Below are 56,595 nucleotides of genomic sequence, written 5' to 3'. Positions count from 1 at the left end.
ATATTAGGATATACCTGTCTATTTCGGCCTGCGAAAGTTGAGTTAATAAAGAAAAGCGCTTATTTTTCATTTGTCTATGGTAAAGTAAATTAGCTTTACTTTTATCGTTAACCACACAGTTTCCGTCTACCGCTCATTACTGACCTCGCCCGCTCGATTGCTAGGTTAATTGTAAGAATTTACACAAATTATCTCACTTCACTCCTAAACAGTTAGAGCTCAGAGACCGATAATAGGGAAAAGATGAAAGACTCTATCGGGGGAGTGTTGTTGTTGAAACAGAATCGGCAGGTCATGTTTTTCATTAGTTTGTGGGTAGTGTTTTTGTCAATAGTGGTTCATTTGCTGTACCGCGTGTTTGATATCGGCCAGCTAATGAGCAGTCATGCTCACCATTCTGTTCTAGACCTTACCCCGTCACAGGAAATTATACTGAACGTCTTTCTGCTCCTCCCTCCTTTGTTCTTTGGAGTGGCGTGGTGGTATATGGCAAAACAGGCGGATCATCCGGTGATTCCTTGGTTGATCACGCTCACTCTCACCTTTGGCAGTGTTTCCATCATCGCTGGAGGAGAGGGGATGGTCGAATACCATTTCTCGATTTTTATTGTTTTGGCTTTGCTCGCTTATTATCAGAGAATGGCTCTAATCTTGCTGTCGGTGGTTTTGTTTGCGATCCAACATATAGGCGGCTACTTTGTCATTCCTCAAATCGTTTATGGAACGGATACGTATGACTTTGGAATGGTTTTTGTCCATCTGCTTTTTGTTTTGCTTCTTACGGCTGCGTTGTACATGCAAATTAGAAACAGTCAAGAAGTGGCCAGAGATTTGCAACAGGCGCGAACAGCACGGCAAAACATGATGGAACGAATGATTGACCGCCTTGAATCCTCGGCCGATGACTTAAAACTGGTTTCTGAAGAACTGGCCGCAAGTACAGAGCAAACCGTACAGTCTGCAACTGAAGTCGCTCACATGAATCAAGAGGTAGCAAGCAGTACCGAAGGGCAACTCCATCAATCGGAAAAAGATACCTCTAATATTCAACAGATAACAGAGGATTTGGGGGCGATCTCCAATCAAGCAGTGGGGGCTTTGCGCTATGCACAGCAAATGAGCGAAATCTCTTATGAAGGAAAAGCTGCTATGTTTCAAGCTTTGGACCATTTGAATGACGTGGAAAAAACCGCTTCCAACTCAGTTATTCTGATCAATGAGCTGGATGAAAACTCAAATCAAATTGAAGAAATGGTCACCGTGATAAGAAGGATTACAGAAGAAACGAATCTTCTAGCATTAAATGCGAGTATTGAGGCAGCACGAGCGGGGGAGCACGGAAAGGGGTTTGCGGTAGTAGCCGAGGAAGTACGAAAACTAGCAGAGCAATCCAGGACATCGTCCGACCAAATTTCTGCCGTTGTCCAAAACATTCAGCAGAAAACAAAACAGACGGTCACGGCCATTGAAAAAGAAAAGGAAGAGATTGATATCGGAAAGAGGCAGGTCAACGAAACGCATACCGCACTCGAACACATTGTAGAGCAGGCTGAACACGTGAGGGAACATATCGAAAACGTTTCCACTACCTCTTCAAGCCTAACAAAACGAGCGGACGAGGTGGCGGTTTCGATTCAACATACATTCGAGTTCTCGCAGAACATAGCGACAAGTGCTCAGGATGTCGCAGCGGCCTCAGAAGAGCAAACCGCAGCTATGGAGAGCAATGAAGAGTCCGTTCTAACCTTACAAAACATGGTTGAGGACTTGCAACGAGAAGTTCAGAAACTTAAGAGGTCGGAATAATGTAAAAGAGCGACAAGGGATTGATCCCCTGTCGCTTCACGCCCTTATCTACTTTTTGTCATTCTTATCATTTTGTCCCCTGATGTTTCTGTAGAATTTCCCAGGTGCTTCTGACGCTTTGCCGACGACCTTATTGGTCGTTCCAACTGTGCCTTTTAGGATTTTCCCTGAAGAATCAGTTGCTTTTCCCACAAGGCCTCCCTCACCAGAAACTGACTTAATAATCCTTCCGGCCGAATCTACCGTGTTCCCAAAAAGGTCTGTTGCTTCCTGAGAGGTGTTTTTGACGAAATTCCCGTTCTTTCTTTTGTTCTCGTGCTTTTCATCACTCATTGAATATGCCTCCTTCCGGCCATAGGCCACATTAGTACAATTATGCCGAATGAGGGTCGAATAGAACAGTCTTAAGGCGAATAAAAAGATGGGTGCGTGGTCGCTTTTGCTTTCCTCAACGTTCCCGCACAAAGAGCGAGCTTATAGACGTCTATAAGCTCGCTTTGTTTGTCTAGTTGCGGCGAGTTGTCCGACCCGCCTCCACTATTTCTTTGAACCCGTCATCTTAATATCCTCCACCAACATAAGCAGCTCCTACAATAATAAGCAGGATAAACAAAACAACGATGAGGGCAAAGCCTCCGCCTCCGCCTCCGCCTGTTCCGCCATACATGTGGCACTCCCCATTTCTTTCTCTGTCCATAACAGGGTATGTAAAAGGCGAGAGAGTGCTTGGACTCTTGGATATAGTTCGCAAAAAATCTTGTTAACGCAGGCGAGTTTGCGAGGATCTGATTCTCGCCATTCTAGGGGGATAGGCGGTCAAAATCCGGAACCTTATTTTTTTATTCATCTATTGCTTTTTTTACATGCATAATATAACATGTATTATTGAAAATGATTCTCATTATCTTAAATTCTGAAGGAGGGCCCCAAAATGCCGGCATTTCTTAGCAGTAAGTTCAAAACACATCCTTTTCCCTTATTAACCACTGTGGTTTTTTCCATAACCTTAATAGGGTGCAGCGGTCAAGAGGAAGAAGCCACGGGAGAAAATGAGATGGAAGAGAGTGAAGATGTTGTTGAAGTCGAACATTCAATGGGGACGACGGAAATTGAAGGAACACCGGAACGAGTGGTTACTTTGTATCAAGGTGCAACGGACACCGCTGTTGCATTAGGAATAGAGCCGGTTGGAGTTGTAGAGTCTTGGGTAGAGCAGCCAATATACAACTATTTAAGGAATGACCTAGAAGGTACGGAGATTGTAGGCTCGGAAATACAACCGAATTTAGAGGAGGTTGCAAACCTAGAACCGGATCTAATTATGGCGACACAGTCTCGGCATGAGGAAGTGTATGGTCAGTTGTCAGAGATCGCCCCGACGGTGGTAGCAGATCCTATCTTCGATTTTAAAAACACACTACGGGTCATGGGGCAGGCCACGAACCAGCAAGACGAGGTAGAACAAATTTCCAATGATTGGGACGAGCGAGTGGCTGACTTCCAAGAGAAAATGAGTGAAAAAATGGGCGAGGAATGGCCATTGACAGCTTCGGTCTTAAACTTTCGTTCGGATCAAGCCCGAGTGTTTCTCACTGGTTTTCCTGGGAGTATTCTGGAAGAACTAGGGTTCGCTCGTACGGACACACAGCAGGAAGAAGTTGATAATGGAACCGCTTATTTGGAACTAACAAGTACGGAGAGCATTCCCGAAATGAATGCTGATGTTATCTTTTTATTCACGGCCGGGAATCAGGAGGATGAAGAGGTGCAGGCAACGTACGAAACGTGGACGGAACATCCTTTGTGGCAAGACCTAGATGCGGTAGAGGAAGATCAAGTTTATCCTGTTGACGAAGTAACGTGGAACATGGGCGGCGGATACACTGCTGCCAATGAAGTACTTGATCAGCTATATGAACGTTTCGATCTCGACCTTGACTAATCATGTGGCGCCTTGACCTTGACTAAAGTATCGATAAAGGTTGAAAGAAGGTGAAAGGCCATCCATTTGTTTTCCACTACGCAAGGCAAATTATTGGGAATCAGCGTCGGATGTCTGCTGTTTTTGGGTTCTTTTTTGGCAAGTGTCCGCCTGGGCCAGATCCCGATATCACACTCAGTATTGATTGAGGTGCTGCTTGACTATGATGAGGATTTAGCAGAACATGTGATTGTCTATACAAGGGTTTCTCGAGCAGTGACAGCTTCTTTGATTGGGAGCAGCCTTGCGATTGCTGGTGCACTGTTGCAAGCACTAACAAGAAATCCGCTTGCCTCTCCAGGAATACTAGGCATCAATGCCGGTGCGCTCTTTTTTGTTGTTTTTTCTGTGGCTGTTCTCTCGGTAAATTCGTTAGTGAACCAAGTGTGGATAGCTTTCTTGGGCGCCGGGCTCTCGGCTTTGATGGTCTATGTTCTAGGCGTTATTGGTAAGGATGGCTTATCTCCCATTAGAATTGTACTTGCAGGAACAGCCATCACGGCTCTTTTTGTATCGTTTACGCAAGGCTTGCTTGTCGTAAATGAAAGCAACTTGGATGCAGTTTTGTCGTGGATGGCCGGAACGGTCTCTGGCAGGTCGATTGATCAATTAGCGCCAATTATGTTAATCATGATAGCTGCGACGATGGTCGCGTTTTTCTTGGCAAGGCCGATCAATATTCTCATGTCTGGGGAGGACATAGCCAAAGGGCTAGGTCAGAGAACACCGTTAGTAAAAATAATGGTCATCTTAATTGCTGTGTTTTTAGCTGGTGGGTCTGTGGCGGTCGGAGGGATGATCGGGTTTATTGGTTTGGTTGTTCCTCACATCGCACGAGGACTGGTTGGGCGGGATCATTATTGGATTATTCCATACTGTGTATTGTTAGGGGCTAGTTTGCTTTTACTTGCGGATGTTGCAGCGAGGTTTGTCGTACGACCAGAGGAAATGCCAATTGGCATTATGACAGCACTACTTGGTGCCCCGTTTTTTATTTATATTGCACGCAGAGGGGTTCGAACAGAATGAACAAATACACATCCGTTCGTAATCGTTCAGGAACAATTTCATTTCTTATCGAGAAAAAGGCGTTCATCGTCGTTGCTGTGATGATTTTTGTCGTTCTGTTTTCAGTAGTAATCGGGTTAGCTGCTGGAAGTACGTGGATTCATCCGATGTCTATTATTCAACATTTGCTTGGAATTGGGAGTCAAGAGCATACCTTTGTTATAGACACCCTTCGTCTGCCACGGATGATTTTAGCCTTACTTGTCGGAGCAGCACTTGGAATAGCAGGTTTGATCCTACAGGAAGTGATTCGCAACCCACTTGCCTCTCCAGACATTATTGGCATCACTAGCGGGGCCTCCGTCGCTGCCGTGGCTTTTATCACGTTCTTTAGCGGGACTATTTCGCTAAGGTGGTTGCCATTAGCTGCCATGGCAGGGGCGGGTGTGGTTTCCATTTTGATTTATTGGTTGTCCTGGAAAAAAGGTGTGACTCCGATTCGTCTCGTCTTAATAGGAATTGGGGTGGCAGCAGCTATGGATGCACTGACTACAATGATGATTGTCTTTAGTCCGATTACATCGGCAAGTCAAGCGTACACGTGGCTGACGGGAAGCGTATACGGAACCACCTGGGAAAACGTGTATGCCATGCTGCCATGGCTCTTGCTCTTCACTCCAGTGGTCTTTTTATTTACAAGGTCGATTCAAGCGCAGAAGCTGGGAGACGAAGTCGCCGTTGGATTGGGTGTACGTGTACAGGGGCAGCGTTTTGTGATGGTCTTCATCAGTGTGGCTTTATCCGGTGCGGCGGTTGCTTTTGCAGGGGGAATTGGGTTTGTTGGGTTGATGGCTCCTCATATTGGGAGGTATCTAGTCGGTCATTCATTCGCTGTTTTAATTCCTGTGTCCGCTCTTATCGGAGGATGGATGGTGGCCATGGCTGATGTCGTTGCGAGAACAGCGTTTCTCCCCCTCGACTTGCCAGTGGGTGTCCTGGTTTCTGGTATAGGCGCCCCTTTTTTTCTTTACATGCTTTATCGAAAACGTAACTTGTAGAGGAGTGATAGGATGAGTGTCCTAAAAGCACAATCTCTCACCTTAGGGTATCAAGAGTCAATTGTCGTAGAAGGTATCGATCTCGAGATTCCAACAGGTGAAATCACAGTGTTTGTCGGTGCAAACGGCTCTGGAAAGTCAACATTACTTCGATCACTCGCCCGTTTATTAAAGCCCAAATCCGGAGAAATTTTGCTGAAAGAGAAATCAATCCGTACCTTATCGACGAAAGAAATCGCAAAGCAGTTAGCTATTCTTCCACAGGGACCGATTGCTCCTGAAGGTCTGACAGTGCTACAGCTGGTGAAGCAAGGAAGATACCCCCATCAAAGCTGGCTGAACCAGTGGACAAAGGAAGACGAACGCATTGTCAATCGGGCTTTGGGAGCGACGCGAACGGAGGCGTTGGCCGATCGGACCATAGATTCCCTTTCAGGGGGACAGCGCCAACGTGCTTGGATTGCGATGACGTTAGCACAGAATACGGATATTTTGTTGTTGGATGAGCCCACTACTTATTTAGATCTGGCTCATCAAATCGAGATTTTGGACTTATGTTTCGAGCTAAATGAACAGGAGGGAAGAACCATCGTCATGGTTCTTCATGACCTGAATCTGGCGGCACGCTACGCCCACAATATCGTGGCAGTAGAAGGGAAAACAATCTATGTAGAAGGAAAACCAGAAGAAGTGATCACCGCTGCCATGGTTAAGGATGTCTTAGGAATGGACTGTGAAGTGATTGCAGACCCTTTATTTGGATCGCCACTGTGTGTGCCGTACGGGAAAGGGAGACAGGTCGATATTCATCAAGCTTATAAGAGAAAGGTCTCACTTGTATAACTCAACTTTAGGACACGAAAAATACAACTCATCCCCTGATACAAAGGAGTTAAAATTGCTGCCCTTGTCGGAGGAATTCGTAAGAGAGCAGTGAAAATCCCGATCAAACGAGCAGAAGTCAACTACGTTTTTTAACTCCGAAAGTTGATATATAAGGAAAAAGCAGGAACAGGAAGTTGTTTCCTGCTTTATTTATAGGCATTTCGAATGAAAACGTAGAATAAGATAAGATTTTATCGAATACTAATTGACATTGAAAATCGTTATCAATTATCATAGTAAACGAAGTAGCAGAACGCAGTGTTTAACTATCTCGCATTTTATGTTTGCTGCTTTAATGGGAATCCGAGTGATAGGACAAAGATTGGAGTTAGGTGGTAAAAATGACGGTTGATTCTAGGATGAACAGCAAAGAAAAAGCCAATCACCATACGTGCAAAACGCTGCTCAATTGTTATTTAAGAGAACATGGTGGATGGAATGGACACATATTCATGATCGATCAACGCACAAAAAACTACCGGATTCATTTTCCCGCATGCAATGCAAGTATTTACGGAGAGCTAGCTTATTACTCAGCGATGGGGGAGCATGAATTTTCCAGTTATTTTGTGCAGGGAGAGAGACTGCATTACACGGTTTTGCTGCCACTTATTATTCGTGAGTTACAAGAGACCTACGCAACCCTTTCTCATGAAAACAAAGAGGGCTTTACGCATAAAGTGAACAATAGTTATCACAAATTATCGATTTTTATTGAACAGGCAGATAAATTACAATTCATGGATTATATCACTTCAGAGCAATCATTGATATACGGGCATCCATTGCATCCATTTCCCAAAAATACAGCTGGTTTCCGAGAAGATGAAATCAAACGATTTAGCCCGGAGTGCCGATCGTCCTTCCAACTTTGCTATGTGGCCGTGAGAAGTGACGTCTTTTTAGAAGAATGGCTATCAAAAGAAAGAATCTCATGGCCAAGTGACGTAGAAGAGCAAGTAAAGAGGAAGTTAGGAAAACAACAGCGCAGGTATCGTCTCTTGCCGATGCATCCCTGGCAGTACCAACATCTTCAATCCATTGAAGCCGTTCAGGACTACGTACAAGAAGAGAGATTGATTTTACTAGGGAGGTTTGGTCCACTTGCTTACCCGACATCGTCTGTTCGAACGGTTTACGTACCTGAAATGAAATGTAATCTCAAACTCTCTTTAAATATGCAGATTACAAATATGAGAAGAAATAACACGAACGTACAAATGCGCCGGACGTTGGACGCTGTTCGCTATTTGTGGCAGCAAAACTGTTTTCACAATGAACCAAGCACCAGTATCTCGTGTGAAACGGGAACATGCACGTGTGACTTTGCCGATGAGCGTCTGAGCGAATTGTTTACAGTCGCTTACCGTCCCATCCATTTTGATACGTCCTCTACATATGTTCTATCTAGTATCGTCGAAGTTGCTCCTGGTTCGCGCTTTTCACGACTACAGACACTGATTGGCAAGACGCCAGTCGATAAGTGGTTCCAACGGTATTTGCAGATATCGCTACTTCCAATTGTGAGGGAGGCAGGAATGCAGGGCATCCATTTTGAAGCGCATCTGCAAAATAGTTTACTGACGATCAAAAATGGGATGCCGGAAATGTTTATTATTCGGGATCTAGAAGGCGTAAGTATTGATGTGGAGAAAGCAGATAAGGGCTTTGAAACGTCGGGACCGCTGTTTTACGCAACGAATGATGCCTGGAGGCGAACATCGTATTATTTTATCGTCAATCATCTAGGTTCTCTTATTCATGCGATCGCACGAGATGCGGGCATTGAGGAAGAATATTTTTGGAACATCGTAGCCAAGGCTTTAGAGAATGAGCTTCGAGAAACGAACAATGCATTTGTTTTGTACTTGCTATCTGCAAAGACATTTGCCGCAAAAAAGAACATGGGAAGCTGCTTTCTAGGAAAAGGAGAAACGCCAGACTTCGTTCCCGTAAGAAATCTCATGAGACGTAAGTGGGGTGAGACACATGCTGATACAACACTCGTTTGATCATTTGTCATCATCATTAGAGGAAGTGAAGGAGCGCTTGATGCGCCAGACGCTGGAGACATTGATATTTGAACAGATCATTCATGTAGAAAAAAAGGAAAGTGAATGGATGATAACAGGAAAGACCACCCATGATCAAAGGGTTGCTTATACATTTGAAGCCGAACAGAAATGGTCATTTGGCCGAGTTAAAATTAAACGGCATTCATTGAAACGAGAAAGTGGTGTCTGCACAGATGTTCATTTGTTTTTAGAAGAGGTAGTGAAAAACAACATCAGTGGCGGGCAAATAAACGAATTTATTCAAGAATTGCTAGAAACGCTCAGCAAGGATCATCAGTCGAAACAAGTCCAACCGGAACATATTCCAAAGAGTGACCTCCATTACGAAGCCCTTGAAAGTCATATGGTCGATGGGCATCCGTATCACCCGAGCTATAAATCTAGAATCGGTTTTTCGTTATGTGATAATGCCAAGTATGGTCCGGAGCATGACCGACCTATATCCGTGTACTGGATAGCGGTCGACACTGAACTGCTTCATATCGCTTTAGCCGAGCAAACAAACGTAGAGAAAATTCTTACCGAACATTTAGGCAAGGAAGAAAAAGACCGCTATCTTAAGGTTCTGAATGAAAAGGGGAATAGGAATAAATATTATACTCTCTTGCCGGTTCACCCTTGGCAGTGGGTCCATCGTATACAAAGTGTTTTTGCTCAGCAGTTAGCAGATCGAGACATGATTGTTCTAGGTAGGTCTGAAGAAACCTACCGCGCACAGCAATCGATTCGTTCTCTTGCGCACAGGACGAATGAAAAAGCTACCTATATAAAGTGTCCACTGAGTATCACGAATACTTCGTCGAGCCGGATTCTTGCTAGCCACACGGTTTGGAACGCCCCGATGATCAGTGATTGGTTACAGACATTGATTGATCAAGATTCTTTTTTGCAACAAAAACGTTTTTCTCTTCTTCGAGAAGTAATGGGGGTTTCATTAAAGTACGATCATTTAACACCCATTCAGTATGAATCCGCCTATGGAACGTTAGGGGCGATCTACCGTGAAAATGTATCCACTTATTTGGATGAAGGGGAAGAAGCTTGGCCCCTGAATGCCATCACGCACGTTCAAAAAAATGGTGTGCCGTTGATTCAATTCGCTTGCCAGAGGCACGGAGTAGAACCTTGGCGTGAAGCATTGATCGAAGCGGTTGCTGTTCCATTGGTTCATTTGCTATGTGTTCACGGAATTGCGCTGGAAGCTCACGCCCAAAACATCATTCTTGTTCTAGAAGATCAATGGCCCAAGCGCATTATCGTAAAAGATTTGCATGACGGTGTTCGCTATGTTCCAGAAAAACTTCTTGACTCACAAAGAATGCCCTCGCTACACCCTGAACCAGAAAACCATAGAAGGGTCAACCGCTACTCGTTTATCGAAGCAAAGACGCCTGATGAGGTAAGGGATTATTTGTATGATGCGTTTTTCTTCATCTGTATGACAGAGATAGCGTTTGTCTTTGAGTGCTTTGGGTTAAGTGAAAAGAGTTTTTGGCGAAAATGCGCGCAAGTAATCCGGAATTATCAGCGAAACCATCCTGAATATAAGCAGCGATATGAACAGTTTGATCTTTTTGCGGAAGAGATCTTGATTGAGGAAATGACCAAACGAAGGATCTTGGGTGACAGTGAGTGGCATTTTCTAAAAGTGACTAATCCGCTCAGAAAGGCAGAGGGTTCTCAAGATGAGAGAAAACCGTCTTAAGAAGAAAATACAAAACAAACAGAACGTCTTTGGGATGTTCGTGTCGATTCCTCATCCAACCATGGTGGAACTCCTCGGACATGCAGAGTTTGATTTTGTGATTATTGATCAGGAACATGCGCCAACCAGTACGGAGATGATTGAACATATGGTACGTGCCGCCGAGGCCATTGGCATCACACCGCTTGTGCGAATCTCGGAAGTGAACAAGAATACCATACTGAAAGTGCTGGACTGTGGGGCACAAGGGATTGTTATCCCCCATGTTGAAACCCGTCAACAAATCGATACGGCAGCAAACAATGCTTATTACCATCCCATTGGCACAAGAAGCTTGAATAGCGGCAGGGCAGGGGCTTTTGCCAAATACTCCTTAACCGAGTACATCGAAAAAGCGAACGATGAAGTGATGATCGTGCCAATGATTGAAAGTATACAAGGAATAGCACAACGAGAAGCTATTCTTTCATCGCCTCACGTCAGTTTTGTGTTGGAGGGGGCGGCAGACCTTTCTCAGTCGCTTGCACTTCCATGGGAAACCGATCATCAAGAAGTACAAAAGCATCTGCAATTATTATGGAGGACGGCCAAGCAACTTGAAGTACCATACGCTGTTGTTTCACGCAATCAAGATCAACATCGAGAGTGGGCAAAACGTGGGGCACACATTTTTGTGTTAGGGGATGAACGCGGGACAGCATTTCGTGCTTATCAAAAAAAGCTTGGCGTCTATCGACGGCTAGCAGGAGGAACATAACGTATGAATCAGGATGTACAACAATGGATTGAAAACCATCATGTGAAGCATCAGCCATTTTGCGCATATATTTATGATCTGACCGGTTTAAGTCGACATGTTGAAACTATGCTGGAAGCTATTCCTCAAGACACGCACTTGTTCTATGCAATTAAAGCGAATCCAGACAGGAAAATCATTGAGACACTGTTGCCAGTGGTCGATGGATTTGAAGTTGCATCCATCGGTGAATTGGAGAAAGTACGCAGTGTTTCAGAGGAAGTGCCAGTTCTATTTGGAGGTCCAGGAAAAAAAGAATATGAACTGGAGGCCGCTCTGCAAAAAGGCGTGGCGTATATTCATGTAGAGAGTTTGTTGGAATTGCAAAGATTAATCCATATTGCTAGAAATATGGACACGCAGGTAAGCGTGCTTTTACGCATCAACCTTCAAACCAACGCACTACCGACGACGCCTATTTCTATGGCAGGTCAGCCGAGTCCGTTTGGAATGGACGAACAGCTGATTGGAGAGGCTCTTTCTCTTATCCGGAGTCATGAAAACAAGCATGTGCATTTCCGTGGATTCCATTTTCATTCCCTTTCCAATAACATGCATGCAGACTGGCACATCGAGATGATTCGTTTATACATTCAAAAAGTGGAAGGATGGAAAAAGAAATTTAATGTGCCTGTTCATGTCTTAAATGCTGGTGGAGGGTTTGGTGTTTCCTATGACGAAAATCCTGATTTTGATTGGAAGCAGTTCATGTCTTTGTTGCATAAAGAGGGGATCCTTGACCGGTTAGAAGGGACAAAGCTCTTCTTTGAGCCAGGGCGTTGGCTCGTTGCGAATTATGGATATTACGCTGCTGAAGTGATTGACATAAAAAAATCGATGGAGCAGCACTTTGCAATAGTAAGGGGAGGAACTCACCATCATCGCTTGCCCGCCTCATGGGGGCACGACCACCCTTTTTCTATCGTATCTGTCGAAGAGTGGGAGTATCCGTTCGAGAGACCGGAAATAACCAGTGGTGAAGTAAGCATCGTCGGTGAATTATGCACCCCAAAAGACCGTCTTCACACCAATGCCATCATTCAAAAATTACGGGTGGGGGATGTTGTCGTGCTTGAAAAATCAGGTGCTTATAGTTGGTCCATTTCCCATCATGATTTTTTAGATCATCGACGTCCAGATTTTTATTATATGGAGGAAGAGATGAATTATGGATAAAGTACTGCTCACGTCACCCGCTGAAACAGCTGAAATGATCATTCTCAAAGATTTGATGAATAGTTTTATTGCTGAGAAATTCATTCTTACTCATTCAGAGAATATGCACTGGCTCTCTGACACATCCAAAGAGATTCAATCGTTGTTTTTACAGAATGAGGACTCCTTGGTTTATGTGGATACGTTGTGCTTTCTATACGAAAAAAGCTACCGACAGCGTTTTCAATGGAAGCTGGGATCTCCCATTTATTATAAAAACAAAGGAGAATGGGTGCAAATCACAAATCCTCTGAAACTGACGCACTTGATTTTAAGAACCTCTTTGTCAGAAGAAGAATACGCCAAACAGGGGGTTGCTGAATTTGTAGAAGGATTAAACGTTTCCATCCAACAACTGCAACTCAGTTTGCAGGAAGGGACAGGGAATGACTTGGAGCCTCCACAAACGTCCTATGACTGGTTCATAAAAAGTGAAAAGATTGCATCCCTACGAGATCGCCCGTTTCATCCTCTGTCAAAAGCAAAACTAGGTCTTCAGACAGACGAGTACAAGGCATACATGGCGGAATTTGGTCAGCCGACCACTCTATGCTGGGTCGCTGTCTCCAAAGATACGATTGTGAGTGGTGGAATGGAAGGTGGCGTCACATGTATTGATCTTTTGAAGCCTCAAGACAAAGTGGCTATCGAAGAAGAATTGAACCAAAAGGGATTGTCCGAACAGGACTATACGATTCTGCCCGTTCATCCATGGCAGATGAAATCAGTCATCTGGAAAACGTTTCAGTATGAGTTGGACAACGCGATTATGGTTCCATTGGAGACGAAAGTCGGTGACTATGTAGCGACCTCCTCTGTGCGTTCAATGGCTCCTCTCCACGCTTCAAGAAACATGCTGAAGCTTCCACTTAGTGTCGTATCACTTGGGGCGCTTCGGTATTTGCCAGTAGTGAAACTCATGAACGCTCGTGCAGGGGAGCATTTGCTGCGGCAAGCGGTGGCTTGTGACAACGTATTAGCCGAAAAAGTCTTTTTATGCGAAGAGAGCAAGTGGTGGGGATACCTCCCTTCCTCTATGGGTCTCTTCGACGATCAACCTCGTCATTTAGCTGCACAATTGCGGGTATACCCTGAAGAAATTCTGCAGAATGAATACAAGGTCATCGCTATGTCTTCGTTAGGGGTAAGTTGGACCGATTCGCACTTTTTGAAAGAACTATTGGGAGAGGATATCTCAAAGGATGAGGTTCTCCAGTTCTACACCGATATGGCCTCTCTGTTCTACGACATTGTCATGCGGTTGTTCAGAATCGGCGTTGTTCCGGAAGTTCACGGCCAAAACTGTTGCTTGGTGTTAAAAAACAACCGCCCCACTGGGTTGCTGTTCAGGGACCATGATTCGGTCCGTCTTCATCAGCCATACCTAGATCAACAGAAGATAAAGGATCCTGAATACCGCATTCGGCCTGGGTATTCGAATAGCTTATACCAAGAGACGATGGAAGGTCTAATTTTCTATGTTCAGTCATTAGGGACACAAATTAACATGGCAGCCATCATGGAGGCCATCTCAGAAAGTTTTCAACTACCAGAAAAACAGTTATGGGACATTACAAAAGAGCAGTGGGAGAAATCCTTGAACGCCATTGAGATGTCGGAAGAAGACAGGAACCACTTACACGAGATACTGTTTGAAACGGCAGAGTGGCCAGTGAAATTAGTGGTGCGTCCGTTATTAGAAGTGGATGGAGTGCCAGGCGCAATGCCATCTGGAAAAGATTACGGACGTAATCCTTTTCACTATAAGGAGGCGAGGAACGACCATGTTAACGGTGGGTAAAGGACTAAAGAAGTATACAGACGATCAGCAGAAGATGTTTCGAATGATGCGAACCTCTACCGTCGGACATTTCACTGACTTTGGTTTTTTGATCGGTTATGAATGCACGCTCCCGGGGACTAGTGTGGGTGGAGAAGTGGTCACAGTGAAACTAACGTATGGAGATGGTTCGCCCTTAACTGCCGCTCTGGAAGAAACAAAGGCAGGAGATATAGTAGTCATTGACACGTCGGGAGATAGAACACATGCTTGTTGGGGAGAATTCCGAACACGAAGGGCAGAAGCGATTGGTTTAGCGGCAGTCATCGTCGGCGGAGCAGTAACCGATATTGATTATTTACAAACAAGCTCTGTTCCAGTGTTTTACCAAAGCGTCTCGCCAAAAACAACCCGCGCATTAAACATGGAGGGAGAAATTAATACTCCGATTAGTGTGGGCGGCGTAGTGTTTGAGCCGGGCGATTATGTCATTGCCGACCAAGATGGCATTTACCGCTTCAACCCTGTGAATTATGAACAGATCGCTCAGGCAGCACTGAAAAAGGAACAGAGGGAGCAAGAGAGAAGACAACAGATGACCTAGGTCATGCCATGATCACTTTCTCGCTGAGACTTCTTGTTATAATGAAAGGAAGCCTATCAGGACTGTTTAAGCGAAAACAAAGGGATGAGGACAATGCAAAAAATGATGGACATGCATCAATTAGAAGCATTTGGCGTTTATCGGGCAGAACGGGTTCCTTCTGGCATTCGGCTCGATGAACTTTTGAAGAAAGAAACATGTTTGCTTTTTTTGGATCAGTATAGGAAAGATATAACCGCCCCAAATTTAGCCGTGGCAGCTTCCTTGTTTATGAAACAATACGCTCGTAAAGTCGTCGCTTCTACCTTGTATAGCCTAGGTGTTTACAATTGTACGTTAAGCTTACCTATTCAGGCATGTACGTTCAGCAAGGAGAGAAAGCTATGTGTTCAAGAAGGGATGTGTCAATGGCAAGAATGGGTTCAATCGGAGAGGGAGGCATGGCGGGAAACCGTATTACGTGATTTGTTTTCCTCCCATGTAACTCCTATGATTGATGCGTTGCACCATACGACTGGCCTCTCGTCTGCTATCCTTTGGGAAAATGTGGCGATCCGCGTGAATTCAGTGTACCGAAAGACCTTGGCATCCGAGGAAAACGAGGAAAGACGCAAACAGCTGGCCAGTGATTTTTATTTTCTCAAACAGGCAGACGGAACTTTGTTTCGGTTGAAGAGAAACCCGATGAAGTCGTATTTGAAACTAGCAAATGACGGGTCCGATCCATACAGAAGAACATGCTGCTTGTACCATCGTTTGAAAGAGGATAAGGAAGGAATTGGCTATTGCGGCAATTGTCCAATTCGTAAGAGTGTGTCTTATAAAAAATGAGGCTGCTTCTTGCTTAATGAGCAGCCTCTTGTTGCCTATTTCAGCTCCTTCCTACTGTTTCATGGGTACTCGCGATTTTGGGCTTTGTTTCCCAAGTTGTTAAAAGCATTACGCATACTCACCGGCTGGGAGAGTTTTTCTTTTCTAGCTATAAGCTAAGCAGGAGCTCCGTCCTTTTGTGTGTGCAGCCGAAAATCGTAGGCCGATCCGTTTTGCGTTTGAGATTGAATGAAAGGTTGAACAAGGAAGGTATGTTCTTTGGTTACATCCGTCACAAGCGAATGCACGTCTTCCTTGCTAATGAGCTGTTCACGGTCATTTCTAACAACACGATACTGCCCGGAGTCTTTTTGAATATGAATGACATCGATTCCTTGTTTTCCACTCAGAGGCTTAATAATTACATTCGAATGCTTTTTTAACAGATCGGTGACTTCTTGTGGGTAAAGAATTTCCCGTGAAGGAATTAAACAGTTGGAAAAATTCTTACCTCGCTTGATCCGGTTATAGACATGCATTTTGTCACCAATTGCGTGGCTCGTAAAGGGAATTTCTTCGAATAGTTGCTTCATAATCTCACGCTGTTGAGTGGTGGTTGCAGAACTAGCATTGTAAATAACATAAAGGGAGCGTTTGTTGAGTTTACTGTATAATGATGTTAGATCACGCACCCATTTAAGTTAATTGGAATGTAAGAGAAGTGACTCTAGAAATCTGTTCATAAGATTGTTGATTACCTCATTTAGGATGGGGACCGGGTTGTAGTATAATGAAGAAAGTGAACGTGAATAGGAGTGACTATAGATGAGTAGAAGTACAACTGGGGCGGACCAAGCTCCAAAAAAAAGAAATTATCGTCCCGCTATTGTTATTATTTCCGTTGTCTTAATTGGGGCCATCGGTGTACTTGCTGGAATGCCTGGGGTAGAGGGTTTTGATGCGTTTGACGTAACCATTTTGCCACTGATGAACGCAATTTTTAATAGCTTTACGTTTGCCTTTTTGCTTGCTGCGTTGATTGCGATTATGAAGAAGAACGTCACCGTGCATCGACGTTTCATTTATGCGGCTTTCGTAACCACAACATTGTTTCTCATTACGTATGTAGCTCATCACTTTTTGGCCGCCTCGACACCTTACGGGGGCAGTGGCTTTATGGCTGTTTTCTACTACTTTGTTTTGATTACACATATTGTGCTTGCTGCGGTTATTGTGCCGCTTGCCCTTACGAGCGTGGCTCGAGCGTGGAACATGGAATACGCGCGTCATCGCCGGATTGCCCGTTGGACGATGCCGATTTGGCTTTACGTTAGTTTTACTGGAGTGCTCGTTTACATTTTGATTGCACCTTACTATTAAGGGTTTCGTTTTATGCACGGGTTCGTTATACTTAACCCTGCATAGAGCGTACATAGAGAAAGAAGGGAACTTTGTGGGGGGATGGATAAGTCAGAGACTAGCCATTATATTGGGAGCCGGTTTGCTTCTTTTAAATGGCTGTGGACTGGAAGAACCAGATGAAGAGGAATTCACGCCTCTGGAGGGGGAAGTGGCTGAAGAAGCGGCGATGTTTGTAGCAGCTTATAAAGAAGACATGGTCGATGCGGTGAATAATCACGGCATCGATGAGCTTGAGGACACGTACTTAATACCGAATACAAGCTTTTATCATGCGCTTCGCCGTTATGTGGAAGATTTGCAGGAGGACGGTGCTGTGAAAACACTTGACTCGCTTGATGTTTCAGCGGTGTATGAGGGGGAAGAGGAAGGGGACGTGTTTGTTGACGCAACCGAACATGTTCAAATTGAAGCACGTGGCCATCTGGAGGAGATCTCCCGCGATGTGCGCTACTGGTTGGTCCAAGGCTCTGACGATACCTTTCGACTGCTTACGATTATTGAACGATGAGGAGATGTAGAAAAAGAGCTGCCAATGAGGACAGCTCTTTTTTGTCTAGCTCCGGCGGGTAGAAGCTCGGGATTTTTCAGTCCTGCCCTGAAACCCAAGGTCGGGGTTTCTAGTGCAGGCCTTCCAAAATCCTCGCTTCTAGGCAACCCGCCTGCGCTTTTCGGAATTGTCTAGCTCCGGCGGGTAGAAGCGTCGAGATTTTTCAGTCCTGCCCTGAAACCCAAGGTCGGGGTTTCTAGTGCAGGCCTTCCAAAATCCTCGCTTCTGGACAACCCGCCTGCGCTTTTCGGGCTACAATTCTTTTTCGATTGTTTTTGCAAGTAGTTCAAGCTTGCTTTTGCACTTGTCGATTACAGCCTGTGGGAACGTCTCTCCTTCATATTCGACTCCGTGCGGATAGTAATGCTTTCCAAGAATGGGCGGCATCACTTGAACGATCGTAGAATCTCTAGGAATGTCGCCTTGGACGGCATAAGCTGGGACACGTAGAAAGAACGTCCCATCATGGTGTACCATCTTGTAATCAAAGATGGCACGTTCATAGTCCCACTGATCGGCATGAATGAAGCCAACCGATTCTGCCGCAAAGTGCAAGATGGAGAATTTCAGCTCTTTTTCCAGTTCTGTTTCGGTAAATTTCACGCGTTTTCCTCCTTAATCAACAGCTTGTCATCTCCCCTTTATCATAGTATGAAAAGGGTTGCTATGCAACGCTAAACGGCATCTTTTACCTAAAAACAGAAACTGAGAGAGGAAAAGAATGAGTGGAGCACGAAGGTTAAAGGTGTGAGGAGAGGATGTGCGATAAATGCTTAAGCGTATGACGCTCTTAATCGTTTTAACGGGTATGCTTGGTGTGCTTGTCTATGAGTACACGCAAGAGCCTGTCGAGGAAGCTCCGCAAATTGCTAAATTAGGCGACCATAAAGAATTGGAGAGGGAAAAGATAGAGGTGGAAGAAGTCGATTCCCTTGCGCGGTTCGAAGCAACTTTAGATATTCTGGGCCAGTCTACGGATGCCATTGTCTCCGCCTACGGAGAACCGGTTCGGAAGGAGCCTTCAGCGTTTGGCTATGAATCCTGGGTGTACAACGGAGAAGGAGCGGATTATATGGTCATCGGTATAGAAGAAGGAGAAGTGGTCACAGCTTTTTTGAGTGGGGAGCCGGTGGCGGCTATTCTTGGAGAAGAATCTCGCTCCTTTGCAGATCTATCTTCGGAGTATTCGTTTGAACCAGAGGTGGAGGCAAGCACCGATCATGGGTGGGTCACCTTTAAACTAAATGACAGTGATGTTTCCATGCGCCCAATCACCGCGGTTGGCGACCACTGGATGCAAGTCTATATGGATGTTCACACCGACCAAGTCTCAAGCGTTCGTTTAATGAACGAGGAGATCCTTTTAAGGCAAAGGCATTACTCTTATTCTCCTCCGCAAGCTCTCCCTGAGACTCCGGAAATTTCAGAGGAGGAGTGGAAGCAAGTGGAAGAGGCGAACGCTCGTCAAATTTTTGACTTAACCAACAGCATCCGCCATACGTTTGAGCTCGAGCCCTTTGGTTGGTCCGATGAAGTCGCAGACGTCGCTTACTTACATAGCAAGGACATGAATGATCAGCAGTACTTTGACCACGTCTCGCCAACACGAGGCGATCTAGGTGCTCGCTTTCAGACTGGCGAGGTCCCGTACGACATGGCCGGTGAAAACATTGCCGCAAATTATGTAGACGGTCTTGCCGCAGTGGAAGGTTGGTTAAATAGCGAAGGGCACCGTGTGAATTTATTGCACCAAGAGTTTCGCTACTTAGGCGTAGGCGTACACCGGGAGTATTACACCCAGAATTTCTTGAAGCCGCAAGCGTAGATGTTTGAATCGGTTAAGCACAGGGTTGGTCATAACAGCAAAAAGCTCATGAGACGGGTTCTCATGAGCTTTTTGCTTAGCTCCGGCGGGTAGAGCGTCGAGGTTATTCAGTCTGCCTGGAAATCCAAGACCAAGATTTCTCGTGCAGGACTTTCCAAAATTCGCGCTTCTGCTCGTTCCGCCTTCGCTTTTCGGTATTGAGTAGCTTTCCCATCAGTTCGCTCTTCCAATAACAAAGAACGTTCCTGTCGCCTTGGCTACAAGCTTCTCTCGGTCATCGTAGACGTCCCCTTCAACGACAAACTGCTTGCTGCCAGCGTGCGCCACACGCGCGACGCAGCGCAGAAGAGAGCCTGTGCCCGGACGTATGTAGTGGATGTTTAACTGCGAAGTAACAGCGGTTTTACTGGCCGGTAACTGAACATCGACCAATGCACCCATCGCTGAATCAAGCAACGTCGCCGTGATGCCCCCGTGGACAATTTCAAGTGGATTGTAAATGAGCGGGTGGATGGGCAGCGTCATTTCAAACGTTCCATCCTCAAGTGGAGCCGCGCGGGCATTTGTCAGTGCCCCTAAATAGGTGCCCTGTTTGCCAGCTTGTTTTTCCAACAAACCGGTAATAATTCTTTCGAGCGTATCTGTTTCTTCTTCTGTCGCCACTTCAAGATAGCGCTGAAGCTTGGCTTCTAGTTGTGTCTGCACTTGACTATCCGTATCCATACTGTTCACCTTTTTCTCTATGCCGTGCAACAAACCATCAATGAGAACGGGACGCGCCTCACTGATGGACGTTTCACTTTATGTTCAGAGTCCGTCTAAGCTCTGTTCATAGTTTACCAAAAAACATTACCTCTACGCAAAAAAAGACGAACGCTGGACTGGGCGCGTGGATATAGTGAAGTAAGACATCTAAAAGGGGATGAGGCAGATGGGAAGTAAGGGCACCTTGCATCCTTCTGTGCAGAAGTTTAAGACGTTTGTGAGTGAACACCCTGGGGTTTCTCGTGAGATCAAGAACGGCCCAAAGTCCCTGCAAGACTTTTATGAAGAATGGTCGGTCCTTGGCCCGAATCACGAACAATGGGAGGCGTACAAGCAAACACAAAGTGAAACCGAAAGCACAGACTCTAGCAAGAGCAAAGAGGAGACAAAGTCGAGCTCAGGCGCAAGTACGGGAGAGATGGTGAGCCAGTTGATGGGGCTTGTGAAGAAGATGAATGTTGAGGACCTGCAAAACCACCTTACACAGTTCAGCACCGTTCTGGGGAACGTGCAGAACTTAATGCAAAGCTTCCAACGCCCAAGCGAATCCACGCATCGGCAAGAAAGCGACTACTCCCCCTTCTCCTTCCGTAGAGATTAAAAAAAGAGAAGCTCGGTTGTTTTGACAGGGGAAAGCCAGAACGTGGTCGTTAGTGAAGCGAAGGCGTTGACCTGAAAAGGTTGGAGGAGGAATGAACTCATGAGGCAAGAGGTGTTACATCAGCTGAGGGCGAACCCGGAACTACGCGATTTTATGCGGCAGAACCCAAACTGGTACCGCCGCATCAGCCGCCACCCGGAACAGTTTCCGGTGATGGAACAAGAAGCGAAATACTTTTACGGCCGAACCTTCTCGCAGCGCGTAGAGAAGATGCAGAACAATGTCAGCATGGCGATGATGCTGATGGAGATGTTAAAAATGGGGGGAACTACTGTCACAGATACGGTCCAGTCGATGAGAAGTGAATAAACGCAAAAGGCAGAGGGGCTAGAAAACAAGGAACAGCCGACTTGTCTAAGTCGGCTGTTCTCCTTTGTTTTGTGAATGAAGATAATCATAAATAGAGGTTTCAGGTTTTAAGCCAAGTTGCTGGAAGCCTTGGTTGCCAAACAACACATTAAATTCAAGAAAGTAGAGCTTGTCATCGGCTACAAGTAAATCAAACCCAGCGTGGTTGATGTTCAGCCTTTTGGCGACCTGAAGTGTAAGGTTGAGTGCCTCTTGTGGAATATCATCGAAGAGTAACTTCCCACCTTGGGCGACGTTGTTTTGGAACATGCCGTCGTTCATCCGCCAGTAGCTTGTCATTACTTTTCCACCAATGACGCAGACGCGTAAATCTTTCTCCGCAGGAATGTACTCTTGAATGTAAAAGACATCATGAGCTTCCGCATATTCCCGAAATTGCTTTTCGTTTTCAATGAGGTAGACGCCCCTTCCCATAGAGCTTCGGACCGTTTTCGCTACAAAGGGAAACGGGAAATCACGGAGCACACGGTCATAAGTCTCCTGATTATGCCCGAGGATGACGGTGCGTGGGATGTTGTCGGGAGAGACACTCCAAAGCGCTCGTGTCATCTCTATTTTACTGTGACCGAGCTGAATGGATTCAATACTCGGAAAAATTTTCGCTTTCATGCCGTACACCAAGCTCGTCACTTGCCAATTTTCTGGGAACAAACAAATATCAGCGGCTTCGATTTTTGCTTGTTCTTCAAACATTTTCTCCGGCTTTACATAGACAAGGTCTGGCAGGCCGATGGTACGAAACGGGTTAAAGGTTATCAGCTTCACCTTGCTCCTCCTTAAACGGATATCGAAAGAATTATAGGGCCACTCTCCATAGTTGTCAACTGTAAAGCGACAAAGATTTCTTTTGTCGCCGCTATAGTTTTGGAAACAGAAGTGGTACAATGAAGGAGGGAGGTGTAGTCATGATTGCAACTATGGACGCCATGGAATTATTAGATGCGTCAGATGAACTTGCGAACGCTGTTCTTCACTCTGATGTATTTTCCACCTATAAATATACGAAGCGGCAAATGGAGCAGAACCCAGAAACGCAGACGCTTATGCACCGCTTTGGGGAGTTGAAAGAGGCGCATGAGGAAGTGCAGCGATTTGGCAAATACCATCCTGACTATGCGCAAGTATCAAAAGACATTCGTGTTGTGAAACGAGAGTTAGATAAAGACGAAGCGGTGATGGCCTTTAAGGAGGCAGAGAAGGAACTTGAAGACCTCCTTAATGAACTAAGCGGAACAATTGCTCACGCCGTTTCTTCGTCCATAAAAGTGCCTACGGGAAATCCCTTTTTTGACAACATGTCATGTAGCGGTGGCTGTGGGTCAGGCAACGGATGCAGCTGCGGATAAGCAGCTGTATTTAGTTGTCTAGCTCCTGTCCAACCCGCCTCTGCTTTTCGGAATTGTCTAGCTCCGGTGCCACTCGCTCGAGGTTTCTTCACGCCGCTGGATCGAGCCAAAACCGGGCTTGATACTGCCGTCGTTCCAGAACTTGTCGCTCGTAAGCAGCGCGCCTCCGATTTTTTCCGATCCAGCTCTGGCGGGTAGAAGCTCGAGATTTCTCAGTCCTGCTTTGAAATCCAAAACCGGATTGCGAGTAGCAGTCCCTTTCGAAATTCTCACTTTTGAGCGATTCGCCCTTCGCTTTCCCTATAGGACGTTTCGAAAGCGAATGCAGTCGTGGCAGCCGTTTCCGCAACAGAACTTCTTTTCACTTGAGACCAGAAAACGCACGCGATAAACATAGGTCTCCTCGAGTTTGCGCACATAAGCAATGTCAGCGCTCGCCTGCTTGCCACGCAGAACGCGGGCGGCTGCGTTCCTTAAAATGTCTTCGACGACGTTTTTGTGGCAGGGGCTTTCAATGTAAAGGAAGGGAGAGCCTCCAAACGAACGTATCGACAATTGGGACACGCAGTTGGAGTGCTCCAGTTTTTTTAAAAACCTTTTCCAGTATAAGGTGAGTGGCATATTCAAAAACTCCTTCACAAGAGGGTCCCTCCTCTTATCATACGTGATTGAAAAAGCTTTGCAAAGCCATTGATGACTGTGATAAGCTTGAAGGACAACGTTGAAAGCGTGTGTCGCACAGTGAATCAAAATAGTGGATTACTGACTCTCCCTAAAGGGAGTTCGGGCGGTACCACTGCAATAAAAGGAGCAGATCGAAAATGCTAAGTCCAAGCCGTCAAGGTGTGGTTGTCTGGCTAACTTCTCTTAAATATGCGCGCCAGCTTCGTCGCTTTGGCCATGTTCAATACGTTTCTAAGAAAATGAAGTATGTGGTTTTCTACTGCGACCAGCATAAAGTGGAGGAGACGATGGAGAAGCTTTCCTCCTTTCATTTTGTGGTAGAGGTTCAACCGTCGATGCGGCCTTTTGTCAACACGGATTTTCAAAATGCGAAGCCAGACAAAGCGAAGGAATATGATTATAAATTAGGCATTTAACCAGGTGGTGAACTCCATCTGGTTTTTTATTGTCTAGCTCCGACGGGTAGGAGGTTCGAGATTTTTCACCCTGATAACGAAATCCAAGTTCGAGGTTTCTTCACGCCGCCAGATCAAGCCAAAACCGGGCTTGATACTGCCGTCAACGCTACTTCCATTGGAATGTTATTTTTGGCTAGCGGCGGTTTTCTTTTCTTGAATCATTATTAAATGGAAAGTGATGCCTATGGCCAACCGTTTTTTCGCTGGTAGCAAAAAAAGGAAAAAAGTCCCTACTAGAAAGCGTGCCCCGTGAATTTTGGGAGCACGCTTTTCTTGGTCCAGCTCCGGGCGGATAGAAGCTCGAGAATTCTTTTTGTCAGTCACCGAACACAGCACAGGAAAGGATGAAACCTTCAAAGATAAAAGAAAAACGGTACAGCTTGGAACAAAAGCCCAAAACGTCGCACAAGCATTAGAAAACGCCGCATAAGCATTAAAATACGGCGCACAAAGAGCAGGGCCCGCAGTAAGCTCTTCAGTCGAACCCCGTTTTACTGTCAAAGTCTTAGTCGCTTTGGAAGGAAGGGTTAACTCATCGGCGGCAAAAAATGATGAAGACGCAACAGGCCGATTAAGTATTGATCATAGAGCCTGGTTTCATGGAAACGATCCATCGGTCGGACCTCTAACTCGTAAAGCGGTTGATTGAGCTTCCCGCAAAATTCCTGGAACTCTACAACACGCTGGCTAACCGCTCCGGACGAAGAGTCCATAAAGCCCTCTCTACATATATAGATAGGCATAAATTTGCTTTCTCTCACCGGTTTTAAGGCGATAGCAAGTGAATACTTTTGGCGATTTTCTAGGGTGGCGCTCAGTTTTAAAAAAGCATGAATCCGGTCTTCGTTTCGAGTTGCTAATTCAAGAAGCTCAAAAAAGTCTGTATAGCCTTCCCCTAGTTCAATGAAACGTTGAATCATTTCTGTCTCCTTTTGTTGCAAAGTTGGACGTTCTGCTTAGCAGAATAGCATGCGGGCAGTGTGCTGTCGAGGAAAAGCGAAAAGCGGAGGCGGGTTGGTCAGAAGCGAGGATTTTGGAAGTCCTGATAAAAGAAATCCTGTTCTTGGATTTCGTGTCAGGGCTGAAAAGTCCCGAACTTCTACTCGCCGCAGCTGGAAAAGCAAAAAGCTCAGCAGGGACGACCGCAAGCAAAAAATCTTGGGCTAGGCAAAAAAAAAGAGGCTGCCAGCAAAGGCAGCCCCTGCCAAGATGCATACAATCACTGCATGCACTAGGCTATGGGAGAGGAGAAACCGGAGGAAGAACTTATGGGGAAACGTAAGTCTTCTCCGCGGTTGTCGCAACACGTAGTGTGCTGCTATAAGTAAGTATGGACCGTCGCTTCACTTTTTATACGTTTGAAAGAAAAATATGATAGGATAAGGAAAATATATTCAAGAAGGAAACATGGTGATTGGATGAGAGTCATTGCAGGGAAGCAGGGAGGCTTAGCGCTTAAAGCTGTGCCGGGAAGGGAGACGCGGCCCACCACGGATAAAGTGAAGGAAGCGATCTTTAACATGATTGGGCCGTTTTTCGAAGGAGGCGCCTGCCTCGATTTGTATGCTGGAAGCGGTGGCCTTGGCATTGAAGCACTAAGCCGCGGCATGGATACATGTGTGTTTGTCGATCAACAAAAGCAAGCGGTTGCGACGATCCATTCAAACTTGCAGTTCCTTCGTTTAGTAGAGGTGTCTAGTGTTTACCGTAACGAGGCCAAGCGAGCGCTAAAGGCACTTACTAAAAGGGAGGCGTGCTTTGGCGTCATTTTTCTCGACCCCCCCTATGCGAAGCAAGAGCTGGCTACGCTTCTATCAAGCATAGGGAGTCACGGCTTGCTGGGTCAGGACGGGGTCGTTGTTTGCGAACATCACGCTCAGGTAGATCTAGCGGATGCGATAGCTGGACTTACGAAAATACGAGCAGAGGCCTACGGAGATACGGGGATATCACTTTTTCAAAGGGTGTAAACTGAAGCCGCAGGGGTGTAGAAAAATCAGCCTTTGCTGTTTGAAGATAGGGTTCTATTGTGAGGAGTGTCAATCAAGAGGAGAAGAATATCGCTCATCTGAGGAAAGATATCGATCAAGAAGAGGTGGTTAACGCTCAAATAAGAGAGGCACCACTCAAGCATGCTACATGTCCAAATTCAAAACAGAAAGGAAGTGCAGGCTGGCTCCTCTCATGGCTGAAGCCGTGAGAGGAGCCAGCCCAATTCTTAATGAAGAAAATTGCTATTTGCTCAGGAAGTTTTGACCCGATCACAAAAGGGCATGTCGATATTATTTCAAGAGCGGCCGATGTGTTTGATGCCGTTGTTGTCGCGATTTTAACGAACAGCAAAAAAGAGCCGCTCTTCTCTGTAGAAGAACGGCAAGCGCAGATTCATGAAGCAACGCAATCTCTAGCAAACGTGGAAGTCGACGCATTTGAAGGGCTTTTGATGACGTATGCGAGAGAAAAGCAGGCCTCCGCGATCATTCGCGGCCTCCGAGCGGTTTCAGATTTTGAATATGAAATGCAGGTGGCGGCGATGAACAAACATATTGCCCCTGAGATTGAAACGTTCTTTATGATGACCAACAATGCCTATTCGTATTTAAGTTCGAGCATTGTGAAAGAAGCAGCCAAATATCAAACGAATGTAGATGACCTTGTGCCGCCCGGTGTGAGCAAGGCACTTAGGGAAAAGTTTGCGGATCAGTGAGCATGTCTATAGGCCTTCCTCGCTGTTAACACTACAAAGGTGACTAACGCGACAAACGTGATGGTTGAACCGTAGCTAGAGAGAAAGGACCAGCCGTAGGTGCCAAATGGAAAGAGTGGTTCTGGAAACGCTGAGCCAGTCGTTGTCTCTGTCGCTTGATGTCTTGCATATAATGGATGAAATAAAAGAAACGCAAGTGACGCAGCGAACACACCGTGCAACAATCGAGCCAGAAAAAATGGGCGAAAGCGAATGTCTGTCTCGGCAAGAATGCTTGCCACTTGTGCTTGGATTGAGAACCCTCCAAACGCAAGGATGAAGGAAACGATCACGGTTTTGGCAAGAAGAGAGGCATTCTCGGTATCGCTAATAAGCTGTGCGCCAATCGTAATTTCAAAAAGCCCGGCGAGCATCGGTTCGGCGAGCGCTTCCGAAAGTCCGAGAAGACTAAGAACAGCTCCAAGAAAAAGGCTGACGAAACCAATAATACCAATAATTTCCAAAAGTTTGTTTAGCACGGCAAACAGAATGATGAAGCCTCCGATCAGAAGAAGTGTTTGAATGGAAGAGCGAACGGCGTCGCCCAGAAGGATGCCAATTGAGCGTCCGTCCTTAATACGCTCTTGGTGCAGCAAGGAAAGGGCCTCTTTAAAGGATGCTCTTTTTTGCGTGCCTTTTCGGCGCGCTTCCCTTTGTGTCCGATCGTTGCCGTAAAACCGCATGCAAAGGCCCACCAAAATATTGGCCGCGTAATGAGAGATGGCAAGCAAAAAACCAAGAGCGGGATCGTGAAAGAAGCCAACCGCAATCGCTCCGAAAATAAATAGAGGGTTGGATGAGTTCGTAAAGGCCGCCAGCCGCTCTCCTTCAATTCGCGTGACGCGGTTCTCCTGCCTCATTCGTGCCGCTAGCTTAGCGCCCGCAGGATTGCCACTTGCGAGTCCCATCGCCCACACAAACCCGCCAATCCCGGGCACTCGAAACAGCGGACGCATCAAGGGTTCCAGCAAAGCACCTAAAAACGAAACAACGCCAAAGCCAATAAGGAGTTCAGAGACGATAAAGAAGGGCAGCAAGGAAGGAAAGACGACCTCCCACCACATCGTTAGTCCTCTAGTCGAGGCTTCAAGTGCTTCTTTTGGAAAGAGCATTAAGGAACCTGCAAGAATAATCGCGCCGCTTGCGAGAACGGCGGTCTTAAATAAAGAAGCGTGTTGAGTGTTTGACATACGAGGGCCGTCTCCTTTTTACAAAATGTCAGTTGGGGGTAGGTTTTTTGATCTAGCTGCGGCACCCACTCGCTCGAGGTTTCTTCACGCCGCCAGTTCAAGTCAAGGGCGGACTTGATCTGCCGTCGTTCCAGAACTTGTCGCTCGTGAGCGGCGCCTCCGCCTTTCCTGATCCAGCTACGGCGGGTAGAAGCTCGGGATTTTTCAGCCCTGACACGAAATTCAAGTTCGGGATTTCTTTTGTCAGGCCTTCCAAAATCCTCGCTTCTAGTCGACTCGCCTCCGCCTTTCTTGATCCAGCTGCGGCGCCCACTCGCTCGAGGTTTCTTCACGCCGCCAGTTCAAGTCAAGGGCGGACTTGATCTGCCGTCGCTCCAGAACTTGTCGCTCGTGAGCAGGGCGCCTCCGCTTTTCCTGATCCAGCTGCGGCGGGTAGAAGCTCGGGATTTTTCAGGCCTGACGCGAAATCCAAGTTTGGGATTTCTTTGTCAGGCCTTCCAAAATCCTCGCTTCTGCTCAACCCGCCTCCACCTTTCTTTCTGCCTGTCCCTATAAATATACGTATAACGCTTTTGATTAGACCATAAGATTGAAAGCGAGACGTGTAAGCCGTAAAATAGGGAGTGTGGGAAGAAGTGGATGGCAAGCGACCTACTATTGGACTAGCGCTCGGTTCTGGTGGTGCGCGCGGGTTTGCGCATATCGGCGTCATTCGCGCGCTTGAAGAAGCAGGAATTCCGATTGACTGTCTAGCAGGTAGTAGCATGGGCGCCCTTGTCGCTTCCATGTATGGAGTCGGACATTCCGTTGAGACGATGGAACGGTTCGCGACGCTTTTTCGTAAAAAGTATTATTTGGATTTCACCATGTCCAAGCAAGGCTTTGTCGCTGGCAAAAAAATAGAGACCCTTATTCGCTTGCTCGCCAAAAAATCGAAGCTGGAGGAGCTAAAGCGGCCAGTGGCTGTTGTGGCCACGGATTTAAAAAAGGGAGAGCGCGTCATTTTCGAACGAGGAGATGTTGCTGAGGCCGTTCGGGCAAGTCTATCGATTCCAGGCATATTCGTCCCTGTTCATACAAAGGATGGCCGTATACTCGTAGACGGGGGAGTGATTGACCGTGTCCCTGTAACTGTGGTTAAAAACATGGGGGCAGAACTTGTCATAGCCGTTGACGTCTCTTTTTTTCGCACGGAGCTGCAAACGCCGTCTACATATGAAGTTGTCATGCAGACTATGGATATTATGGGGCGCGAACTTTCTCGAGCGCAGGAGCTGCAGTGTGACGTGATGATTCGGCCGATCCTTAAATCGTCAGCCCCTCTTGATTTTTCCGAGGCCGAAGCGCTAATCATACAAGGGGAACAAGCATGCAAGAAAGAGATTCCTCGCATACAAACGATGTTAAAACACTGGAGGTAGCTAATGGAACAAAAGCGCCGTACCTTTCCATGGAAGCGCTGGCTGATCTTACTGGTAGTACTTGTAGTCATGAGCATTGTACAGCTTCCCTATTATTATAATCAGCCAGGGATGGCCGAAAGTTTGGAAGGCATGATTGAAGTGGAAGGGGGCTATCAGGACGAGGAAGGCACACTAATGCTCACCACTATCGCCAGCGCCAAAGCCACCCCTTTCTTAGCGATGTGGTCGTTATTTAGTCCGTACCGAACACTGTATCCTGTTCCGGCAGGTCTTTCTGATGAAGAATACGAAAAGAGACAGGTCCTACTTATGTCCAATTCTCAGGAAGATGCTCAAATTGCTGCGTACCATGCGGCTGGGGCCGAGGTGGTAATTGAGACGAACGGAGTCTTTGTCACAAGAATTCTTGAAGATATGCCGGCAGAAGGCGTGATCGAAGCAGGGGACGTGATACAAGAAATCGAAGGTGAGCCAGTGCGGGCAGCAGAGGAACTTCTGGAAGCGTTAGCGGGGAAAACAGAAGCCGACACGGTTTCGGTGACGTTTGAGCGAGGCGGTGAGGTTCGAACGGAGGAGCTTGGTTTTGCCCCTTTCCCTGAGGAACAAGGGGCAGAGCCCGGAAGAGTGGGTGTTGGCATTGCGGAACCCGTAACCGCTCGTGAGGTTGCGTTTGATCCAGAAGTAGAAATTTCAGCGGGCGCGATTGGTGGGCCTTCCGCCGGGTTTATGTTTTCTCTCGAGATTTACAACCAGCTTTTAGAGGGGGATATTACCAAAGGCTATGACATTGCTGGTACGGGAACCATCAATGAGGACGGGGACGTTGGGGCCATCGGCGGTGCCAGTCAAAAAGTACTTGCTGCAGACCAAGCAGAGGCCGATTTCTTTTTTGTTCCCAATCAAGGTGGGACAGCCAACTCCAATTATAAAGAGGCGAAGCAGGCGGCAGAAGACATAGATACAGATATGGTCGTTGTCCCTATTGACACTCTTTCAGAAGCCCTTACTTATTTAGAGAGTCTGCAACCGAAGGGATAACTCAGCTCTTTTTGTGTCTAGCTCCGGCGGGTAAAAGCTCGAGATTTTTCAGTCCTGAACCGAAATCCAAACCCGGGATTTCTAGTTCAGGCCTTCCGAAATTCTTGCTTTTGGGCAACCCGCCTTCGCTTTTCAGTGTATTCGCTCACGGAGAGGGGGATGGAAGGAAATGTTCCTCTATTCCATCCGGATTGGTGTGGTACTGAACTCTTCCTTCATTCGTAGGGCGCCGAGCTTAGCTGGAAAGGCCAGGCAGTAGACCCGGGAGCTGCGAATGTCAAGTTTTCCCATGAGTCCATCTACTTTGGCAAGGCGACTAATAAGAGGGATCTCCATCTTCTTTTTTTGTTTGTTTAAATAGCGTTTTCCATCCGCTGTCATCCCGAGTAATCGAACGTAAGGCAGTGTCTTTTGACTGTGAATCGTATCTAGCTCTTCTTTGGTAGTGTTCGTCAGCAAATGAGTGATGAGACGCTGTAAACGGGTGTGCGTGTAGCGTTTGGTTTTTAACTGGCTGATCCAAGAAGAGAATGAATCGGCGCCTGCTATCGTTTCACGCATGCGGTATTCAAGACCTTCTTCACATTCATAGACAGAGGCAAGTTCAGCTAAGCTTGCGGTCAGGACGCGGTGCTGCAAGTAAGGGAAGTAGTTTTCCCATGTATGAAACAGGCCGTTCTCTGCTTCGTAGCTTTCTAAGCCTGCCAATGTACTCTCTGGGACAACACGGGCGATGGCTTTTAAATCTTTTTCTCCCATAAGGGCCTTGCGAATGCTCGTAGCACTAGCGATGGACCCCACACCTAGAGAAAGGTCATGGTAGCCAGACTGTGTTCTTGGTGTTGTTGTGGCGCTCGGGCGTAAGTTAAAATCATTGAGCGCTTTCACATAGTGGTAGCCTAAAATATTGTTGGGTGTACTGAGAGCCAGCAAGTTTCTGTCTGGGTTTAGAGATTGAAAGGCTTTGGCTTGAGCCGCTGGGTAACTGATTCCCTCCTTGACATACGTTCTTACGGCGTTATGATATGGGTCTTGGTGGGTCTTCATAAAGGTGAGGAGCTGTTTAAAGGCCTCGATATCCCCGGCTTCGCTCCCAAAATTAATACTGCTAGTCCCCAACGCGTCGAGTGCCTTTACCGCTCCTTCGGCAAAGCGCTCCGCTTTTTGGACGGAGTACGCATATGGGAGCTCGATCACAATGTCGACTCCTGAAGCGAGGGCCATTCGCGTTCGCGCCCATTTGGAGAGGAGTGCCGGCTCCCCTCGCTGTAAAAAAGAGCCACTCATAACAGCTATGACCACGTCAGCCTGACTTTGTTTGCGAGCAGACGCTACATGGTGAAGATGGCCATTATGAAATGGGTTGTACTCAACGACAACACCAACCGCTTGCATCGAAAAACCTCCTTTAGCTTGCCACTTTGCATGGCGAATTCACACATGCTAGAATGTGAAAAGGCGAATTCCTTTCTATTATAGACAACTGCGTGTAAAGAAAAAAGGTTGACAATCACCTTGCGCGGTTTTATAATAACTTTTGTTGCCGAATGAGGTGATAACATATGAAATGGACGATGCAGCAGCTCCTTCCAGCACGTCAGGAACCGATGAATTTTGATCAAGTAGCGAGTGTTAAGCAACTTGCGAAGGAGCATCAAGACGTTCGCGCCGTGTCGGATGTTCATATAAAGGGACAGATTGAGGCAAAGCGCAATGTGTTCTCGTTTACGTTTGCGATGAGCGGGACGCTAACGCTTCCTTGTGCAAGGACGCTTGCGGATGTGAGCTTGCCTTTTGATACAGACGTACGTGTACATTTTGTCTTGCGGGGTGAACAGCCACCGGAGAATCTTGAGCCGGAAGATGTGTATGAGTATGAGGGAGATGTTATTGATCTTCTTCCTGTCATCGAAGAACGGATCCTTCTGGAAATTCCGATTCAAGTGTTTGCTGAAAATCCAAATCCCTCTGAAGTGTTGGCCCCACCTACGGGTGAAGGCTGGGAGCTTGTTACAGAGGAAGCTAAAGCCGCTAAAGTCGATCCAAGACTTGCGGACTTAGCAAAGTTTCTTGATGAAGATACGAAAAAATGATGACGTCTCTGTTTAGTTAATTTTTAAGGAGGTGTAATGAATGGCCGTACCATTTAGAAGAACGTCTAAAACCAAAAAAGCCAAGCGCCGTACGCACTTGAAACTAGAAGTACCAGGTATGGTAAAATGCCCAGACTGTGGTGAGTACAAGTTAAGTCACCGTGTCTGCAAAGAATGCGGGTCTTACAAAGGTGAGAACGTATCCGGCAGCTAATACGGATGAAGCAGAGAGCCTAGCTCTCTGCTTTTTCTTTGTCTAGCTGCGGCGGGCTGGGCAACCTGCCTACGCCTTTCGGTATTGTCTAGCTCCAGCGCCCACTCGCTCGAGGTTTCTTCACGCCGCCAGATCAAGCCAAAACCGGGCTTGATCCTGCCGTCGCTCCAGAACTTGTCGCTCGTGTGCGGGGCGCCTACGCCTTTCGAGATATCTAGCTCCGGCGAGTAGAAGCACGGGATTTTTCAGTCCTGCCCTGAAATCCAAGATCGGGATTGCGAGTAGCAGGTCTTCCAAAATCTGCGCTTCTCTCCAAGAAACGTGAATAGAAAGGTAGCAGCGCGGGCATCATTCTTTAATAGAATGAAGTCTATCTGTGAAATGATGCGCATAGGGTAGAAGCACGGAACTAATTCACGAGGAGGGATTGCATTGACTGTTACTCGCCAGGATGCGTGGACGGAGGAAGAAGATTTGCAGCTTGCGGAGGCTGTTCTTCGTCACATACGGCAAGGAAGCACGCAGCTTGCGGCTTTTGAAGAGATTGCAGAAAAATTGTCTCGCACGAGTGCAGCATGTGGCTTTCGCTGGAATGCTAGCATCCGCAAGAAGTATGATGCGGAAGTAGCGCTCGCCAAGAAAAAGCGCACAGCCAAGAAGCGAGAAACCACAAAAGCGTCCAATGTGGACCGGCCTGAGCCAGAATCGGTGCTTCACGCTGTAGAAACACCGAAGAACGAGGAAGATTCGAGCGAGGGATTTACTCTAGAGAAAGTCATTGGGTTCTTGCAAGAATATAAGGATCAACATGTTTCGCAAGAGCAGCTCATAAGCTTGCAAAAAGAAAACGAAGCTTTGAAGGAACAGCTTGATCGTGTGAAAAAAGAGAAAAACATGATGGCCTCGGACTACAAATCGCTGCTAGAGATTATGGATAGGGCTCGCCAGCTAACAGGCGAAGGTGGCTCCTCCGTAGGCGGCTCTTTATGATAACAACGCAAAGAACCCGCAGAAATGCGGGTTCTTTGTCTAGCTGCGGCGCCCACTCGCTCGAGGTTTCTTCACGCCGCCAGATCAAGCCAAAACCGGGCTTGACCCTGCCGTCGCTCCAGAACTTGTCGCTCGTGTGCAGGGCGCCTCCGCCGTTCGAAGTGTCTAGCTGCGGCGCCCACTCGCTCGAGGTTTCTTCACGCCGCCAGATCAAGCCAAAACCGGGCTTGATCCTGCCGTCGCTCCAGAACTTGTCGCTCGTGTGCAGGGCGCCTCCGCCTTTCGAAACGTCTAGCTGCGGCGGATAGAAGCTCGGGATTTTTCAGTCCCGCCCCGAAATCCAAGTTCGGGATTTTCTGGTGCAGGCCTTCCGAAGTCCTCGCTTCTAGGCAATCCGCCTGCACTTTTCGGTTTAAGATTCTTTTGAGACTGGCTGCGTTGGCTCCTCGTTAAGCTTCTGTTCCTGTACACCCTTTGGAAACCAGATATAAGGACTTTCGCCGCGGTCGCGGGACTCGTTGTACGTTGCTGGCTCAAAGCCAAGCTTAGCCCAGAATTCGCCCGTACTTTGTCTAGCATTTGTTTTAATAGGGAGATCAAGGCTCTTCGCAAAATTAACGAGCGCGCGACCATACTCTTTTCCGCGATAAGGCTCAAGAACTTCAAGTTTCCAGAGCTCAAGGTAGTCCTGCGCGGGCTCGAAGTAACGGTCAAAATTTCCGTCAAATCGATAGAGGCTCATACGCGCAACCAATTTTTTTCCGAAATAAATGCCATAAAAGGGCGACTCGCTATCATTTTCAACAATGCTTTCGTTCAGGTCATCCTTCATGGAAAGTTCGGCAGCCCCGTACTCCCGAAAGTTGCGGAACTCCTCTAATGTTTTGTAATTAATGAGCAAACGCTCAACGTTGATATCTACCACAAGAATCTCCTCCCAAAAAAACTGTGTTCCTCTCTTATTTTACTATAAAAACGGTTGAAAGCGAAACCAAAAAATGGGACGTTGTCGTAATCACTCACAGGTACAGTGTGATACGCTTAGGGGAGTTCAATTTGAAGGTTGGAGGTAGGTGAATGATGAAGGTTGCAGTTGTTGGTGCAGGCGCTGTAGGAATGGCCGTGGCAGCCTTTTTTGCGAAAGCGGGAGCGGAGGTTCATGTATGGACACGTCGCCAAGCTCAGGCGAGGGCCCTGAATCAAGAAGGAATTGCCGTCTTTGGGGAGCGTCGATTGAGTGTCGCTGTCAAGGCTTCAGAAATAAAGGGGAGCAATAAAGCAGAAGAGGCGGACTTGATGATTGTCGCTGTAAAATCATACCATCTACCAGAGGTTCTCGATGTTGCCTCGTTCTGCTTAGAGAGAGCTAGATCTACGCTTTTTTTGCAAAACGGAATGGGACATCTCGTTCACCTGGAGCGTCTGCGCGTTCAAGAATTAAACCTCGGCACGACAGAGCACGGGGTAACCAGGATCAGCGACGTGAGTATACAGTTGAACGGAGTAGGAAACATTCGTTGGGCTCCTTACCGAGGGGGCGGCACGGAGTTTCGCAATGTCGTGAACCAAGTTTCAAATGAGTGCTTTCCTTATCAGGAGGAACCTTCCTATAAAAGGATGCTTGAGTACAAGCTCGTTGCCAATGCGTGCATTAATGGATTAACGGCCCTTTGCGATGTGAAAAATGGAGCGCTTATTGAGAATGGTCATTTAAACAGAGCAATGAAGGACGTGTTTTTAGAAGTGATCGCTGTCCTTGAAAGAACCAACGAACAAAAAGAGCTTTGGGAATATGTAGAGCAAATCTGTCAATCTACGGCAGCGAACACGTCATCGATGCTTGCTGATAAACAGGAAGGACGTCGAATGGAAATCGACGGCATTTATGGTTTTCTCGTGTGTGAGGGGGATTGGAGGGGTGTGGACACTCCGATACTCTCGCTAGTAATGGAACTATTGCAAAGCAAAGAGAGCGAAGGCGGGGAGAAGCCTAGTTGACTTTGGTCGGGTCGTTCATTTTCAAGCATCTAATTTGGTTGTCAGAGACGGATTTTGCTATCATAAGTAAAGTGAATAGGAAACTGTTTGAACGAAGGGGATTAGAGATGAACATCCAAGCATTAGACCAATCATTTTTGTCGGGTTTTTTGCGGAATTATGTGCAAAACCAAGAAGACTTTAGCGAATTATTTTCATACAGAGTAGACGAGAACGAGTGGCTGGAGGAACGTAGCCAAGATTTAAAGACCTATGCTTGGGAACATCGAAGAGAGCTCGTCAATTACTTGCGCGATCAGCATGAGCGGCTCCGTCCGTCCGAAGCGTGTACAGCCAATTTACATAAACTTGAACAGTTGGATGCTTTGGTGGTGGTTGGCGGTCAGCAGGCTGGACTTCTAACAGGGCCGTTGTACACAGTGTATAAAGCGATGACGCTCATTCTGCTCTCCAAACAATACGAACAAAAGCTCGGCCAACCAGTCGTGCCGCTTTTTTGGGTTGCAGGCGAGGATCACGATCTGGAAGAAATCCGCTTCGTTCATACAGAAAGTGAGCATGGCTGGAAAAAACAACTGCTGAAAGATGAGAGCTTCGGAGAGTCAGCGAGTGAGAAAGAGCTTCCGAAAGAAGTTCTTCATACGTTTATGGAGGATGTCTTTGCTACGCTGCCTGAAACGGAGCATACACAAGCATTAAAAGCTCATGTTGAGGAGGCGGAGGAGCAGGCAGATACGTACACGGATTTCTTTATTGTCCTGATGCATGAGCTGTTTTATAACGAGGGGCTGCTTTTTCTTAACAGCGATGATCCGAGAGTTCGTACGATTGAACGGCCTTTTTTTGAGAAGTTGATCACACAAGTTGAGACTTTGCAACAAAAGCAGCAGGAGGGGGCGGAGCGCTTCAGGGGACAAAGTGGAGAGGAGCCTATCGTCACGGAGACGGAAAACGCCCATTTGTTTTTTTCGCTTGACGGCTCGAGGCGGCGGCTTGATTATGGGGACGGTCGTTTCTATGTCCGTGACACGAACCACTCCTTTTCCAAGGAAGAGCTTCTGGCAGAACTTAGCGCTCATCCTGAGCGTTTTAGCAACAATGTTGTAACACGGCCACTGATGCAAGAATGGGTACTGCCGACCCTCGCTTTTGTTGGGGGCCCTGGGGAGATCAAATATTGGGCGACGCTAAGACCAGCTTTTGAAGCGTTCCACTTGAAAATGGCCCCTGTGATTCCTAGACTGGCCTTCACGATCGTTCCTCGCCATGTAAAAAAATGGGTAGAGGAAAAAGGGTATAACCCTGAGCTTTTCATGCAAGGTGAGGGCGAGCGCAAGCGGGAAGAATGGTTAGAGGCCCAGCACTCCTTTAAGATCGACGAGGTGGTGCGGGAGCAAGTCGCGCAAGTGGAGACAGCGCATCAGCCGATCCGAAAGTTGGCGTCTTCTATAAGTCCGACATTGGGAGCGATGAGTGAAAAGAATCTTGAATTGATTCTCGAGCAGATGGAATTCCTCGAAAAGCGAATGCACAAAGAGGTTCGCGACAGTCATGAACATGAGCTGGCGAAATTCACAGAGGCCACCCATTGGCTCTATCCGAAAGAAGGACCGCAGGAACGAACGCTCCACCCTTACGTCTTCCTTAACATGGTTGGCTGTGACTTTGTCTCGCGTCTATTAGAAAAAAAGATCGTGATCGATGGGCGGCATCAGCTCATTTGCTTATGAACCGTTTGCGTTGGTCCTAGCAATCGTAAAAAACATTGAAGAAATTCTGCATTCAAGCAGGATTTCTTTTTATTTTGTGGAAAAGAAAATTTAGAGTGGTGAAAAGTGGTGGGTTGTGGTAAGTTAGGGGGAGAAAGTGGGGGGAGTGAACAGCGGTGTTTTTAGGCGAGTACCAGCACAGCATTGACGAGAAAGGCCGAATGATCGTCCCAGCGAAGTTTCGGGATCTTCTCGGTTCACCCTTTGTTGTGACTCGAGGTCTTGATCACTGTTTGTTCGTGTATCCAAAGCAAGAGTGGGACAAGCTGGAATCGCAGCTGAAAGAGCTGCCCTTCACAAAGAAAGATGCCCGTGCTTTTACTCGCTTCTTCTTCTCCGGCGCTTCCGAATGTGAGCTAGATAAGCAGGGGCGGATGAATGTTCCCGGCCCTTTGAGAAAATACGCAAAGCTTGAAAAGGAGTGCGTCGTGATTGGTGTCTCAAGCCGAATGGAAGTATGGGACAAGGCGATCTGGGAAGAATATGTCACACAGTCAGAGGATTCGTTTGCAGACATTGCTGAGAATCTCATTGATTTTGATCTGTAAACAACGAAACAGAAAAAGGTGTTCTGATGTTTTCACACACAACCGTATTAAAAGAAGAGTCTATTAGAGGGTTACATATAAAAAAAGAGGGCATTTACTTAGACTGCACGCTAGGGGGAGCAGGGCATAGCAAGCGAATTGTTGAGCAGCTTGATGGTTCCGGTCATTTGTATGCGTTTGACCAGGACGAAACGGCGATCAGGCACGCAGAAGAACTTCTTGCTGCGCATAAAGGAAAGTTCACGCTGATTCGCAGCAATTTCAGGCATTTGAAAGAAGAGCTCACGGAGCGAGGCGTTCGAGGTGTGGACGGGATTTTATTCGATTTAGGGGTTTCCTCCCCGCAACTCGATGAGGCGAGCAGGGGGTTTAGCTATCATCAGGATGCTCCTCTTGATATGCGGATGGACCAAACATCCCTACTCACGGCGAAAGTGGTTGTCAACGAATGGCCCTTTGCCAAACTGGCCTCGATTATCTCTCGCTACGGGGAAGAACGATTTGCCAAACAAATTGCTCGTAAAATTGAAGCGCGGCGGGAAAACACGCCCATTGAAACAACTGCCGATCTTGTTGAAGTCATTAAGGAAGCCATCCCGGCTCCAGCGAGAAGAGCAGGAGGACATCCAGCAAAACGCACATTTCAGGCGATCCGAATTGCTGTGAATGACGAGTTAGGGGCGTTTGAAGAAGCGGTGACCGAGGGCTTGCATTTGCTCCGTTCAGGCGGGCGCATGGCGGTGATTACTTTTCATTCTCTTGAGGATCGGTTGTGCAAACAAGTATTCAAAGAAGCGACAAAAGAACCGGATTTGCCCAAGGGCCTTCCGGTAATCCCAGAAGAAGTACAACTGCCGTTTAAACTCGTGACAAGAAAACCTATCGTTCCTACACATGAGGAACATGAGGCAAACAATCGAGCCAGATCCGCCAAACTACGGATCATCGAGGCACGTTAATTAAGGAGGACGTTTTTATATGGTTGCACGTCAAATTCAGCCGCACCACCAGCCCGAGCCGCAACGCAAACAAAGAAAGGTCGTTCGTCACCGTGCGAAAATCACGCTCGGGGAAAAACTGATTGCCCTCATGATGGCTGGCATTCTATTTGGCCTTTTTGGCTGGATAGTACATAATTTCGCGACAATTTACAGCCTACAAAGTGACATTGCTACGCTTGAAACCTCCGTTGAAACACAGCAAGATCTCAATGCAGGCTACGAAATTCAAGTGAAGGAGCTCAGTGCACCTGATCGCATCATGACAGAAGCTGAAAAGATGGGGATGCAGCATGATAATGCGCAGGTGAAGGTAAGTCCATAAACTAGTTCCTAGGCGAACTAGTTTTTTTTAGAAGTTTTTTGTAAAATAGCCGGGGTAGGAGGTTACAGCGGTGGATATTAAACGAGCCGTGACCAATAAGCGCGCGGTATTTTTAATGCTTTTGTTTCTGTGTGTGTTTCTGTTGTTATTTGGGCGAATCCTCTACATTCAGGCAGGAAAAACGGTTCGAGGGCATGACCTAGTTGCGATGGCAGAATCGTTCTATGCGACTTCGGAAGAACTGCCAGGGGAGCGCGGAGACATCTTTGACCGGAGCGGGAATGCGATTGCCGAAGAAGTCCCTTCGTATAAAGTACTAGCCTATTTAGACGAGAGTTACGGAGAGTACGTAGAGGACCCGGAGGCAACTGCTGAGACACTTGCGCCCTATATTGATAGCGACCCAAATGAATTGGAAAGTCGTCTGTCAGAAGATAAATTTCAAGTTGAACTTGGGAGCGGAGCAAGGAATTTAACATACGAGCAGATGAAAGAAATTGAGGCACTTGACCTTGATGGAATTGCCTCCATTGAAGAGACGAAACGGTTTTATCCGAATGGGGAGTTTGCCTCCCATCTGATTGGGTATTCAAGCAGCAACGAGGAGAAGGCAAAAACAGGACTCGAAGCCTCATTAGATGACTATTTACAGGAGAAGGATGGGTTCATTGAATACGAAATGGACCGCCGGGGGCTTTCTGTTTCTTCGGGTGCGGAGAGAGTGACCCTGCCAGAGGACGGTGATGATGTCTACACGACACTTGATACCAATATTCAGGCTTCCCTGGAACTGGCGATGACCAAGGTAGACGAGGAGTACAATCCAGAGAAAATGACTGCTATTGTCGCCGACCCAAAAACGGGGGAAATCTTAGGAATGAGCAATCGCCCAGGGTTTAATCCGAACGCATACGAAGACGTTGAAAACTATATGAACTATGCGATTTCTGACTCCTTTGAGCCCGGATCGACCATGAAGACCTTTACGCTGGCAGCTGCGATTGAAGAAGGGGTCTTTGATGAGGAGGCTACCTTCGAATCTGGCAGCTATGAAATTAACTCGGAAACGAAAATTCATGACGTCAAGCCCGAAGGCTGGGGAACGATCTCTTACCGTGAAGGTGTGCTTCGCTCGTCCAATGTTCTTATGACAAAACTGGCTTTGGATGAGCTTGGACCAGAGCGATTTTACCCGTACTGGGATCAGTTTGGATTTATGGACAAAACCGGTATCGACTTGCCTCAGGAAGGGGAGAGCAACATCATTGATGGCTCTCTCATTAACGCTGCGACGACCTCGTACGGGCAAGGCTCCACGGTGACGCCGATTCAAATTATCCAGGCCGCGAGTGCGATCGCCAATGACGGCAAAATGATGAAACCGTATGTGGTTAAAGAGATTGTAAGTGAAGGCGAGGAAGAACTCCTTTTAGAAAACGAACCCGAGCAAGTCGGACAGCCGGTTTCTGCGGAGACGGCGGCACAGGTGCGTTCTTTACTGCGGGGTGTAGTAGCTGACGAAGTTGGTTCAGGGAACGCTTACGACATTGATGGCCTAGAAGTGGCAGGCAAAACAGGAACGGCTCAGATTGCGAGCGGTGGAACCTATTTAAGCGGGCACGGGAATTACACCTATTCCTTTTTGGGAATGGCTCCATATGAAGACCCAGAAGTGGTTGTTTATGTCGCCGTTACCAAGCCGAATCTAACCGGGGAGCAACCAGGCACGGAACCTGTTGCGCACATTTTCAATACGGTGATGCAGCGCAGCCTTGAACATTTAAGCGTGGCTCCTTCCAAAGAGGAAATCAAAGAAGAGACCGAGCAGTTAGGCTATGAAATTCCAGATTTCATCGGGACCCGAGTGAGCAGAGTGGAAAGTGAGCTTGAAGATGAAGGGTTTGACGTTCATATTCTCGGTGACGAAGGGACCGTCGAAGCGCAGCAGCCAAATGCAGGTACGCGCATGATGCAAGGAGAAAAAATTGTTTTACGGACGAATGCAGACGAGGTTGAGCTCCCCGATATGTATGGCTGGTCTTACCGTGATGTGATGAAAGTGGTCTCCTCTGCTGGTCTTGAAACAAGTTTCCAAGGCAGTGGCTACTTGGATACCCAAAGCGTCGAGCCCGGTGAAACCATTGCTAGAGGCGACGTGCTCGGTGGTTCCTTTGTCCCTCGCGAGGAGCTGGATTTGACTCAGGAAGAAGAGGAAGAGACAGAGGGAGACGTAGAGCAAGAGGTAGAAGAGACTGAAACACAGGTAATAGAAGAGCCTGAAACAGAGGTAGAGGAAGAAGAGTGATGTAGAACCGGCCAAAGGGTGGCCGCTGGAAAAGAGTTGCTTAAAACGATGGACGGATCCCGGAATGACTTGGGGAGGCCGTTCATCTTTTTTTGTTAGACCGTTGTATTTCTATGAACAGCGGTACCAACAGTAAGAAGGGAGGAATTCCCGTTCCTTGTTGCTCAGAGAGACTTGTTGGGGATCGGTCATGACGTATACGTATGATTTTCAATACCCGCTTCGTCCACCCAGCCTCCTTTTTTCGTGATGTCTAGCTGCGGCGGCCACTCGCTCGAGGTTCTTCACGCCGCCAGTTCAAGTCAAGTTCAGACTTGATCTGCCGTCGCTCCAAAACTTGTCGCTCGTGAGCAGGGTGCCTCCGCTTTTCCACCCAGCTTGTTCTAAACCAAGCAAGACAGGCATATCCTCTAACAAGTCTGCGCTTTCTAGGCGCTATGCAAAGAAAGTGAGGGGAAGCCTGTGCGTGTATCTAACGTAACCGTACGAAAGCGGCTTTTAATCGCATTTTTCGTCGGTCTGGCTGTTTTTTCTGTGATTATTTTCAGGCTTGGCTACGTTCAGTTTGGGCAAGGCGAATGGTTAACGGGTCAGGCGGAGGATTCATGGGGGCGCAACATTCCTTTTGAGCCAAAACGAGGGGAGATTCTTGATCGAAATGACGTGGCTCTTGCCACGAATATAAGTGCTCCGTCGGTGATTGTCTTTCCGAGGCAAATCAGCGACCCTGCTGACACTGCGGAAAAACTGGCTTCTGTTCTTGAGATGAATCAGCAGGAAGCTTATGATTTTGTGACAGAGCAAGAGTCTAGCGTCTGGATTCGTCCCGAAGGTCAGAAGCTTACGCAGGAAAAGGCACAGGAAGTTCGCGCGCTCGGTCTAGACGGAGTCTACATCGCGGAAGACTCCAAGCGGCACTATCCGTTTGGTAGCTACTTGTCCCATGTCCTAGGGTTTGCGGGCATCGACAACCAGGGCTTAACTGGACTTGAACACTATTATGACGACAAACTCAAGGGCGAGGGAGGGTACGTTTCTTTTTTCTCTACCGCCAAAGGAACGAAGATGCCCAATTTGGCGGATGAGTATGAGCCACCAGTCAATGGGCTTGATTTGCGCCTGGCAGTGGATAGTCGGGTGCAAACGATCATGGAGCGAGAGCTTGACATTGCGGAAGCCACATACGACCCAGACGGTGCGATGGCGATCGCGATGAACCCTAAGAACGGCGAAATTCTTGCGATGAGCAGCCGTCCTCACTACAATCCAGAAAATTATCAGGAAGTGCCATCAGAAATCTACAATCAAAACAAGCCGGTCTGGATGCAGTACGAGCCGGGCTCCACGTTTAAAATTATTACACTGGCGGCAGCACTAGAAGAGAAGCTTGTAGACCTTGAAGAGGATACGTTTAACGACCCAGGCTACATTGAAGTATCCGGCCATCGCCTGCACTGCTGGAAAAAGGGCGGTCACGGCCATCAAACGTTCTTAGAGGTGGTGCAAAACTCTTGTAACCCAGGTTTTGTGGCCCTTGGAGAAAAGCTTGGCAAGGATCGTTTGTTTGACTACATCGAAGACTTTGGATTTGGGCAGAAGACGGGCATTGATTTGCAGGGAGAAGGCACAGGTATTTTATTTGACAGGGAGGATGTCGGTCCGCTTGAACAAGCAACCACGGCCTTTGGTCAAGGGGTTGCGGTGACTCCCCTGCAGCAAGTAGCGGCCGTATCGGCAGCGGTCAACGGCGGCTATCTTTATGAGCCTCAGCTCGCAAAAGAGTGGGTGGATGGCGAGACAGGAGAGGTGGTCGAGACGATTAGCCCCGTCATGAAGCGAGAAGTCATCTCTGAAGAAACCTCGAAAGAAGTACGCCATGCCCTTGAGTCCGTCGTTGCTCAAGGGACAGGAAAAGGAGCGTTTGTCGACGGTTACCGTATAGGCGGGAAAACCGGTACCGCTCAGAAGGCCAAAGACGGGAAATACTTGGAAAATAACCACATCGTCTCCTTTATTGGAATGGCCCCTGCCGATGACCCGGAAATTGTCGTCTACGTCGCCGTCGATAATCCGAAAGACACCCTTCAATTCGGTGGGATCGTAGCAGCACCGATCGTAGGGGATATCATTGGTGATAGCCTGGAGGCGATGGGTGTAGAGAAAAGAGAAGACCAAATTGAGAAAGAATTGACATGGCAGGATGAGCCTCTTGTGGAAACGCCGGATCTAATTGGGCGCACAACAAAGGACATCCATCGATCCTACTATGACCTCCGTTTAAGTGTGGCGGGCGAAGGGGACGTGGTGGAACGGCAATCCCCTGAACCAGGCACTCGCGTTGCAATAGATTCTACAATCCGCGTATATATGGGTGACAAAACGAGCGAGAGCGATTAAAATGAAGACGTATGTTTTTCTTATAAATCGTTCATCGTTTTGATTAAACTGTGTATCGAACAGGCACGATGGATGGTAGAAGCTATTGGAGGCATCATGATGACGTTGAAAGAGTTGCTTCACGTATTGCGGGGGGTTCGGCCGCTTACGCCTGAAGACGAAGCGATTACGATTACAAAACTGGAAATGGACTCACGTCTTGTGACAGAGGATACGCTTTTCTTTTGCATAAATGGGTATACGGTCGATGGTCATGATTTTGCGAAACAAGCAGTGTTAAATGGGGCGGTGGCAATTATTGCCGAGCGTCCCATTGACGTTTCTGTCCCTGTGATTGTGGTCTCAGACACAAAACGTACAATGGCGCGACTCGCTAGCCACTTTTACGAAGAACCGACAAAAAAACTGCGTCTTGTAGGGGTGACAGGCACAAACGGCAAAACATCGACCACTCATATCCTCGATCAGATTTTCCGTGATGCGGGAGAGGAAACGGGTTTGATTGGCACGATGTACACGAGAGTGGCGGATGAGGTGATTGAAACAAGAAATACAACACCAGAATCCCTTTTGCTTCAGCAGCGCTTTCACGCTATGGTTGACAAAGAAGTCACTACGGCTTTAATGGAAGTCTCTTCTCATGCCCTGCATCTAGGCAGGGTGCGTGGGTGTGACTTTGACATTGCGATCTTTACAAATTTAACGCCTGATCATCTCGATTACCACGAAACAATGGAAAAATACTTGTATGCCAAAGCCCTTTTGTTTTCCCAGCTTGGGAACACCTATGATGGGAAAACAGCTGTCATTAACGCTGATGATCCAGTTGCTCCAAGACTCATTCAAATGACGTCTGTGGATGTGCTCACATATGGGATTCGCAAAACAGCGGACGTACGGGCAGAGAATGTGCGTGTCTCTGCAGGCGGCACGACGTTTACCTTGAGAGCCTTTCAAGAAAAGGTGGATGTCTCCTTAAAACTTATTGGCGCCTTTAGTGTTTATAATGCGTTAGCAGCTGCCGCGGCTGCCGTTGCCGCAGGCATTAGCCTTACTGCGGTAAAAAGAAGTTTAGAACACGTCTCTGGTGTCGCCGGACGTTTTGAACCGGTGGATGAAGGGCAGGATTTTACCGTCATCGTTGACTACGCCCATACGCCAGACAGCCTGGAAAATGTTCTCCAGACCGTACAGGAGTTTGTCGAAGGCAATGTCACGGTCGTTGTTGGCTGTGGGGGAGACAGGGACGTTACCAAACGCCCGACAATGGCGAATATCGCCGTCCGTCATGCGGAAAGAGCGATTTTCACCTCGGATAACCCACGGACGGAAGACCCGACTCTAATTTTAGAGGACATGGTTCATGAGCTGAACGCCGATAACTATGATGTGGTGCCCGATCGACGCCAGGCCATTTCGGAAGCGATTTTTGCTGCTGAAAAAGGCGACATGATTGTGATTGCCGGAAAAGGCCATGAGACATACCAAGAAATCGGGCAAGACCGGATTGATTTTGACGACCGAGAAGAAGCGCGCGTAGCGTTAAAGGAGCGTTTGACATGACGATACATTCTTCACTACTTACTCATATCGCATCATCAACGCGCCTTGCGGACGACGCACGTTCTTACCCCTCCGTCTCGACGGACACACGAACGCTTGCGGCAAATGCGCTGTTTGTTCCACTTGTAGGGGAGCGGTTTGATGGACACACGTTTTTACAGAAGGCGGTTGAAGCGGGAGCCACAGGAGCGATTTGGCAAAGTGATACCCCTGTCCCTGCTGATTTGCGAAACGATGTACAGCTGTATTTTGTGGAGGACAGTTTGGTGGCTTTGCAAGAGCTCGCTCATGCCTACCGCAAGCAAGTCGACCCATTTGTGATCGGCATTACGGGCTCAAATGGAAAAACGACAACCAAAGATATGCTAGAGGGACTGCTTCTGGGGAGCGGTGTCGTTCATAAAACCAAAGGCAACCTGAACAATCAAATTGGCGTTCCATTGACTCTTCTTTCCATGCCAGCCGACTGTACGTACGCTGTGATTGAAATGGGCATGAATCACTTTGGCGAGATTGAACGGCTCTCTGAAATTGCTCGTCCGAATGCAGCCATTGTTACAAGTATCGGGGATGCCCATCTAGAGTTTCTAGGTTCACGCGCGGGCATCGCCAAAGCAAAAATGGAAATAGAAAAAGGGTTAATTGGGGAGAAGACGCTCTATCTAGATGGGGATGAACCATTGCTCGCCCCGTATGTCAAGACTTCTATGCGAACCGTAGGGTTTGATGCTCGTTCGGACGTACATATTGAGGATGTGACGCCAACTAGTAACGGCTATTCGTTTTTAATTTCTCAACTAGGGGCCTTTTCGCTCCCCATTCTTGGCCGGCACAATGTGAAGAATGTCACCTATTGTCTGGCGCTTGCCTCTTCGCTCGGCATAGCGAGTGAGGTGCTTCGTGAACGCATGAACAACCTTAGGATTACCGAGATGCGCTTGCAACAGACGGACGGACCCGAGGGCTCGATGATCGTCAACGATGCGTACAATGCGAACCCAACGTCTATGAAGGCAGCCGTTGATACTGTCAAAGAAATTCCAGGCTATAGCAAGAAAGTCGCGGTCCTTGGAGATATTTACGAACTCGGGAGCGAGGAGGAGGCACTGCATGCGAGCGTGGCTGAAGTGATCTCGTCACCAATTACCACACTCCTCGCAGTTGGTGAGAAAGGGCGCTGGATTTTTGAAGCCGCTCGTACGCTCGCCCCTAAAAACGTGACATTAGAGTACGCCGCTACGGTGAGCGAAGCGAAGCAAAAACTTAAGCCTTATTTCGCCAGTGATACGGTCATTCTTTTAAAAGCATCGCGTGGCCTAGCTCTTGAAGGCGTCCTTCCTTCTGAGAAAGGGGACGAATAAGTATGGAAGAGTCTACACTTCTCCTCGTTCTTATTGTTTCATTCGGCTTGGCGGTGCTAATGTCGCCGCTTTTTATCCCTTTCCTTCGCCGACTGAAGTTCGGACAAAGCATTCGTGAAGAGGGCCCGAAGTCGCATCAGAAAAAAAGCGGGACACCTACCATGGGCGGGATCGTGATTGTTCTTTCGGTTCTGATTACCTCGCTCGTGATTGGGTTGTGGCTTACATCCTTTAGTCCACAATTGCTGCTGCTCCTTCTCGTAACAGTGGGGTATGGGGTTGTTGGTTTCTTAGATGATTATCTTAAAGTTGCCAGAAAGCAAAACTTAGGGTTAACCTCCAAGCAGAAGCTCGTTGGTCAGCTTGTGATTGCTGGAGGGTTTTGCGTTGGCTTGCAACAAGTTGGTCTTGACACAAGTGTTGCGATTCCAGGAACGACGGCTGCGATTGATCTCGGCTGGCTGTATTTTGCACTTGTCATCGTTATGCTTCTTGCTGGGTCAAATGCTGTGAACTTAACGGACGGCCTAGACGGTCTGCTTGCAGGAACAGGAGCGATTGCGTTCGGGGCCTTTGCGATTCTCGCGTGGAACGCTGGGTTTATGGATACGGCTCTATTTGCCACTGCCATCGTCGGTGCGGTCCTTGGCTTTCTCGTGTTCAATGCCCATCCCGCTAAAGTGTTCATGGGGGACACAGGGTCTCTCGCCTTAGGGGGCGCCATTGCGGCAATTGCCATCATGATAAACATGGAACTTATGCTTATTTTGGTGGGTGGGGTGTTTGTGATTGAGACGGCCTCGGTGATTATTCAGGTTATTTCTTTTAAAACAACCGGAAAACGAGTGTTCAAGATGAGCCCACTGCATCACCACTATGAGCTCTCCGGCTGGTCAGAGTGGCGCGTGGTTGTAACGTTTTGGCTTGTGGGGATGGTCCTTGCAGTGCTTGGTATTTATATTGAGGTGTGGATGTAATGAAACAGATAACGAGCTATAAAGACAAACATGTCCTTGTTATCGGCATGGCGAAAAGCGGAGCTGCTTGTGCAAAGCTTCTTATGCAGCTCGGTGCAGTGGTAACGATTAATGACGCAAAGGAACGAGATGAGAACCCACAGGCCGATGAGCTTGAAGCACTTGGGGCGATCGTCGTCTGCGGGGCTCATCCGCTTGAACTACTTGAAGGAGTGGATGCGGTGATTAAGAATCCTGGGATTCCTTATCACAACGCTCTCGTTGCAGAAGCGGTGTCGCGCGGCATTTCAGTGGTGACGGAGATTGAATTGGCTTCGCTTGTTTCAGAGGCTGATCTTCTTGCGATTACCGGCTCAAATGGAAAAACAACCACAACGACGCTTGTGCACGAAATGCTTCAGGGGAGCGAGCGCACGCCATTGATTGCTGGAAATATTGGGACCGTCGCCTGTGAAGTGGCTGCTCAAGCGACAGAGGATGACGTCATTGTGCTGGAAGTTTCAAGCTTTCAGCTGCTGGGGACGGAACGCTTTCAACCAAAAGTCGCCGTCTGGCTCAATGTGTTTGACGCCCATCTTGATTACCATGGCGACAAAGAAAGTTACATTGCCGCTAAATCACGGATCTGTGCGAACATGTCTGAGGACGATTACTTGGTGTACAACGCTGATGACGAGCACGTCACTCAGGCGATATTTGCCTGTAAGGCAAAGCGAGTTCCTTTTTCGGTGAAGAGTGTATGTAAGAATGGAGCTTATATCGAAAATAACCAACTCAGGTTTGCAGAGGAGGCGATTCTCCCTCTCGAGGAAGTGGTTTTACCTGGGTTTCATAATTTAGAGAATGTCCTTGCCGCTGTAGCAACAGCAAAGCTAGCTGGCGCAAAAAATAAGCAAATTTGTCATGTGCTCAAGACTTTTCCAGGCGTGAAGCACCGGCTGCAATTTGTGAAACGCTGGGAAGGCCGCCTTTTTTATAATGACTCCAAAGCGACCAACATGCTCGCAACCGAGGCGGCGCTCTCTTCGTTTGAAAAACCGGTAGTCCTTTTAGCAGGAGGACTGGATCGGGGGAATGAATTCGACGAGCTCATTCCGTACTTGAAGCATGTGAAGGCACTTGTGACGTTCGGCGAAACGAAGAAAAAACTGGCTCGCGTCGCGAAAGAGGCAGGGGTCAACGTGATTCAATACGCAGAGCGCGTTGAGGATGCTGTGACGGTCGCTGTTGAAGAGTCTGAGGAAGGAGACGTGCTTCTGCTTTCCCCGGCGTGTGCAAGCTGGGATCAGTACAGAACCTTTGAAGAGCGCGGCGATGCCTTTATCTCAGCGATTGAGCAGTTGACGGACAACTAGAAAGTTAGGAAGAGGAATGGTTCTTATGTCTCCGCGTTTTCCGTCAAGCAAAGCTCTAAAAAAGGGTAGGGCGTGAAAGGATGGTCCTATCTTCTACCTAATAGATTTGTTATTTGGACAAGCATGGTGACCCGTTCACGGTGCTTGTTCTTTTTTGTGCAGAACGTGTGAGCCTCGGCCATGCCACAGGGGGTGCGTTCTGGCCGGTGGATCCCTCGCTCCTGCCCAACCCGCCTCCGCTTTTCGGTTTTTAGGACATGTTTGTTCAAGTCGCCTCATATAGTTAACTGTGAGGTCGTAAATCGAGTAGAGGTGTTGTATGCATAAGCAAAAATCTGCACCAGACTACGTATTGCTGGGAGCTACGCTTGCGCTCCTACTCATTGGTATGATTATGGTATACAGCGCAAGTGCGGCGTGGGCGACGTATCGCTTTGAGGATGCTTTCTTTTTTGTGAAACGTCAGCTTTTCTTTGCGGGCACTGGAGTTGTACTGATGCTGTTGGTCATGCGCGTGGATTACTGGACGTGGCGTACCTATAGCAAGCTGCTGGTCATCATCTGTTTCATTTTGCTGATTGTCGTTTTGATTCCAGGCGTCGGTCTTGTTCGTGGAGGTGCTAGAAGCTGGTTAGGGGTCGGGGCTTTTTCCATTCAGCCTTCTGAATTTATGAAAATTGCCATGATTATCTTTCTTGCCAACTACTTGGCGCTCAACCAGAAGCGGATTGTTTCGTTTACGAAAGGGTTGGTTCCATCACTCGGCATCGTCTTAATTGCATTTGGCATGATCATGCTTCAGCCTGACTTAGGAACAGGAGCGGTTATGGTCGGGACATGCGTGATTATGATTTTTATTGCAGGTGCACGCATCCGCCATTTTGTTTTTTTGGGGCTACTAGGTGTTGCTGGGTTTGTAGGTTTGGTTGTCTCAGCGCCGTACCGAGTTCAGCGCATCACATCTTTTCTCGACCCGTGGAGCGATCCATTAGGAAGTGGGTTTCAAATTATTCAGTCTCTGTTTGCGATCGGGCCAGGTGGGCTCTTAGGGATGGGGCTTGGTGAAAGCCGACAAAAATACTTTTACTTGCCAGAGCCACAGACAGACTTTATTTTTGCGATTCTAGCAGAAGAAATGGGGTTTGTTGGTGGGGCCATTGTTATCGTGTTCTTTTCGATTCTCTTCTGGCGTGGTGTTCGTATCGCGCTCGGTGCACCGGATTTATTTGGCAGCTTTCTGGCAACCGGCATCATTTCGATGGTAGCCATTCAGGTGATGATCAATATTGGGGTGGTGACGGGGTTAATGCCTGTCACAGGCATTACGCTTCCCTTGTTAAGTTACGGGGGCTCATCGCTCACGTTAATGCTCGTCTCTCTAGGTGTTCTTTTAAATATTAGTCGACAGGCGCGATAAGAGGTGGGAGGGTAGCGACAAAGCTGCCCTTTTCTCGGTTTCTGTGTCAATCATTGAAAATATCATGTGTTTTCCTTCCCTTTTCCAAGACGTTTCGTGCTAGAATAAGGGCGTGAATGTGTGACCTTGCCTAGCATGCTATGTGAGTGAACTCTCTTAAAAAGAATGAGAGCATCATATAGGGGGGACCGAAAATGAATGATGAAAAAGTCGTTTCAATGAGTGAGCGAATACCAACCATTAAAGAAGAAAGAAAGAGACGAGCCAATCGGCGCCTGATCTTTTTTTTGACCTTATTTTTTTTCCTTCTTGTAGCGATTATCTATTTTCAGTCTCCGCTTAGCGATATCTCGAGTGTCCAAGTTGTTGGAAATGCCATTGCAACGGAGGAAAAGGTGATTGAGGCGAGCGGGTTATCGGAAGGGATGAACATTTGGAATCTGGCAGCCGAGGAGCGGGAACAAACCATTGAGGGCATGAAGGAAATCCAAAGCGCCAGCATTTCTAGGGCGTTTCCCAATAATGTTGTTGTTACCGTTGAAGAGTATCCACGCGTAGCGTATGCATACAACGACGGTGCCTACTCCCCCATTTTGCAAAACGGAGAAGAGCTGGAGCCGATTCCAAACGATCAGTTATCTGGAGACGCGCCGATCCTCGTTGGGATGGACGATTCGGAAGTCATCGCTCAGTTAGGAGATGAGCTTACGCAAACGTCGGCAGAAATCATTAATCGAATTTCGGAAATTGTTTATGCGCCGACTGAAGAAGATTCCCTTCAAGTAACTCTTTATATGAATGATGGTATTGAGGTGCGTACCTCGATTGATTCGTTTGCCGCGAATATGGAGCCGTATCCAGCGGTTGCTCTGCAAATTGATCCCGACCGTAATGGAGTCCTTCATATGAAAATGAGCCCGTACTTCGAAGACTATGACTATGAAGAGCAGGACTCATAATCTAGGAGAAAGGATTCAATTTTAACTCCTTATTCTTGTAATTGTTTTGTAAAAAAGGAAGGCGAGAGGCTCGGGCGCCAGCTTTTGTTTAAGGAAATCATTCAGAGCTTGCTAGAAACAGCCAAGGTTTGGCTTTTCTAGTTGTTCATCTTAGTGTAGACTTGTAGGTAATGGACTCTAGCTACCATTTTCGTAAAGTACTACAGTAAGAAAGTGTAGGAAATAAAGAGGATTCGAAAACGTAACGTTGAATACGTACGTATACGATAACTGTTACGACATTTGCTTTAAAAATGTGTTGAAGATGTATGACTGGTTTGGCAGGATGGAGCCATACCTGTCCTGATGAGGAGGTGCCGCTAGTGAAAAGTGAAACATACGTAAGTCTAGATATCGGAACTTCTAGCATTCGTGTAATTATTGGAGAAGTTACAAATGGTTCCATTAATGTGTTAGGTGTGGGGAGCGTTGACTCGCAAGGTATTCGAAAAGGCGCAGTTGTCGATATCGACGAGACCGTAACGTCTATTCGCGCCGCTGTTGAGCAAGCTGAACGAATGGTAGGGCTTAAGATTAAGCAGGTGATCGTTGGTGTCAACGGCAATCATGTAGCTCTTGCCCCCTGTCACGGGGTTGTTGCTGTTTCGAGCAGTGACCGTGAAATTGGGGGAGAAGATGTCACGCGTGTGATGGAAGCTGCGGAGGTGATGTCCATCCCCCCTGAGCGTGAAATTATTGATGTTATTCCAAAGCAATTTATCGTCGACGGCCTTGATGAAATTACGGACCCGCGTGGCATGATCGGCGTTCGACTTGAAATGGAAGGCACGATGATTACGGGTTCCAAAACTGTTTTACATAATTTGCTTCGTTGTGTGGAGCGAGCAGACTTGGAGGTCGCAGACATCTGCCTAAATTCTCTTGCCTCGGGGGCTGTGGCTGTCTCCAAGGATGAAAAGAGCTTAGGGGTTTGTATCGTGGATATTGGTGGAGGTTCGACAACGATTTCCGCTTTCGAACAAGGCGCGCTTGTCGCAACATCGGTTCTCCCTATTGGCGGTGATCACATGACCAATGATCTAGCCGTAGGTCTTCGCGTATCAACAGAAGAAGCTGAGCGAATCAAACGTAAACATGGACATGCCTTCATTCCTGAAGCCTCCAGTGAGGAGCAGTTTTTGGTTCAAAGTATTGGTTCTACAGAAAAACAAACCATGACGCAATATGATCTTGCTCATGTCATAGAACCTCGCATGGAAGAGATGATCGAACTTCTGGCCAAAGAGCTTGCTCGCCTTGGGTTCCGTAGCTTTCCGAGTGGATTTGTTCTCACCGGAGGTACGGTGATGCTGCCGGGTGTGTTAGAACTGACCAAAGAAATGCTTCAGGGGAATGTGCGTGTCGCAACCCCGGATTATATCGGAGTACGTGAACCTAAGTACACCGTAAGCATTGGCCTGATTCAGTTTGCACACAAGAACAGCAAGGTACAAGGAAGAGAAGTGGCAGCGTCGGTAAGTGAAGCTGCAACAGGCGCTACTCAAGAAGAGCCGCCTCGAAAACGGGAAAAACGCGAAGCGAAGGAAAAGACAAAGTCAAATGAATCATCAGAGTCGGATTCCAAAATGAAAAATTGGTTTATGCGTACGTTTTTTGAATAAAAAGCTGGCAGAAGTTTGGTTAGGGGGATAAGAGATGTTAGATTTTGAAATGGACATGGAGCAGCTTGCTCAAATAAAAGTAATAGGTGTCGGGGGTGGAGGCTCGAACGCCGTCAACCGTATGATTGAGAACGGGTTACAGGGTGTTGAATTCATCGCTGTTAACACGGATGCACAAGCGCTGCAACTTTCAAAAGCAGAGAAAAAGCTTCAGTTAGGAGGAAAGCTCACCCGTGGACTCGGGGCCGGGGCTAACCCAGACATTGGCAAGAAAGCTGCTGAAGAAAGTCGAGAGCATCTGGAAGAGTTTTTGCAAGGCGCTGACATGGTCTTCATTACGGCAGGTATGGGCGGTGGCACCGGCACAGGTGCTGCACCTGTCATTGCCGAAGTGGCTCGCGAAATCGGAGCGCTGACTGTAGGCGTTGTCACACGCCCGTTCACGTTTGAGGGACGCAAGCGCCAAACTCAAGCTGTCTCAGGCATTGGAGCGTTGAAAGAAAAGGTCGACACGCTCATTGTCATTCCAAATGACCGCCTGCTAGAAATTGTCGACAAAAACACGCCAATGCTAGAGGCATTCAGAGAAGCGGATAACGTGCTCCGCCAAGGGGTCCAGGGGATCTCTGATTTGATTGCCACTCCTGGGTTGATTAACTTGGATTTTGCCGACGTGAAAACCATCATGAGTGAAAAAGGCTCAGCTTTGATGGGGATTGGTATAGCAACGGGAGAAAACCGTGCGGCAGAAGCGGCGAAAAAGGCGATTTCCAGCCCGCTCCTTGAAACATCCCTAGATGGCGCACAAGGGGTCTTGATGAATATCACGGGAGGCTCAAACCTAAGCCTTTATGAAGTCCATGAAGCAGCGGAGATCGTCTCTCAAGCGTCAGACTCAGAGGTCAACATGATTTTTGGTTCCGTCATCAATGAAAACTTAAAAGACGAGATTGTCGTAACGGTGATTGCCACAGGCTTTGAAACATACGCTGAGGGCAAGCCTTCCCGTCCAGAGTCTCCTGGCGCTTCTGCCTCCCAACCAATGAGGGAAGAGCCCAAACGAGAATCGCGCTTTCAGTCTTCTGGGAACGAAGAAGAATCGCCTTCTCAGCCTGATACGCTCGACATTCCAACCTTTTTAAGAAACCGTCGAAACCGATAAGATCTATCGATAAAAAAGCGATGCCGCATGCATCGCTTTTTTGCGTTGTCTAGCTTGCTCGAGGCATCTTTAAGCCAACACTGGGCTTGATAATACCGTCGTTAGGGCGCCTCCGCTTTTCGTATTGCCTAGCTTCGGCGGTAGAAGCAAGGGGTTTTTCAGTCCTGCCCTGAAATTCAAATTCGGGATTGCGAGTAGCAGGCCTTCCAAAATCCTCGCTTCTGGTGCGACCCGCCTGCGCTTTTCAATTCTTCCTTTATTTCCTTCGCTATTTCCCTTATCCCCGCATTGACAGTGTTTGCTAAAAGCTTACAAAATAACAACCCCATTGTCGCCATGAAATGACAGACTTCCAAAAACGTATCTACTATACTTGAAGCAATTAATAGGAGGAAAAGGGATGACGGTATATGTTGATTTAATCTGGCTGCTTAACCTTGGCATTGATTATTTGCTTATTGCTGTAACGGCCTTGATGCTCAAACGTCGCTTCCAGCATATACGCATGATGTTAGCAGCTTTGTTTGCCTCTCTTATTGTCGTCCTGATGTTTACACCGGTGGCGCCACTTTTCTCCAATGCCTTTATCAAGCTCGGGTATTCGGCGGTGATTGTCTGGATGGCCTTTGGCTACAAGCGTTTCACTTTTTTTGTCCAGGGGTTTGCCACTTTTTATTTTGTCACCTTTGTAACGGGAGGCGGTTTGTTCGCAACTCATTACTTCTTTGAGACGGATGCGGACATTCTTGGTGCTTTGCCAGGGTACGGGTTGGCAGGCAGCGCTGTTAGCTGGAGTTTTGTGCTGATTGGATTCCCGCTGGTGCTCTATTTTGCGAAGCATCAGGTCGAAACGTTCGAAGAAAAGAAGATCAACTTCGCCCAGCTAGCAAAGGTACGTATGTGGATCGAGGACAAAGAGATTGCCGTTACCGGGCTGATTGATAGCGGGAATCAGCTCAAAGACCCTATTACGAAAACACCTGTGATGATTTTGGAGACCCATCAGTTATATGAGGCATTTGGCAAAAAGCAAATGGATGCCGTGGTTTCACTCTCAATGGAGAAGGAAACCGAGGATTTTCCTTTATTTTCAAGAGTGCGCGTCGTCCCATTTCGAGCCGTCGGTCAAGCAGACCCGTTCTTGGCGGCGCTTAAACCAGACCGTATTCAAGTGATTCATCAAGGGGAAACGTTCGAGACGGGCAATGTCTTAATTGGACTGCAGTCTCAGACGCTTTCTCCAGAAGAGGCTTACCAGTGCATTGTACATCCAAAGCTTGTTCAAGGAAGAGCAAGTTAACAACATTCGATCAAGGGGGAACGACTGTGTTTAAATTAAAGGCGAGATTGATCTGGTACCGAATTTTGCACAAGCTAGGTTTAAAAGCGGATGAGATTTATTACATAGGGGGAAGTGAAGCCCTTCCACCACCGCTTTCCAAAGAAGAAGAAGCCGAGTTGCTTGAGAAACTGCCAAGTGGGGATAAGGCGGTGCGATCAGTGCTTATTGAACGTAACTTGCGACTAGTCGTTTACATCGCCAGAAAGTTTGAGAATACTGGGATTAACATTGAGGATTTGATTAGCATCGGTACCATTGGATTGATCAAAGCGGTCAATACCTTTAACCCTGAAAAGAAAATCAAGCTAGCGACGTATGCCTCTCGCTGTATTGAAAATGAAATTCTCATGTATTTGCGCCGTAATAACAAAACGCGCTCGGAGGTATCGTTCGATGAACCACTGAACATTGATTGGGACGGGAATGAGCTCTTGCTTTCAGACGTGCTTGGTACGGAAGAAGATATTATTACCCGCGGCATTGAAGAAAAGGTTGATCGCAAGCTGCTTGTAAAAGCTCTTTACACATTAAATGATCGAGAGAAGCAAATTATGCAGCTTCGCTTTGGTTTGGCAGGGGAAGAGGAGAAAACGCAAAAAGATGTTGCTGATATGCTTGGCATTTCGCAGTCGTATATTTCCCGCCTTGAAAAGCGCATTATTAAGAGATTGCAAAAAGAATTTAATAAAATGGTTTGAGGAAAAGAGGGGATCCCCTCTTTTTTTGTTTAGTTACTGCGGGTAGAAGCGCGGAGATTTTTCAGTCCTGGCAAGCCTTGTCTAAGGTCGGATTTCTTATGTCAGGCCTTCCGAAATTCCGTTTCTGAGCAACCCGCCTCCGCTTTTCGGATACAGTGGTTAAAAAATTTTTGAGACAGTCGCGATTGTCACTACAGCGATTTTCTTGTCAAGTCCTTTTTGTCGGAGGATTGGAGGTGCATATTTTTCCCTCCGAGGGAGATAC

At 47.4% G+C, this 56,595-nt stretch carries 55 protein-coding genes; 43 read left to right on the top strand and 12 right to left on the bottom strand.

Going from position 1 to position 56,595, the window contains the following annotated elements; all coding sequences use genetic code 11:
- The first annotated feature begins 273 nt into the window (after positions 1 to 273).
- Positions 274 to 1,806, top strand: coding sequence for a methyl-accepting chemotaxis protein (locus AVZ68_RS11745; protein ID WP_059104745.1), 1,533 nt, complete (start codon positions 274 to 276; stop codon positions 1,804 to 1,806).
- A gap of 48 nt (positions 1,807 to 1,854) precedes the next feature.
- On the opposite strand, the gene AVZ68_RS11740 is transcribed toward AVZ68_RS11745, so the two are convergent.
- On the bottom strand, positions 1,855 to 2,139 hold the full coding sequence (locus tag AVZ68_RS11740) for a hypothetical protein (RefSeq protein ID WP_059104744.1): 285 nt from the start codon (positions 2,137 to 2,139) through the stop codon (positions 1,855 to 1,857).
- Between the two features lie 226 nt (positions 2,140 to 2,365).
- A complete protein-coding gene (locus AVZ68_RS19845; RefSeq protein WP_157404639.1) occupies positions 2,366 to 2,473 on the bottom strand; it encodes a YjcZ family sporulation protein in 108 nt (35 codons plus the stop codon).
- A 264-nt stretch (positions 2,474 to 2,737) separates the two neighbouring features.
- Between AVZ68_RS19845 and AVZ68_RS11735 the strand changes: the two genes are divergently transcribed.
- The 11 genes from AVZ68_RS11735 to AVZ68_RS11685 all read left to right on the top strand — a co-directional run bounded on the left by AVZ68_RS11735 (position 2,738) and on the right by AVZ68_RS11685 (position 15,744).
- The gene (locus AVZ68_RS11735; protein WP_059104743.1) at positions 2,738 to 3,748 is read left to right on the top strand and encodes an ABC transporter substrate-binding protein; all 1,011 of its coding nucleotides are present in this window, start codon (positions 2,738 to 2,740) and stop codon (positions 3,746 to 3,748) included.
- Between the two features lie 114 nt (positions 3,749 to 3,862).
- Positions 3,863 to 4,816, top strand: a complete 954-nt coding sequence (locus AVZ68_RS11730; RefSeq protein ID WP_245628120.1) for a FecCD family ABC transporter permease — start codon at positions 3,863 to 3,865, stop codon at positions 4,814 to 4,816.
- Positions 4,813 to 5,853, top strand: coding sequence for a FecCD family ABC transporter permease (locus AVZ68_RS11725; RefSeq protein WP_059104741.1), 1,041 nt, complete (start codon positions 4,813 to 4,815; stop codon positions 5,851 to 5,853). The genes AVZ68_RS11730 and AVZ68_RS11725 overlap by 4 nt, the downstream gene beginning before the upstream one ends.
- Positions 5,854 to 5,865: 12 nt before the next feature.
- Positions 5,866 to 6,696: an ABC transporter ATP-binding protein gene (locus AVZ68_RS11720; RefSeq protein WP_059104740.1), complete on the top strand. Its 831-nt coding sequence runs from the start codon at positions 5,866 to 5,868 to the stop codon at positions 6,694 to 6,696.
- A 383-nt stretch (positions 6,697 to 7,079) separates the two neighbouring features.
- Complete coding sequence (locus AVZ68_RS11715) at positions 7,080 to 8,750, top strand: IucA/IucC family protein (RefSeq protein ID WP_082676533.1); 1,671 nt, start codon at positions 7,080 to 7,082, stop codon at positions 8,748 to 8,750.
- Positions 8,728 to 10,518, top strand: coding sequence for an IucA/IucC family protein (locus tag AVZ68_RS11710; RefSeq protein WP_059104739.1), 1,791 nt, complete (start codon positions 8,728 to 8,730; stop codon positions 10,516 to 10,518). The genes AVZ68_RS11715 and AVZ68_RS11710 overlap by 23 nt, the downstream gene beginning before the upstream one ends.
- Positions 10,499 to 11,275 carry an HpcH/HpaI aldolase family protein gene (locus tag AVZ68_RS11705; protein ID WP_059104738.1) on the top strand — a complete coding sequence of 259 codons (777 nt, stop codon included), beginning with the start codon at positions 10,499 to 10,501 and terminating at the stop codon, positions 11,273 to 11,275. The genes AVZ68_RS11710 and AVZ68_RS11705 overlap by 20 nt, the downstream gene beginning before the upstream one ends.
- 3 nt (positions 11,276 to 11,278) lie before the next feature.
- Positions 11,279 to 12,490, top strand: coding sequence for a type III PLP-dependent enzyme (locus AVZ68_RS11700; RefSeq protein WP_059104737.1), 1,212 nt, complete (start codon positions 11,279 to 11,281; stop codon positions 12,488 to 12,490).
- Positions 12,483 to 14,330, top strand: a complete 1,848-nt coding sequence (locus AVZ68_RS11695; protein WP_059104736.1) for an IucA/IucC family protein — start codon at positions 12,483 to 12,485, stop codon at positions 14,328 to 14,330. The genes AVZ68_RS11700 and AVZ68_RS11695 overlap by 8 nt, the downstream gene beginning before the upstream one ends.
- Positions 14,314 to 14,913, top strand: coding sequence for an RraA family protein (locus AVZ68_RS11690; RefSeq protein ID WP_059104735.1), 600 nt, complete (start codon positions 14,314 to 14,316; stop codon positions 14,911 to 14,913). The genes AVZ68_RS11695 and AVZ68_RS11690 overlap by 17 nt, the downstream gene beginning before the upstream one ends.
- A gap of 93 nt (positions 14,914 to 15,006) precedes the next feature.
- On the top strand, positions 15,007 to 15,744 hold the full coding sequence (locus AVZ68_RS11685) for an IucA/IucC family C-terminal-domain containing protein (protein ID WP_059104734.1): 738 nt from the start codon (positions 15,007 to 15,009) through the stop codon (positions 15,742 to 15,744).
- 155 nt (positions 15,745 to 15,899) lie between these two features.
- Here the strand turns inward: AVZ68_RS11685 and AVZ68_RS11680 are convergent, their stop codons facing one another.
- Positions 15,900 to 16,316 (bottom strand): YheC/YheD family protein, encoded by a 417-nt coding sequence (locus tag AVZ68_RS11680; protein WP_059104733.1) that lies wholly within the window; start codon positions 16,314 to 16,316, stop codon positions 15,900 to 15,902.
- A gap of 232 nt (positions 16,317 to 16,548) precedes the next feature.
- Here AVZ68_RS11680 and AVZ68_RS11675 point away from each other — a divergent pair, with 232 nt between their 5' ends.
- Together AVZ68_RS11675 and AVZ68_RS11670 are read left to right on the top strand one after the other, a co-directional pair.
- Positions 16,549 to 17,103, top strand: coding sequence for a DUF420 domain-containing protein (locus AVZ68_RS11675; RefSeq protein WP_059104732.1), 555 nt, complete (start codon positions 16,549 to 16,551; stop codon positions 17,101 to 17,103).
- A gap of 73 nt (positions 17,104 to 17,176) precedes the next feature.
- Positions 17,177 to 17,653: a TcaA NTF2-like domain-containing protein gene (locus tag AVZ68_RS11670; RefSeq protein WP_059104731.1), complete on the top strand. Its 477-nt coding sequence runs from the start codon at positions 17,177 to 17,179 to the stop codon at positions 17,651 to 17,653.
- 291 nt (positions 17,654 to 17,944) lie between these two features.
- Here AVZ68_RS11670 and AVZ68_RS11665 read toward each other — a convergent pair whose 3' ends face one another.
- The gene (locus AVZ68_RS11665; protein ID WP_059104730.1) at positions 17,945 to 18,295 is read right to left on the bottom strand and encodes a YugN family protein; all 351 of its coding nucleotides are present in this window, start codon (positions 18,293 to 18,295) and stop codon (positions 17,945 to 17,947) included.
- Between the two features lie 166 nt (positions 18,296 to 18,461).
- Between AVZ68_RS11665 and AVZ68_RS11660 the strand changes: the two genes are divergently transcribed.
- Entirely contained in the window at positions 18,462 to 19,517 is a 1,056-nt protein-coding gene (locus AVZ68_RS11660) for a CAP domain-containing protein (protein ID WP_059104729.1), read from the top strand.
- A 213-nt stretch (positions 19,518 to 19,730) separates the two neighbouring features.
- On the opposite strand, the gene AVZ68_RS11655 is transcribed toward AVZ68_RS11660, so the two are convergent.
- Positions 19,731 to 20,240: a PaaI family thioesterase gene (locus AVZ68_RS11655; RefSeq protein WP_059104728.1), complete on the bottom strand. Its 510-nt coding sequence runs from the start codon at positions 20,238 to 20,240 to the stop codon at positions 19,731 to 19,733.
- Positions 20,241 to 20,448: 208 nt separating this feature from the next.
- On the opposite strand from AVZ68_RS11655, the gene AVZ68_RS11650 reads away from it, so the two are divergent.
- Both AVZ68_RS11650 and AVZ68_RS11645 read left to right on the top strand, forming a co-directional pair.
- Positions 20,449 to 20,883 (top strand): YlbD family protein, encoded by a 435-nt coding sequence (locus AVZ68_RS11650; protein WP_059104727.1) that lies wholly within the window; start codon positions 20,449 to 20,451, stop codon positions 20,881 to 20,883.
- A gap of 99 nt (positions 20,884 to 20,982) precedes the next feature.
- Positions 20,983 to 21,252 (top strand): YlbE-like family protein, encoded by a 270-nt coding sequence (locus AVZ68_RS11645; RefSeq protein ID WP_059104726.1) that lies wholly within the window; start codon positions 20,983 to 20,985, stop codon positions 21,250 to 21,252.
- A gap of 45 nt (positions 21,253 to 21,297) precedes the next feature.
- Here AVZ68_RS11645 and AVZ68_RS11640 read toward each other — a convergent pair whose 3' ends face one another.
- Positions 21,298 to 22,077, bottom strand: a complete 780-nt coding sequence (locus AVZ68_RS11640) for an ATP-grasp domain-containing protein (protein ID WP_180316701.1) — start codon at positions 22,075 to 22,077, stop codon at positions 21,298 to 21,300.
- Between the two features lie 140 nt (positions 22,078 to 22,217).
- Between AVZ68_RS11640 and AVZ68_RS11635 the strand changes: the two genes are divergently transcribed.
- Positions 22,218 to 22,658: a YlbF/YmcA family competence regulator gene (locus tag AVZ68_RS11635; RefSeq protein WP_059104725.1), complete on the top strand. Its 441-nt coding sequence runs from the start codon at positions 22,218 to 22,220 to the stop codon at positions 22,656 to 22,658.
- Positions 22,659 to 22,958: 300 nt separating this feature from the next.
- Here the strand turns inward: AVZ68_RS11635 and AVZ68_RS11630 are convergent, their stop codons facing one another.
- On the bottom strand, positions 22,959 to 23,297 hold the full coding sequence (locus AVZ68_RS11630) for a hypothetical protein (protein WP_245628114.1): 339 nt from the start codon (positions 23,295 to 23,297) through the stop codon (positions 22,959 to 22,961).
- Between the two features lie 182 nt (positions 23,298 to 23,479).
- Here AVZ68_RS11630 and AVZ68_RS11625 point away from each other — a divergent pair, with 182 nt between their 5' ends.
- Positions 23,480 to 23,758, top strand: coding sequence for a YlbG family protein (locus AVZ68_RS11625; protein ID WP_059104724.1), 279 nt, complete (start codon positions 23,480 to 23,482; stop codon positions 23,756 to 23,758).
- Between the two features lie 165 nt (positions 23,759 to 23,923).
- On the opposite strand, the gene AVZ68_RS20245 is transcribed toward AVZ68_RS11625, so the two are convergent.
- Together AVZ68_RS20245 and AVZ68_RS11620 are read right to left on the bottom strand one after the other, a co-directional pair.
- Positions 23,924 to 24,301 carry a hypothetical protein gene (locus AVZ68_RS20245; protein ID WP_157404638.1) on the bottom strand — a complete coding sequence of 126 codons (378 nt, stop codon included), beginning with the start codon at positions 24,299 to 24,301 and terminating at the stop codon, positions 23,924 to 23,926.
- A gap of 26 nt (positions 24,302 to 24,327) precedes the next feature.
- The gene (locus tag AVZ68_RS11620) at positions 24,328 to 24,720 is read right to left on the bottom strand and encodes a DUF7147 family protein (protein WP_059104723.1); all 393 of its coding nucleotides are present in this window, start codon (positions 24,718 to 24,720) and stop codon (positions 24,328 to 24,330) included.
- A 498-nt stretch (positions 24,721 to 25,218) separates the two neighbouring features.
- Between AVZ68_RS11620 and rsmD the strand changes: the two genes are divergently transcribed.
- A complete protein-coding gene (gene rsmD / locus AVZ68_RS11610) occupies positions 25,219 to 25,770 on the top strand; it encodes a 16S rRNA (guanine(966)-N(2))-methyltransferase RsmD (protein ID WP_059104721.1) in 552 nt (183 codons plus the stop codon).
- A 251-nt stretch (positions 25,771 to 26,021) separates the two neighbouring features.
- The gene (coaD, locus tag AVZ68_RS11605) at positions 26,022 to 26,507 is read left to right on the top strand and encodes a pantetheine-phosphate adenylyltransferase (RefSeq protein WP_059104720.1); all 486 of its coding nucleotides are present in this window, start codon (positions 26,022 to 26,024) and stop codon (positions 26,505 to 26,507) included.
- Here coaD and ylbJ read toward each other — a convergent pair.
- A complete protein-coding gene (gene ylbJ / locus AVZ68_RS11600) occupies positions 26,501 to 27,736 on the bottom strand; it encodes a sporulation integral membrane protein YlbJ (protein ID WP_059104719.1) in 1,236 nt (411 codons plus the stop codon). The two genes, coaD and ylbJ, sit on opposite strands and share 7 nt — an antisense overlap.
- Positions 27,737 to 28,371: 635 nt before the next feature.
- Between ylbJ and AVZ68_RS11590 the strand changes: the two genes are divergently transcribed.
- Positions 28,372 to 29,157 (top strand): patatin-like phospholipase family protein, encoded by a 786-nt coding sequence (locus AVZ68_RS11590; RefSeq protein ID WP_059104717.1) that lies wholly within the window; start codon positions 28,372 to 28,374, stop codon positions 29,155 to 29,157.
- 3 nt (positions 29,158 to 29,160) lie between these two features.
- Positions 29,161 to 30,198, top strand: a complete 1,038-nt coding sequence (locus AVZ68_RS11585) for a SepM family pheromone-processing serine protease (RefSeq protein ID WP_059104716.1) — start codon at positions 29,161 to 29,163, stop codon at positions 30,196 to 30,198.
- A 177-nt stretch (positions 30,199 to 30,375) separates the two neighbouring features.
- Here AVZ68_RS11585 and AVZ68_RS11580 read toward each other — a convergent pair whose 3' ends face one another.
- Positions 30,376 to 31,593, bottom strand: coding sequence for a nucleotidyltransferase (locus AVZ68_RS11580; RefSeq protein WP_059104715.1), 1,218 nt, complete (start codon positions 31,591 to 31,593; stop codon positions 30,376 to 30,378).
- 167 nt (positions 31,594 to 31,760) lie between these two features.
- Between AVZ68_RS11580 and AVZ68_RS11575 the strand changes: the two genes are divergently transcribed.
- The 3 genes from AVZ68_RS11575 to AVZ68_RS11565 all read left to right on the top strand — a co-directional run bounded on the left by AVZ68_RS11575 (position 31,761) and on the right by AVZ68_RS11565 (position 33,495).
- Positions 31,761 to 32,291, top strand: a complete 531-nt coding sequence (locus AVZ68_RS11575) for a YceD family protein (protein ID WP_059104714.1) — start codon at positions 31,761 to 31,763, stop codon at positions 32,289 to 32,291.
- Between the two features lie 40 nt (positions 32,292 to 32,331).
- Positions 32,332 to 32,505, top strand: coding sequence for a 50S ribosomal protein L32 (gene rpmF / locus AVZ68_RS11570; protein WP_059104713.1), 174 nt, complete (start codon positions 32,332 to 32,334; stop codon positions 32,503 to 32,505).
- A 432-nt stretch (positions 32,506 to 32,937) separates the two neighbouring features.
- Positions 32,938 to 33,495, top strand: coding sequence for an RsfA family transcriptional regulator (locus tag AVZ68_RS11565; RefSeq protein WP_059104712.1), 558 nt, complete (start codon positions 32,938 to 32,940; stop codon positions 33,493 to 33,495).
- A gap of 412 nt (positions 33,496 to 33,907) precedes the next feature.
- Here AVZ68_RS11565 and AVZ68_RS11560 read toward each other — a convergent pair whose 3' ends face one another.
- Positions 33,908 to 34,420, bottom strand: coding sequence for an N-acetyltransferase (locus tag AVZ68_RS11560; RefSeq protein ID WP_059104711.1), 513 nt, complete (start codon positions 34,418 to 34,420; stop codon positions 33,908 to 33,910).
- Between the two features lie 152 nt (positions 34,421 to 34,572).
- On the opposite strand from AVZ68_RS11560, the gene AVZ68_RS11555 reads away from it, so the two are divergent.
- From AVZ68_RS11555 to sigE, 17 genes are all read left to right on the top strand, one after another.
- Positions 34,573 to 35,493, top strand: coding sequence for a 2-dehydropantoate 2-reductase (locus AVZ68_RS11555; RefSeq protein ID WP_059104710.1), 921 nt, complete (start codon positions 34,573 to 34,575; stop codon positions 35,491 to 35,493).
- A 107-nt stretch (positions 35,494 to 35,600) separates the two neighbouring features.
- On the top strand, positions 35,601 to 37,223 hold the full coding sequence (bshC, locus tag AVZ68_RS11550) for a bacillithiol biosynthesis cysteine-adding enzyme BshC (protein ID WP_059104709.1): 1,623 nt from the start codon (positions 35,601 to 35,603) through the stop codon (positions 37,221 to 37,223).
- Between the two features lie 155 nt (positions 37,224 to 37,378).
- Entirely contained in the window at positions 37,379 to 37,810 is a 432-nt protein-coding gene (mraZ, locus tag AVZ68_RS11545) for a division/cell wall cluster transcriptional repressor MraZ (protein WP_059104708.1), read from the top strand.
- Positions 37,811 to 37,836: 26 nt separating this feature from the next.
- The gene (gene rsmH, locus AVZ68_RS11540) at positions 37,837 to 38,769 is read left to right on the top strand and encodes a 16S rRNA (cytosine(1402)-N(4))-methyltransferase RsmH (protein ID WP_059104707.1); all 933 of its coding nucleotides are present in this window, start codon (positions 37,837 to 37,839) and stop codon (positions 38,767 to 38,769) included.
- A 19-nt stretch (positions 38,770 to 38,788) separates the two neighbouring features.
- Positions 38,789 to 39,133, top strand: coding sequence for a cell division protein FtsL (gene ftsL2, locus AVZ68_RS11535; RefSeq protein WP_059104706.1), 345 nt, complete (start codon positions 38,789 to 38,791; stop codon positions 39,131 to 39,133).
- A 70-nt stretch (positions 39,134 to 39,203) separates the two neighbouring features.
- The gene (locus AVZ68_RS11530; protein WP_059104705.1) at positions 39,204 to 41,438 is read left to right on the top strand and encodes a penicillin-binding protein; all 2,235 of its coding nucleotides are present in this window, start codon (positions 39,204 to 39,206) and stop codon (positions 41,436 to 41,438) included.
- A gap of 462 nt (positions 41,439 to 41,900) precedes the next feature.
- Entirely contained in the window at positions 41,901 to 43,835 is a 1,935-nt protein-coding gene (locus AVZ68_RS11525; protein ID WP_059104704.1) for a stage V sporulation protein D, read from the top strand.
- A gap of 99 nt (positions 43,836 to 43,934) precedes the next feature.
- Positions 43,935 to 45,398 carry a UDP-N-acetylmuramoyl-L-alanyl-D-glutamate--2,6-diaminopimelate ligase gene (locus AVZ68_RS11520; protein ID WP_059104703.1) on the top strand — a complete coding sequence of 488 codons (1,464 nt, stop codon included), beginning with the start codon at positions 43,935 to 43,937 and terminating at the stop codon, positions 45,396 to 45,398.
- Positions 45,395 to 46,759: a UDP-N-acetylmuramoyl-tripeptide--D-alanyl-D-alanine ligase gene (locus AVZ68_RS11515; RefSeq protein ID WP_059104702.1), complete on the top strand. Its 1,365-nt coding sequence runs from the start codon at positions 45,395 to 45,397 to the stop codon at positions 46,757 to 46,759. Before AVZ68_RS11520 ends, AVZ68_RS11515 begins: the two co-directional genes overlap by 4 nt.
- 2 nt (positions 46,760 to 46,761) lie before the next feature.
- A complete protein-coding gene (gene mraY, locus AVZ68_RS11510) occupies positions 46,762 to 47,736 on the top strand; it encodes a phospho-N-acetylmuramoyl-pentapeptide-transferase (RefSeq protein ID WP_059104701.1) in 975 nt (324 codons plus the stop codon).
- Positions 47,736 to 49,091 carry a UDP-N-acetylmuramoyl-L-alanine--D-glutamate ligase gene (murD, locus tag AVZ68_RS11505; protein ID WP_059104700.1) on the top strand — a complete coding sequence of 452 codons (1,356 nt, stop codon included), beginning with the start codon at positions 47,736 to 47,738 and terminating at the stop codon, positions 49,089 to 49,091. Before mraY ends, murD begins: the two co-directional genes overlap by 1 nt.
- A gap of 319 nt (positions 49,092 to 49,410) precedes the next feature.
- Positions 49,411 to 50,508, top strand: coding sequence for a stage V sporulation protein E (gene spoVE, locus AVZ68_RS11500; RefSeq protein WP_059104699.1), 1,098 nt, complete (start codon positions 49,411 to 49,413; stop codon positions 50,506 to 50,508).
- Between the two features lie 194 nt (positions 50,509 to 50,702).
- A complete protein-coding gene (locus AVZ68_RS11495) occupies positions 50,703 to 51,467 on the top strand; it encodes a cell division protein FtsQ/DivIB (RefSeq protein WP_059104698.1) in 765 nt (254 codons plus the stop codon).
- Between the two features lie 308 nt (positions 51,468 to 51,775).
- On the top strand, positions 51,776 to 53,128 hold the full coding sequence (ftsA, locus tag AVZ68_RS11490) for a cell division protein FtsA (protein ID WP_059104697.1): 1,353 nt from the start codon (positions 51,776 to 51,778) through the stop codon (positions 53,126 to 53,128).
- A gap of 34 nt (positions 53,129 to 53,162) precedes the next feature.
- The gene (gene ftsZ / locus AVZ68_RS11485; protein ID WP_059104696.1) at positions 53,163 to 54,290 is read left to right on the top strand and encodes a cell division protein FtsZ; all 1,128 of its coding nucleotides are present in this window, start codon (positions 53,163 to 53,165) and stop codon (positions 54,288 to 54,290) included.
- 400 nt (positions 54,291 to 54,690) lie between these two features.
- On the top strand, positions 54,691 to 55,590 hold the full coding sequence (spoIIGA, locus tag AVZ68_RS11480; protein ID WP_059104695.1) for a sigma-E processing peptidase SpoIIGA: 900 nt from the start codon (positions 54,691 to 54,693) through the stop codon (positions 55,588 to 55,590).
- Positions 55,591 to 55,616: 26 nt separating this feature from the next.
- On the top strand, positions 55,617 to 56,330 hold the full coding sequence (gene sigE / locus AVZ68_RS11475) for an RNA polymerase sporulation sigma factor SigE (protein ID WP_059104694.1): 714 nt from the start codon (positions 55,617 to 55,619) through the stop codon (positions 56,328 to 56,330).
- Positions 56,331 to 56,595: the final 265 nt, after the last annotated feature.

Source organism: Shouchella shacheensis (assembly GCF_001484965.1).
Lineage (GTDB): Bacteria > Bacillota > Bacilli > Bacillales > Bacillaceae_D > Shouchella > Shouchella shacheensis.
Note: the sequence above shows the minus strand (reverse complement) of the source record. Positions and strands in the feature narration are given on the sequence as shown.

Bases quoted from the DNA above. Each gene is read 5' to 3' on its own strand.
- ylbJ (WP_059104719.1), bottom strand. From the start codon at position 27,736: ATGTCAAACACTCAACACGCTTCTTTATTTAAGACCGCCGTTCTCGCA.
- ftsZ (WP_059104696.1), top strand. From the start codon at position 53,163: ATGTTAGATTTTGAAATGGACATGGAGCAGCTTGCTCAAATAAAAGTA.
- AVZ68_RS11700 (WP_059104737.1), top strand. From the start codon at position 11,279: ATGAATCAGGATGTACAACAATGGATTGAAAACCATCATGTGAAGCAT.
- AVZ68_RS11515 (WP_059104702.1), top strand. From the start codon at position 45,395: ATGACGATACATTCTTCACTACTTACTCATATCGCATCATCAACGCGC.
- ftsA (WP_059104697.1), top strand. From the start codon at position 51,776: ATGACTGGTTTGGCAGGATGGAGCCATACCTGTCCTGATGAGGAGGTG.
- AVZ68_RS11710 (WP_059104739.1), top strand. From the start codon at position 8,728: ATGCTGATACAACACTCGTTTGATCATTTGTCATCATCATTAGAGGAA.
- AVZ68_RS11695 (WP_059104736.1), top strand. From the start codon at position 12,483: ATGGATAAAGTACTGCTCACGTCACCCGCTGAAACAGCTGAAATGATC.
- AVZ68_RS11635 (WP_059104725.1), top strand. From the start codon at position 22,218: ATGATTGCAACTATGGACGCCATGGAATTATTAGATGCGTCAGATGAA.
- AVZ68_RS11585 (WP_059104716.1), top strand. From the start codon at position 29,161: ATGGAACAAAAGCGCCGTACCTTTCCATGGAAGCGCTGGCTGATCTTA.
- AVZ68_RS11685 (WP_059104734.1), top strand. From the start codon at position 15,007: ATGCAAAAAATGATGGACATGCATCAATTAGAAGCATTTGGCGTTTAT.
- AVZ68_RS11660 (WP_059104729.1), top strand. From the start codon at position 18,462: ATGCTTAAGCGTATGACGCTCTTAATCGTTTTAACGGGTATGCTTGGT.
- AVZ68_RS11575 (WP_059104714.1), top strand. From the start codon at position 31,761: ATGAAATGGACGATGCAGCAGCTCCTTCCAGCACGTCAGGAACCGATG.
- AVZ68_RS11520 (WP_059104703.1), top strand. From the start codon at position 43,935: ATGACGTTGAAAGAGTTGCTTCACGTATTGCGGGGGGTTCGGCCGCTT.
- AVZ68_RS11675 (WP_059104732.1), top strand. From the start codon at position 16,549: ATGAGTAGAAGTACAACTGGGGCGGACCAAGCTCCAAAAAAAAGAAAT.
- AVZ68_RS11720 (WP_059104740.1), top strand. From the start codon at position 5,866: ATGAGTGTCCTAAAAGCACAATCTCTCACCTTAGGGTATCAAGAGTCA.
- AVZ68_RS19845 (WP_157404639.1), bottom strand. From the start codon at position 2,473: ATGTATGGCGGAACAGGCGGAGGCGGAGGCGGAGGCTTTGCCCTCATC.
- AVZ68_RS11725 (WP_059104741.1), top strand. From the start codon at position 4,813: ATGAACAAATACACATCCGTTCGTAATCGTTCAGGAACAATTTCATTT.
- mraY (WP_059104701.1), top strand. From the start codon at position 46,762: ATGGAAGAGTCTACACTTCTCCTCGTTCTTATTGTTTCATTCGGCTTG.
- rpmF (WP_059104713.1), top strand. From the start codon at position 32,332: ATGGCCGTACCATTTAGAAGAACGTCTAAAACCAAAAAAGCCAAGCGC.
- coaD (WP_059104720.1), top strand. From the start codon at position 26,022: ATGAAGAAAATTGCTATTTGCTCAGGAAGTTTTGACCCGATCACAAAA.
- spoVE (WP_059104699.1), top strand. From the start codon at position 49,411: ATGCATAAGCAAAAATCTGCACCAGACTACGTATTGCTGGGAGCTACG.
- rsmH (WP_059104707.1), top strand. From the start codon at position 37,837: ATGTTTTCACACACAACCGTATTAAAAGAAGAGTCTATTAGAGGGTTA.
- murD (WP_059104700.1), top strand. From the start codon at position 47,736: ATGAAACAGATAACGAGCTATAAAGACAAACATGTCCTTGTTATCGGC.
- AVZ68_RS11655 (WP_059104728.1), bottom strand. From the start codon at position 20,240: ATGGATACGGATAGTCAAGTGCAGACACAACTAGAAGCCAAGCTTCAG.
- spoIIGA (WP_059104695.1), top strand. From the start codon at position 54,691: ATGACGGTATATGTTGATTTAATCTGGCTGCTTAACCTTGGCATTGAT.
- bshC (WP_059104709.1), top strand. From the start codon at position 35,601: ATGAACATCCAAGCATTAGACCAATCATTTTTGTCGGGTTTTTTGCGG.
- rsmD (WP_059104721.1), top strand. From the start codon at position 25,219: ATGAGAGTCATTGCAGGGAAGCAGGGAGGCTTAGCGCTTAAAGCTGTG.
- AVZ68_RS11650 (WP_059104727.1), top strand. From the start codon at position 20,449: ATGGGAAGTAAGGGCACCTTGCATCCTTCTGTGCAGAAGTTTAAGACG.
- AVZ68_RS11680 (WP_059104733.1), bottom strand. From the start codon at position 16,316: ATGAAGCAACTATTCGAAGAAATTCCCTTTACGAGCCACGCAATTGGT.
- AVZ68_RS11705 (WP_059104738.1), top strand. From the start codon at position 10,499: ATGAGAGAAAACCGTCTTAAGAAGAAAATACAAAACAAACAGAACGTC.
- AVZ68_RS11495 (WP_059104698.1), top strand. From the start codon at position 50,703: ATGAATGATGAAAAAGTCGTTTCAATGAGTGAGCGAATACCAACCATT.
- AVZ68_RS11715 (WP_082676533.1), top strand. From the start codon at position 7,080: ATGACGGTTGATTCTAGGATGAACAGCAAAGAAAAAGCCAATCACCAT.
- AVZ68_RS11645 (WP_059104726.1), top strand. From the start codon at position 20,983: ATGAGGCAAGAGGTGTTACATCAGCTGAGGGCGAACCCGGAACTACGC.
- AVZ68_RS11740 (WP_059104744.1), bottom strand. From the start codon at position 2,139: ATGAGTGATGAAAAGCACGAGAACAAAAGAAAGAACGGGAATTTCGTC.
- ftsL2 (WP_059104706.1), top strand. From the start codon at position 38,789: ATGGTTGCACGTCAAATTCAGCCGCACCACCAGCCCGAGCCGCAACGC.
- AVZ68_RS11735 (WP_059104743.1), top strand. From the start codon at position 2,738: ATGCCGGCATTTCTTAGCAGTAAGTTCAAAACACATCCTTTTCCCTTA.
- AVZ68_RS11620 (WP_059104723.1), bottom strand. From the start codon at position 24,720: ATGATTCAACGTTTCATTGAACTAGGGGAAGGCTATACAGACTTTTTT.
- AVZ68_RS11580 (WP_059104715.1), bottom strand. From the start codon at position 31,593: ATGCAAGCGGTTGGTGTTGTCGTTGAGTACAACCCATTTCATAATGGC.
- AVZ68_RS11625 (WP_059104724.1), top strand. From the start codon at position 23,480: ATGCTAAGTCCAAGCCGTCAAGGTGTGGTTGTCTGGCTAACTTCTCTT.
- AVZ68_RS11555 (WP_059104710.1), top strand. From the start codon at position 34,573: ATGATGAAGGTTGCAGTTGTTGGTGCAGGCGCTGTAGGAATGGCCGTG.
- AVZ68_RS11690 (WP_059104735.1), top strand. From the start codon at position 14,314: ATGTTAACGGTGGGTAAAGGACTAAAGAAGTATACAGACGATCAGCAG.